This window comes from Flavobacterium adiutor, from assembly GCF_048282555.1.
GTDB lineage: Bacteria > Bacteroidota > Bacteroidia > Flavobacteriales > Flavobacteriaceae > Flavobacterium.
Genome location: NZ_CP182487.1, coordinates 4,839,416 through 4,897,086, shown reverse-complemented (window position 1 = coordinate 4,897,086; position 57,671 = coordinate 4,839,416). Strand labels below are relative to the sequence as shown.

At 33.8% G+C, this 57,671-nt stretch carries 52 protein-coding genes and 1 tRNA gene (2 of these 53 running past the window's edge); 31 read left to right on the top strand and 22 right to left on the bottom strand.

The features are described 5' to 3' along the window. The 6 genes from ACNC7R_RS20755 to aspS all read right to left on the bottom strand — a co-directional run. Positions 1–428, bottom strand: the beginning of a protein-coding gene (locus ACNC7R_RS20755; RefSeq protein WP_417942918.1) for an NADH-quinone oxidoreductase subunit D. The gene continues 811 nt to the left of window position 1, outside the view; the window shows 428 of its 1,239 coding nt (coding positions 1–428); it begins with the start codon at positions 426–428; its stop codon lies off the left edge, out of view. A gap of 26 nt (positions 429–454) precedes the next feature. Next, positions 455–976: an NADH-quinone oxidoreductase subunit C gene (locus ACNC7R_RS20750; RefSeq protein WP_417942917.1), complete on the bottom strand. Its 522-nt coding sequence runs from the start codon at positions 974–976 to the stop codon at positions 455–457. A gap of 1 nt (position 977) precedes the next feature. After that, complete coding sequence (locus ACNC7R_RS20745) at positions 978–1,526, bottom strand: NADH-quinone oxidoreductase subunit B (protein WP_163391742.1); 549 nt, start codon at positions 1,524–1,526, stop codon at positions 978–980. A gap of 84 nt (positions 1,527–1,610) precedes the next feature. Next, positions 1,611–1,976 (bottom strand): NADH-quinone oxidoreductase subunit A, encoded by a 366-nt coding sequence (locus tag ACNC7R_RS20740; RefSeq protein WP_417942916.1) that lies wholly within the window; start codon positions 1,974–1,976, stop codon positions 1,611–1,613. 235 nt (positions 1,977–2,211) lie between these two features. After that, entirely contained in the window at positions 2,212–2,406 is a 195-nt protein-coding gene (locus tag ACNC7R_RS20735; RefSeq protein WP_007137066.1) for a cold-shock protein, read from the bottom strand. Between the two features lie 314 nt (positions 2,407–2,720). Beyond that, positions 2,721–4,472, bottom strand: a complete 1,752-nt coding sequence (gene aspS, locus ACNC7R_RS20730) for an aspartate--tRNA ligase (protein ID WP_417942915.1) — start codon at positions 4,470–4,472, stop codon at positions 2,721–2,723. A 156-nt stretch (positions 4,473–4,628) separates the two neighbouring features. Here aspS and ACNC7R_RS20725 point away from each other — a divergent pair, with 156 nt between their 5' ends. Together ACNC7R_RS20725 and ACNC7R_RS20720 are read left to right on the top strand one after the other, a co-directional pair. Next, the gene (locus tag ACNC7R_RS20725; RefSeq protein ID WP_417942914.1) at positions 4,629–5,624 is read left to right on the top strand and encodes a TlpA family protein disulfide reductase; all 996 of its coding nucleotides are present in this window, start codon (positions 4,629–4,631) and stop codon (positions 5,622–5,624) included. A 218-nt stretch (positions 5,625–5,842) separates the two neighbouring features. Then, on the top strand, positions 5,843–6,190 hold the full coding sequence (locus ACNC7R_RS20720; protein WP_417942913.1) for a toxin-antitoxin system YwqK family antitoxin: 348 nt from the start codon (positions 5,843–5,845) through the stop codon (positions 6,188–6,190). A gap of 37 nt (positions 6,191–6,227) precedes the next feature. Here the strand turns inward: ACNC7R_RS20720 and ACNC7R_RS20715 are convergent, their stop codons facing one another. The 9 genes from ACNC7R_RS20715 to ACNC7R_RS20675 form a co-directional block, all read right to left on the bottom strand. Next, positions 6,228–7,778 (bottom strand): PepSY-associated TM helix domain-containing protein, encoded by a 1,551-nt coding sequence (locus ACNC7R_RS20715; RefSeq protein WP_417942912.1) that lies wholly within the window; start codon positions 7,776–7,778, stop codon positions 6,228–6,230. A 19-nt stretch (positions 7,779–7,797) separates the two neighbouring features. Beyond that, entirely contained in the window at positions 7,798–8,085 is a 288-nt protein-coding gene (locus ACNC7R_RS20710) for a hypothetical protein (protein WP_417942911.1), read from the bottom strand. A gap of 2 nt (positions 8,086–8,087) precedes the next feature. Further along, complete coding sequence (locus tag ACNC7R_RS20705; RefSeq protein ID WP_417942910.1) at positions 8,088–8,420, bottom strand: hypothetical protein; 333 nt, start codon at positions 8,418–8,420, stop codon at positions 8,088–8,090. 54 nt (positions 8,421–8,474) lie between these two features. Next, the gene (locus ACNC7R_RS20700; RefSeq protein ID WP_417942909.1) at positions 8,475–10,934 is read right to left on the bottom strand and encodes a TonB-dependent siderophore receptor; all 2,460 of its coding nucleotides are present in this window, start codon (positions 10,932–10,934) and stop codon (positions 8,475–8,477) included. A gap of 168 nt (positions 10,935–11,102) precedes the next feature. Then, positions 11,103–14,279 carry an efflux RND transporter permease subunit gene (locus tag ACNC7R_RS20695; RefSeq protein WP_417942908.1) on the bottom strand — a complete coding sequence of 1,059 codons (3,177 nt, stop codon included), beginning with the start codon at positions 14,277–14,279 and terminating at the stop codon, positions 11,103–11,105. Positions 14,280–14,405: 126 nt separating this feature from the next. Beyond that, complete coding sequence (locus ACNC7R_RS20690) at positions 14,406–15,473, bottom strand: efflux RND transporter periplasmic adaptor subunit (protein ID WP_417942907.1); 1,068 nt, start codon at positions 15,471–15,473, stop codon at positions 14,406–14,408. A gap of 9 nt (positions 15,474–15,482) precedes the next feature. Further along, positions 15,483–16,817 (bottom strand): TolC family protein, encoded by a 1,335-nt coding sequence (locus tag ACNC7R_RS20685; protein ID WP_417942906.1) that lies wholly within the window; start codon positions 16,815–16,817, stop codon positions 15,483–15,485. Positions 16,818–16,836: 19 nt separating this feature from the next. Continuing rightward, positions 16,837–17,433, bottom strand: a complete 597-nt coding sequence (locus ACNC7R_RS20680; RefSeq protein ID WP_417942905.1) for a TetR/AcrR family transcriptional regulator — start codon at positions 17,431–17,433, stop codon at positions 16,837–16,839. A 105-nt stretch (positions 17,434–17,538) separates the two neighbouring features. Next, positions 17,539–18,060 (bottom strand): YceI family protein, encoded by a 522-nt coding sequence (locus tag ACNC7R_RS20675; RefSeq protein ID WP_417942904.1) that lies wholly within the window; start codon positions 18,058–18,060, stop codon positions 17,539–17,541. Positions 18,061–18,307: 247 nt separating this feature from the next. On the opposite strand from ACNC7R_RS20675, the gene ACNC7R_RS20670 reads away from it, so the two are divergent. The 3 genes from ACNC7R_RS20670 (at position 18,308) to ACNC7R_RS20660 (ending at position 20,445) form a co-directional block, all read left to right on the top strand. After that, complete coding sequence (locus ACNC7R_RS20670; protein WP_417942903.1) at positions 18,308–19,282, top strand: polyprenyl synthetase family protein; 975 nt, start codon at positions 18,308–18,310, stop codon at positions 19,280–19,282. 10 nt (positions 19,283–19,292) lie between these two features. After that, a complete protein-coding gene (locus ACNC7R_RS20665; protein ID WP_417942902.1) occupies positions 19,293–19,997 on the top strand; it encodes a hypothetical protein in 705 nt (234 codons plus the stop codon). Between the two features lie 94 nt (positions 19,998–20,091). Continuing rightward, a complete protein-coding gene (locus tag ACNC7R_RS20660) occupies positions 20,092–20,445 on the top strand; it encodes a hypothetical protein (RefSeq protein WP_417943204.1) in 354 nt (117 codons plus the stop codon). Positions 20,446–20,623: 178 nt separating this feature from the next. On the opposite strand, the gene ACNC7R_RS20655 is transcribed toward ACNC7R_RS20660, so the two are convergent. Both ACNC7R_RS20655 and ACNC7R_RS20650 read right to left on the bottom strand, forming a co-directional pair. After that, entirely contained in the window at positions 20,624–20,830 is a 207-nt protein-coding gene (locus ACNC7R_RS20655) for a hypothetical protein (RefSeq protein ID WP_417942901.1), read from the bottom strand. Between the two features lie 32 nt (positions 20,831–20,862). Continuing rightward, complete coding sequence (locus tag ACNC7R_RS20650; protein WP_417942900.1) at positions 20,863–21,417, bottom strand: hypothetical protein; 555 nt, start codon at positions 21,415–21,417, stop codon at positions 20,863–20,865. 118 nt (positions 21,418–21,535) lie between these two features. Between ACNC7R_RS20650 and ACNC7R_RS20645 the strand changes: the two genes are divergently transcribed. The 5 genes from ACNC7R_RS20645 to ACNC7R_RS20625 all read left to right on the top strand — a co-directional run bounded on the left by ACNC7R_RS20645 (position 21,536) and on the right by ACNC7R_RS20625 (position 29,745). Further along, positions 21,536–24,313, top strand: coding sequence for a 2-oxoglutarate dehydrogenase E1 component (locus ACNC7R_RS20645; protein ID WP_417942899.1), 2,778 nt, complete (start codon positions 21,536–21,538; stop codon positions 24,311–24,313). A gap of 91 nt (positions 24,314–24,404) precedes the next feature. Then, a complete protein-coding gene (gene odhB, locus ACNC7R_RS20640) occupies positions 24,405–25,646 on the top strand; it encodes a 2-oxoglutarate dehydrogenase complex dihydrolipoyllysine-residue succinyltransferase (RefSeq protein ID WP_417942898.1) in 1,242 nt (413 codons plus the stop codon). Between the two features lie 140 nt (positions 25,647–25,786). After that, positions 25,787–28,900 carry an HsdM family class I SAM-dependent methyltransferase gene (locus tag ACNC7R_RS20635; protein ID WP_417942897.1) on the top strand — a complete coding sequence of 1,038 codons (3,114 nt, stop codon included), beginning with the start codon at positions 25,787–25,789 and terminating at the stop codon, positions 28,898–28,900. Continuing rightward, on the top strand, positions 28,893–29,543 hold the full coding sequence (locus ACNC7R_RS20630; protein WP_417942896.1) for a hypothetical protein: 651 nt from the start codon (positions 28,893–28,895) through the stop codon (positions 29,541–29,543). The genes ACNC7R_RS20635 and ACNC7R_RS20630 overlap by 8 nt, the downstream gene beginning before the upstream one ends. Positions 29,544–29,547: 4 nt before the next feature. Continuing rightward, positions 29,548–29,745, top strand: a complete 198-nt coding sequence (locus ACNC7R_RS20625; RefSeq protein ID WP_110305941.1) for a hypothetical protein — start codon at positions 29,548–29,550, stop codon at positions 29,743–29,745. 19 nt (positions 29,746–29,764) lie between these two features. Here ACNC7R_RS20625 and ACNC7R_RS20620 read toward each other — a convergent pair whose 3' ends face one another. The 5 genes from ACNC7R_RS20620 to ACNC7R_RS20600 all read right to left on the bottom strand — a co-directional run bounded on the left by ACNC7R_RS20620 (position 29,765) and on the right by ACNC7R_RS20600 (position 36,547). Then, positions 29,765–30,202, bottom strand: coding sequence for a retropepsin-like aspartic protease (locus ACNC7R_RS20620; RefSeq protein WP_417942895.1), 438 nt, complete (start codon positions 30,200–30,202; stop codon positions 29,765–29,767). Beyond that, complete coding sequence (locus tag ACNC7R_RS20615; RefSeq protein ID WP_417942894.1) at positions 30,154–32,802, bottom strand: CHAT domain-containing protein; 2,649 nt, start codon at positions 32,800–32,802, stop codon at positions 30,154–30,156. The genes ACNC7R_RS20620 and ACNC7R_RS20615 overlap by 49 nt, the downstream gene beginning before the upstream one ends. 123 nt (positions 32,803–32,925) lie before the next feature. Next, on the bottom strand, positions 32,926–34,878 hold the full coding sequence (locus ACNC7R_RS20610) for a PKD domain-containing protein (protein ID WP_417942893.1): 1,953 nt from the start codon (positions 34,876–34,878) through the stop codon (positions 32,926–32,928). A gap of 185 nt (positions 34,879–35,063) precedes the next feature. Then, positions 35,064–36,044: a hypothetical protein gene (locus ACNC7R_RS20605; RefSeq protein ID WP_417942892.1), complete on the bottom strand. Its 981-nt coding sequence runs from the start codon at positions 36,042–36,044 to the stop codon at positions 35,064–35,066. A gap of 203 nt (positions 36,045–36,247) precedes the next feature. Continuing rightward, complete coding sequence (locus tag ACNC7R_RS20600; RefSeq protein ID WP_417942891.1) at positions 36,248–36,547, bottom strand: hypothetical protein; 300 nt, start codon at positions 36,545–36,547, stop codon at positions 36,248–36,250. A 128-nt stretch (positions 36,548–36,675) separates the two neighbouring features. On the opposite strand from ACNC7R_RS20600, the gene ACNC7R_RS20595 reads away from it, so the two are divergent. The 21 genes from ACNC7R_RS20595 to ACNC7R_RS20495 form a co-directional block, all read left to right on the top strand. Beyond that, a complete protein-coding gene (locus ACNC7R_RS20595) occupies positions 36,676–37,260 on the top strand; it encodes an RNA polymerase sigma factor (protein WP_417942890.1) in 585 nt (194 codons plus the stop codon). A gap of 4 nt (positions 37,261–37,264) precedes the next feature. After that, positions 37,265–37,990 carry a tetratricopeptide repeat protein gene (locus ACNC7R_RS20590; protein ID WP_417942889.1) on the top strand — a complete coding sequence of 242 codons (726 nt, stop codon included), beginning with the start codon at positions 37,265–37,267 and terminating at the stop codon, positions 37,988–37,990. Positions 37,991–38,170: 180 nt separating this feature from the next. Continuing rightward, positions 38,171–39,427 carry a PDZ domain-containing protein gene (locus ACNC7R_RS20585; protein ID WP_417942888.1) on the top strand — a complete coding sequence of 419 codons (1,257 nt, stop codon included), beginning with the start codon at positions 38,171–38,173 and terminating at the stop codon, positions 39,425–39,427. Continuing rightward, positions 39,411–39,815 (top strand): S41 family peptidase, encoded by a 405-nt coding sequence (locus tag ACNC7R_RS20580; protein ID WP_417942887.1) that lies wholly within the window; start codon positions 39,411–39,413, stop codon positions 39,813–39,815. Before ACNC7R_RS20585 ends, ACNC7R_RS20580 begins: the two co-directional genes overlap by 17 nt. A 208-nt stretch (positions 39,816–40,023) precedes the next feature. Further along, complete coding sequence (locus ACNC7R_RS20575; protein WP_417942886.1) at positions 40,024–40,803, top strand: TatD family hydrolase; 780 nt, start codon at positions 40,024–40,026, stop codon at positions 40,801–40,803. 63 nt (positions 40,804–40,866) lie between these two features. Then, the gene (locus ACNC7R_RS20570) at positions 40,867–42,003 is read left to right on the top strand and encodes a 1-acyl-sn-glycerol-3-phosphate acyltransferase (protein ID WP_417942885.1); all 1,137 of its coding nucleotides are present in this window, start codon (positions 40,867–40,869) and stop codon (positions 42,001–42,003) included. After that, a complete protein-coding gene (locus ACNC7R_RS20565) occupies positions 41,993–43,030 on the top strand; it encodes an asparaginase (RefSeq protein WP_417942884.1) in 1,038 nt (345 codons plus the stop codon). The genes ACNC7R_RS20570 and ACNC7R_RS20565 overlap by 11 nt, the downstream gene beginning before the upstream one ends. A gap of 85 nt (positions 43,031–43,115) precedes the next feature. Continuing rightward, a tRNA-Ser gene (locus ACNC7R_RS20560) sits at positions 43,116–43,202 on the top strand. 86 nt (positions 43,203–43,288) lie between these two features. Then, on the top strand, positions 43,289–44,881 hold the full coding sequence (locus ACNC7R_RS20555; protein WP_417942882.1) for a type I restriction-modification system subunit M: 1,593 nt from the start codon (positions 43,289–43,291) through the stop codon (positions 44,879–44,881). Between the two features lies 1 nt (position 44,882). After that, the gene (locus tag ACNC7R_RS20550; protein ID WP_417942881.1) at positions 44,883–46,127 is read left to right on the top strand and encodes a restriction endonuclease subunit S; all 1,245 of its coding nucleotides are present in this window, start codon (positions 44,883–44,885) and stop codon (positions 46,125–46,127) included. 11 nt (positions 46,128–46,138) lie between these two features. Then, on the top strand, positions 46,139–46,330 hold the full coding sequence (locus tag ACNC7R_RS20545; RefSeq protein ID WP_417942880.1) for a hypothetical protein: 192 nt from the start codon (positions 46,139–46,141) through the stop codon (positions 46,328–46,330). 385 nt (positions 46,331–46,715) lie between these two features. After that, positions 46,716–48,254 (top strand): Fic family protein, encoded by a 1,539-nt coding sequence (locus ACNC7R_RS20540; RefSeq protein ID WP_417942879.1) that lies wholly within the window; start codon positions 46,716–46,718, stop codon positions 48,252–48,254. A 56-nt stretch (positions 48,255–48,310) separates the two neighbouring features. Then, complete coding sequence (locus tag ACNC7R_RS20535; RefSeq protein ID WP_417942878.1) at positions 48,311–48,979, top strand: DUF3800 domain-containing protein; 669 nt, start codon at positions 48,311–48,313, stop codon at positions 48,977–48,979. Between the two features lies 1 nt (position 48,980). Continuing rightward, on the top strand, positions 48,981–49,487 hold the full coding sequence (locus ACNC7R_RS20530; protein ID WP_417942877.1) for a hypothetical protein: 507 nt from the start codon (positions 48,981–48,983) through the stop codon (positions 49,485–49,487). Positions 49,488–49,624: 137 nt separating this feature from the next. After that, positions 49,625–52,462 (top strand): type I restriction endonuclease subunit R, encoded by a 2,838-nt coding sequence (locus tag ACNC7R_RS20525; protein WP_417942876.1) that lies wholly within the window; start codon positions 49,625–49,627, stop codon positions 52,460–52,462. Between the two features lie 514 nt (positions 52,463–52,976). Next, a complete protein-coding gene (locus ACNC7R_RS20520) occupies positions 52,977–53,420 on the top strand; it encodes an S-adenosylmethionine decarboxylase family protein (RefSeq protein WP_417942875.1) in 444 nt (147 codons plus the stop codon). Positions 53,421–53,423: 3 nt separating this feature from the next. Beyond that, positions 53,424–54,653: a DUF4178 domain-containing protein gene (locus ACNC7R_RS20515; protein WP_417942874.1), complete on the top strand. Its 1,230-nt coding sequence runs from the start codon at positions 53,424–53,426 to the stop codon at positions 54,651–54,653. Between the two features lie 6 nt (positions 54,654–54,659). Next, positions 54,660–54,839, top strand: coding sequence for a hypothetical protein (locus ACNC7R_RS20510; protein ID WP_417942873.1), 180 nt, complete (start codon positions 54,660–54,662; stop codon positions 54,837–54,839). Positions 54,840–54,850: 11 nt separating this feature from the next. Continuing rightward, positions 54,851–55,066 carry a DUF350 domain-containing protein gene (locus ACNC7R_RS20505; RefSeq protein ID WP_417942872.1) on the top strand — a complete coding sequence of 72 codons (216 nt, stop codon included), beginning with the start codon at positions 54,851–54,853 and terminating at the stop codon, positions 55,064–55,066. Continuing rightward, entirely contained in the window at positions 55,059–56,576 is a 1,518-nt protein-coding gene (locus ACNC7R_RS20500) for a polyamine aminopropyltransferase (protein WP_417942871.1), read from the top strand. Before ACNC7R_RS20505 ends, ACNC7R_RS20500 begins: the two co-directional genes overlap by 8 nt. After that, positions 56,554–57,671, top strand: the 5' portion of a protein-coding gene (locus ACNC7R_RS20495; protein WP_417942870.1) for an FAD-dependent oxidoreductase. 511 nt of this gene lie beyond the right edge of the window; 1,118 of the gene's 1,629 nt are visible here — the first part of the coding sequence; it begins with the start codon at positions 56,554–56,556; its stop codon lies beyond the right edge, outside the window. The genes ACNC7R_RS20500 and ACNC7R_RS20495 overlap by 23 nt, the downstream gene beginning before the upstream one ends.

Sequence of the window (57,671 nt, the reverse complement as noted above, 5' to 3'; positions counted from 1 at the left end):
CCAGTATCAACACCCAAAATCGAGTTACAGATTAAGTGGTCTGTAATACGAGCGAGCTCCATAACGATAACTCTTAAATATTGAGCTCTTTTTGGAACTTCAATACCTAATAATTTTTCTAATGTCATCCACCATCCCATATTATTAATAGGAGAGGAGCAATAGTTCATACGGTCTGTAAGAGGGGTAATTTGATAAAAAGGACGGTTCTCAGCAATTTTTTCGAATGCCCTGTGAATGTAACCAATAGTGGGTTCCGCTTCCAGAATTCTTTCACCATCCATCAACAGGATATTTTGAAAAATACCGTGTGTAGCCGGGTGAGTAGGGCCTAAATTCAGTACCGAAAGCTCGCTTCCGTCTTCATTTAGTTTGTCCTTTATTATTTTAGCATATCGATGCTCTGGTGATAATAATAGTTCTGACATTTTATAATGTTGAATTATTTATTTTTTTAGCAATTTGTTGTTGTTCTTCCAAAGAACCTGTCGTCTTTATCCGTTCTTCCGCTGTCTTCCATTGGGAATTCTTTTCTCATAGGAAAAGAGACCATTTCATCCATATTCAAAATACGTTTTAATTGAGGATGACCAATAAAGTTTATGCCAAAGAAATCGTATGTTTCTCTTTCCATCCAGTTTGAACTTAAGAAAATATTTGAAATGGTTTTGATTTCTGGTTTTTCGCCATTAAGATATACTTTAATCCTGATGCGTTTATTTTCATACCAGTTGTGCAGATGATATACAATAGCAAACTGACGTTCTGATTCGTTATCCGGATAGTGAACACCACATAAATCAGTTAAAAAGTGGAAACGTAAATCAGCGTCATTTTTCAGGAAAAGAATCAGGGCTGTAATTTTATCAGCTGAAGCTTCTAAAGTAAAAATATCTCTTTCTTCACGAAAGTTGAAAACATCATTATTGAATGTTTGTACAAGTTTATCCTGGATCAGTGTATTTTCTAAAGCCATTTTATGAGATATTATAGGAAGCTAATAATTCCTGGTATTCCGGAGAGCTTCTTCGTCTCACAGATTCGTTTTTTACCAATTCCTGAAGTTTCATTACGCCGTCAACGATTTGTTCCGGTCTTGGAGGACATCCCGGCACATAAACATCAACCGGAATAACCTTGTCAATTCCTTGTAAAACAGAGTAAGTGTCAAAAATTCCGCCAGATGAAGCACAGGCTCCAACAGCAATTACCCAGCGAGGTTCAGACATTTGCTCGTAAACCTGTCTTAAAATCGGAGCCATTTTTTTTGAAATCGTTCCCATTACCATTAGCATATCAGCCTGACGAGGAGAAAAACTCACGCGTTCAGAACCAAATCGTGCCAAATCATAATGTGATGCCATAGTTGCCATAAATTCGATTCCGCAGCAGGAAGTTGCGAAAGGCAATGGCCATAGAGAATTCGCTCGTGCCAGACCAACAACATCATTTAGTTTTGTGGCAAAGAAACCTTCACCAACAACACCTTCCGGAGGGGCAACCATATTTACATTTGAATCACTCATTTTTGTTATTTTGAATTTTGAATTATAAATTTTGATTGTTCAGATAATTATAATTCAGCATTTATAATTTAGAATCAATGTTTCTTATTCCCAGTCTAAAGCTTTCTTTTTGATAATATAGAAAAAGCCAACTAAAAGCAATGCCATAAAAACAATCATTTTCAGCATTCCTTCAATTCCTAAATCCTTAAAGTTTACTGCCCATGGGTAAAGGAAAATCACTTCTACGTCAAAGAGAACAAATAAAATGGCAACAAGAAAATATTTTACTGAAAACGGAATACGGGCGTTACCAACTGATTCGATCCCACATTCGAAGTTTTTATCTTTTGTTTCAGACGTTCTTCTTGGACCTAATTTTCCAGAAATAATGATAGTTCCCACAACAAAACCAACAGCCAGTATAAGCTGCATTAAGATAGGAAGATAACTGTATTGATCAGATTGCATAAAACTTAGGTTTTTACTTAAAAATAGTCACAAAGATAGCTTTCAACTCTGTAAATCACAAACTAAAAAATCATTTAAGATAGTGTGTAATATGGTTTGTATGTAATTTTTATTGATTATAAATAATAGGTCAGAGTTTTGCATTTTTTTAACAAGTATGCAAAAAAAAACGTTTCGAAATAAATCGAAACGTTTAACCATTCAGAGGCAAAAAAAATAAATTGCTATATTTTTCTTAGATTACTGCTACTTTAGCAGCAACTTTCCCTTTTCTTCCTTCTTCTTCTTCGTAGCTTACACGGTCACCTTCGCGTAATTCTTCCGCGTTAATTCCTGAAGCGTGAACGAAGATGTCTTTTCCTGTTTCTTCGTCTGTAATGAATCCATAACCTTTAGACTCATTGAAAAATTTTACTGTACCTGTACGCATTGTAATTGTAATAATAATTTATAATAAAGCAAATGTAATATATTAACTAATACAAAAGACACTAGGGTGTTAATTTTTTGTAAAAATTATTGATTTACAGTGATTTCTGTGCTTTAGATATATTAAAATTCATGTGATTTTTTTTAAATTTTGATACATTTATTACAAATAAAGCAATTTGCATCCTTATTTTATTGTAATAAACGGACTACTTATTAAAAATCAGTTTTTTTCAAATTCTTATAATAATTTTAGAAAAATAAAAAAAAGAGTGGCAAAAATCTGCCACTCTTAGAATTTTAAGTTGTATTAAATTATTTTAAATCCAGTTTAATTGATAATTCCTGTAGTTGCGAATCGTCAATAGCTGCAGGTGCATCAATCATTACATCACGACCTGAATTGTTTTTAGGAAAAGCAATAAAATCTCTAATCGTTTCTTGTCCACCCAAAATAGCTACTAATCTGTCCAGGCCAAAAGCTAAACCTCCGTGTGGCGGTGCTCCAAACTGGAATGCATCCATTAAGAAACCAAATTGAGCTTTTGCTTCTTCTTCCGTAAAACCTAAATATTTGAACATTAACTGTTGTGTTGCCTTATCATGGATACGAATAGATCCACCGCCAATTTCGTTTCCATTCAATACCATATCATATGCGTTTGCACGGACTTTTCCGGGTTCTGTTTCTAACAAAGCCATATCTTCTGGTTTTGGAGAAGTAAATGGATGGTGCATGGCGTGGTAACGTTCGCTTTCTTCATCAAGTTCCAATAATGGAAAATCTACAACCCAAAGAGGCGCAAATTCTTCAGGATTACGTAATCCTAAACGAGTTGCTAATTCCATACGAAGAGCTGAAAGCTGAGCACGTGTTTTATTGGCTGGACCAGAAAGTACAAAAATCATATCTCCAGAATTGGCTTCTGTTGCTTTTGCCCAGTTTGCCAAATCATCCTGGTCGTAGAATTTATCTACAGATGATTTATAAGTTCCGTCTTCGTTACATTTTACGTAAACCATTCCGGATGCTCCCACTTGCGGACGCTTAACCCAGTCAATTAGCCCGTCGATTTCTTTACGGGTATAATTTCCGGCTCCTGGAACCGCAATTCCGACAACTAATTCAGCTGTGTTGAATACAGGGAATTCTTTGTGCTGTGCAAATTCGTTTAATTCTCCAAATTTCATTCCGAAACGAATGTCTGGTTTGTCGTTTCCGTATGTTTTCATGGCATAGTCGTAGGTTATTCTTGGGAATTTATCTACTTCAATGCCTTTTATTTCTTTTAATAGATGTCTTGTCAGACCTTCAAAAACATTCAAAATATCTTCTTGCTCCACAAACGCCATTTCGCAATCGATTTGTGTAAACTCAGGCTGACGGTCTGCACGTAAATCTTCGTCACGGAAACATTTCACGATTTGGAAATATTTATCCATTCCACCCACCATCAAAAGCTGTTTGAAAGTTTGTGGAGATTGCGGCAAAGCATAAAACTGACCTTCGTTCATACGGCTTGGTACAACGAAATCCCTTGCTCCTTCTGGAGTTGATTTAATTAAATAAGGAGTTTCAACTTCGCAGAAATCTAAATCAGATAAATATTTACGAACTTCCATTGCCACTTTATGACGGAATAATAAACTGTTTTTTACCGGATTTCTTCGGATATCCAAATAACGATATTTCATTCGTATATCTTCTCCACCGTCTGTTTCGTCTTCAATGGTGAATGGAGGAGTAAGTGCAGTGTTTAAAATAGTTAATTCAGAAACTAAAATTTCAATTTCACCAGTCGGGATATTTTTGTTTTTTGCTTCACGCTCAATTACAGTTCCTTTTACCTGAATTACAAATTCTCTTCCCAGCGTTTTAGCTAATTCAAAAACGGTTATATCCGTACGGCTTTCGTCGAAAATAAGCTGTGTAATTCCGTAACGGTCACGTAAATCAACCCAATTCATAAATCCTTTATCGCGTGATTTCTGAACCCAGCCTGCAAGTGTAACTTCGGTATTAATATTTGAGGCATTTAACTCGCCACAATTATGACTTCTATACATTGATCAAAATTTTAGACTGCAAAAGTAAACACAAAATTCAAATTAAAATAGTAAAGTGATAATCTGATGTGGATTAATTTTAAATATTTTGTTAACGATTAATTTTCTCACCTATAATTTCTTTAGATTTGGTCTATTCTAAATAAATTGTCAATTATGAAAAAAGTTATTCTTTTTGCTTTGATTATGCTGAGCGTTTTTAACGTTGATGCCCAAACAAAGAATCAAATTAAATTTACGGCTAAAATTGCGAATAGAAATAGCGATACCTTAGTTATTCGTGGCGCAAATAATTTTACACAAATTATTCCAATTGATAAAAAAGGTGTTTTTACCGCCACTTTTGAAGCTCCAAAGGGATTTTATCAATTTTCAGATGGTCATGAAGTTTCGAGTTTATATTTAAAGCCAGATTCGGAAATAAATTTGACGATGGATGCGAAACAATTTGATGAAACGATTGTATATAAAGGTAAAGGTGTTGACGAAAGTAATTTTCTGGCACTTTACTCTTTAAATAATGAAAAATTTCAAAATGAAGCTTTTACTAAAGACGAAGCAGAATTTGCTGCACTTTTGGAAGCAAAGAAAAAGTGGGATAATGGAACGCTGGAAAAAGGAAAATATGATGCAGAATTTCAAACTGCGGTAAAAAATGCGTTCTCACAATTTCATCAATATGCAGCTCAGGCTTATGAAAGTAATGCAAAAACAAATAAGCTTAAAGGAAAGTCTTCACCTGATTTTGATTATGAGAATTATAAAGGAGGAAAAACAAAACTTTCAGATTTAAAAGGTAAATACGTTTACATAGACCTTTGGGCAACATGGTGCGGACCATGCAGGGCTGAAATTCCTTTTTTGCAAAAAATTGAAGAGAAATACCATGGAAAAAATATTGAATTTGTGAGTATCTCAATCGACAAAGCAAAGGACAATGAGAAATGGAAAAAATTTGTAGCTGATAAAAATTTAGGCGGAATTCAGTTATTTGCAGATAAGGATTGGGAATCTGAGTTTGTAACAAGTTATGGTGTAACGTCAATCCCAAGATTTATATTGATTGATCCAAAGGGTAACATTGTAAACCCTGATGCCGATAGGCCATCATCACCAGAATTACAAACACAATTAGATGCTTTATTGAAATAATTCTTTCAAATTACAACGTTATCGTAATTTTAGCTATTTTTTAAAAATATCAGTAAAACCAATGCTTCAGCGTTGGTTTTTTTATATCCGGATGATTTCCAATGTTAAGTTTTTACTCAATGTTATCAAATTGTTAAGCAAAAGTTTTTTTAATGTAAACTATTAATTATATTTGATAAAGATTTGATAACATTAATAACCAAAAGAAACCTAAAGATATGAAAAAGTGTGTAATTTTAGTTGCAATATTGTTCTCTGGAATTTTAGTTGCACAAGAGACAAAACCTGAATTAGAAGCTGTTGGAAATAAAGTAAGAGCTACTTATTATTATGAAAACGGTAAAGTACAACAAGAAGGTTTTTTTAAAGAGGGTAAATTAGATGGTGTCTGGGTATCTTATGATGAAAATGGAAATAAAAAAGCTATCGCAGAATACACGAACGGATTAAAAACGGGTAAATGGATTTATTTTAATGACAAAAACATTTGTCAGGTGGATTATTCAAACAGCAAAATTAATTCTGTTAAGAATTTAGAAGAAAAAGTTATTGCGCATATGAATTAATACAATTTCAGTTAATTGAAAAAGGAGAAAATTGAATTCAATTTTCTCCTTTTTTTGTTTTTAATGAAAAAGCAGCATATAGTGTAATTGATGCCAGAATAATCCAGAAAACATCAATAAAGAAAATCTGAATCCGATTTTGCAGGAAAGAATTCCAAAACCAGTTTCCGGTAATGAATCCATTTGTAATCGGAATCAAAAAGCCTAAAATGCTTCCTGAAATTAAGCACCATTTGTTAGTAAAAGCATTATTCTTTTTGATAATGAAAAAGATTGTAAGTAATAGCCATCCAATAAAATAGATACTGTATAAATTAGGCTGAGTTAAAGGATAAAATAATTTAGATGCAATGAAAGCCAATGCCGTAATGGGATACATACTCAGGCAAATGGCCAGATAAATATGTACAACAGCTTCATTGAAGCGACGTTTCTTCTCAGGCATGTTTTTTTTATCCCTCGCAATTAACCAGATCATAACGCCTGAAATAATCACGAAACACGTTATGATTCCTAAAACAAAGCTTACTATTTTAAGTGCATAACCACCATAATCACCAAAATGAATACGGTATAAAACATTTTTTACAATATCTAAATAATGGTTTTGTGTTTCGGGGTTTTTCCTTGCGATTTCTTTTCCATCAGCAATGCGGTAAACTACTTTTCCGATTCCCGTAAATTTTTTAGTGCTTACTAATTCACCCTCAACGATAAGATGCATATTTGTGTCACCATAATTCTGAATCATGATGCGGTTAATTTCAAAATCCTTCCAGTTGCTTTTTGCTTTTGAAACTAACTGATTGATGCTAAAAGGGACTGCCAATTTTTTATTATCAAACTTAAATTCAGGGTCTTTATATTCAAGTTCTTTATATAATTTGTCCTGATCTCCTTTATAGAGTGCCATTACAGCTGGCGCAACGATTAAAAGTTTGATCATAAAAAAAGCACCCGTCACCGCATATACAAACTGGAAAGGCATTCCAATCATTCCTAATGCTGTATGAGCATCTGTCCATAATGTTTTAAGCTTTTCTTTAGGACGGAAAACATAAAAATTTGAAACAATTTTTTTCCAGTGTAGTAAAACGCCTGTTACTATTGCGAATAAGAAAAACAGTGCAATAAAACCAGAGAGATAATATCCTACAGGATATGGAATCTGTGCAAGGAAATGCAAACGATACAAAAACTCTCCAAGAGAATAGGAATCTTCGTAGGTTGATGTTTTATAATTTTTAGTATCTAAATAAAAAAAACTTCCTTCTTTTTGTTTGGCCGGAGCCAAGGTGTCTTTGGTTCCTTCTGCATAAAGGTTTACCCTTCTTTCGTTGCTGTGTTTGGAAATAGTAATATTTCGTCCGTGTAAAATGTATTCTTTATCGAGTTTTTTTAAGGCAGCATCATAGTTTAAATCAATTTCGCGTGAAATAGAAGCTGATTCATTTTTTTCCCAATTGATTATTTCGTCCCTGAAGAAAGAAAAAGAACCGGCAAAAAAAATCACAAAAAGAACAACACTGATAACGATTCCGCTTACTGTGTGTGTATGAAAATAAATATTATAATTACGATTACTCATGGGTTATTGTGCGGTTGTATTAAAAGGTTTGTCCCAGATATATTAGAAGAGAGAAAGTGAGGGAAAGCAATATATAAACCATCCAGATTTTCCATCCATTTTTGGCTAAAAAAGCAATGACCATTAGCGCTACCCAAAGAATGAAGCCACTAAACGCCATTGTGATAAGTATATTTGCCCTGTTAAACCAGGAGGCTAAGGCCAGATGAAAAGTGACCGTAACAAAATAACCGCCCAGAATAGCAGCAGTAATTTTGGCAAACCGTTGCCACTTTGATTGTGTTAAGTATTTTGGATTTGCAGGCATAATTAGGAGTAATAAAATTCTAATAAACCGATTGTTATAAAAAGAATCAATAAAGATGAGCGACTTATTTTTTTTAACGGAGTCAATACTACAATTAAACTCCCTACTGTCATAAGCTGAATGAAAAACAGTAAAGTGCCACAGCCGAAAGATTTTGTAAAAATCCAAAAACCATAAGCGGCCAAAAGTAAAACTAATCCGGTGATTTTGGTTTGTTTTGGATTTTTCTGCATCCATTTTTCGAAACCTAAATCATAGGATAGAACAGCTTTTTTCGAAGTATAATATAAGGTATAAAAAGCTAAAAAAACGATAAGACTTGCTGTTGTTATCATGATTTATGAATTTAAAAACACCTTTCCTAATTAAGAAAGGTGTTTTTTATTTAATTAAAATTTATAAGAGAAACTTGCAGCAACTGCTCTTGGATCTTTAGGATGAACAGTTGACCATCCGTCGTAAATTTCTTTGTTTGCAATGTTGTTTAGTTTAACTGTTACGCCAAATTTTTCAGTATTATAAAACAAAGATGAATTTAAAACAGTGTATTCCGGAATTGTAAATGTTCCTGCAGTAGCTCTATTCATAATCATATTGTCACTAACATAATTTCCTCCAAAACCTAAACCAAAACCTCTTAGGATACCGCTTGTAAATTTGTAGCTGGCCCAAAGGTTTGCCAGATTTCTAGGCCCTGCATCTTCAGATCTGAATCCCACAAAGTCAGGATCTCCTTTTGTTAAAATGGCTTCATTATAGCTGTATCCGGCAATAATATTTAAACCATTAACAGGATTGGCAACAATTTCAACTTCTACACCTTTGTTTTTCTGAGCTCCATCCTGATAATAAGTCACATCATTAGCATTAGGTTTAACGCCATAAACTTTGTCTGTTACCTTAATGTCGTAGTAACTAACAGTAGCATAAAATTTCTCTTTGAAGAGATTCAGTTTTGTTCCTACTTCGAATTGATTTGCATGCTCAGGGCCAAATGTTCGTAGTGTTGTAACAGAACCATTGACATCAGCAGAAGGACTTACGTTAGAAAATCCGTTCATGTAATTAGCAAAAACGGATACCTCATCTAAAATGGGCTGAAATACAATTCCGAATTTTGGAGAAAAAGCGGTTTGATTGTATGCGTCATTATCAGCATTCATAAAACGATCGGCACGCAAACTAACCATAGCTGATAAATTGGGAAGAATGTTTAATACATCTGAAAAATAGGCACTGTAAACTTCTTGCTTAGTTTTACTATTATTTCTTTGGCTATTACCTACAATTGCATCAGACCCTTCTTTAGTCAAATCACCTGTGTCTCCGTTTGAAGGACCAAAAACAGCATTGAAAGAAGCCAAATCATCTCCTATATAAATGAATCCATTACCAAAATAACCCGAACTATAGTCTGCAGCTGTTCTTTTATAATAATCTAAACCAACAACCAGTCTGTTTCTCCAACTTCCTATTTTGAAATCACCAATAAAGTTTTGTTGTACATCAGTACTTTTATTTTCATTGTCCTGGTAACTAAATTGACGATAGAGAACAATTCCATCAGTTATTTTGGATACCAGTGGAATTAAAGAAGGATTTTTTGTATTTGTTACTTCATACAAATAGGCATAATTTCCATCTGATTTTGCTGTACTATTTGAGAAAACGGTTTGTGATGTCCACTGGTCAGAAAGTTTATAATTCATCTGAGCCTGAATATTAAAAGAAGGTGTTTTAATTGTTAGTTCATCACTGGTATAAGAGCGGTTGTTATCATATTTTAGTTCCTCAATATTATGAACTCTTAAAGGAGCTCCTCTATCTAAAAATAACATTGTTGGATTTGTAGATTCATTACTCATAAATTCAGTTTGTACTAAGAATGATAATTTATCATTTACTTCGTAAGATAATGATGGAGCAATAAAAAATGATTCTCTAAAACCTGCATCCTGAAAACTATTTTGTTTATTGTATGCTGAGTTTACTCTGAAATTTAAAGTTTTTTTGTCGTTTAAAGGTGTGTTTAGATCAACAGTAGCACGGTTTAACCCATAACTTCCAACAGTGTAATCTATTTCCCCTCCAAATGTTTTGTACGGTTTTTTTGTAGTAGTATTGATTAATCCTCCGTATGAGATTAAGCTGCTTCCAAATAAGGTTCCGGATGGTCCTCTGATGATTTCGATTTTGTCAACATTTGCAGGGTCTAAACTTCCGTTTGTTAAACCAGGTAATCCGTTAACCATTGTAGGCTGAACAGGAAAACCTCTTAAAGCATAATAACCTCCGCCATCGCCGCCACGACCTGTTGAAGCCCAAAGCTGCGTTACACCCGGAGCATTTTTTAAAGCGTCATCAAAATTAGTTACTACCTGTTCTTTTAAGACTTCGCCAGTTATTGTTGTATAGACTTGTGGATTTTCAAGATTTTTAAGAGGTAGCCTGGATACCTGCTGATTTTCTTTTCGGGCAAAATGATTTGTTTTACCGGCATTAATAACTACTTCAGTTAATTCTTCCGAGTTAGTAGAGATGGTGAAGTTTTCAATAAGTTCTTCACCTTCATTGATAATGATGTTTTTTTCTTTAGTAGAATAGCCCACACCTGATACTTTTATGATATAAGATCCAGGTTTTACATTTTTTATTTTATAATTTCCATTTTCGTCTGTAACTGTACCCAAGCGGGTGCCTTTTAAAATGACAGATATATTATCAGGAACTTCATTGTTAATTAAAGTAATTTTTCCTTTGATCGTTACCTTTTGTTGTGCCAAAGTATTAGTACCTGCTACCAAAATAAAGAATAAACTTAATAGAGGTATTGTAAATCTTATTGTCATCTTATTTAGAATTGTTTTTGATAGTGCAAATTTAAGTCTTGAAATAATACAAAACAAATTATTTTTATTTATTCCAAATAAGAAAAAAAGAAGTATGTGCTATAAATGCGAAAAACCTGCTCAAATGAATGAACAGGTTTTTCAGGTTTAAATCAAATCAACAATTAATTAATGCGTATGTTTAGGGTTAAAACCGTCTTCGCTTAATTCAGTATGGTCATAATCAGCAACCATTTCGGCTTCGTAATCGATTTTTTCTCCTTTAGAGAATTTACGGATAATTTTCTCCATAATATCGTAGATAACTGGTACCACAATCAAAGTAAGGAATAATGATGAAATCAAACCTCCAATTATAACCCATGCTAATCCGTTTTTCCATTCAGCTCCAGCACCAGATGCTAATGCAATCGGGAACATACCAAATACCATCGCAATTGTTGTCATCAGGATTGGGCGCAAACGAGCGTGATTTGCCTGGATTAATGCTTTTCTAATTGTTTCTCCAGCCGCTCTTCGCTGATTCGTATAGTCCACAAGCATGATCGCATTCTTACACACCAGACCAATCAACATTATTATCCCTAAGATGGTAAAGATGTTCAACGTATTGTTTGTTAAAGCTAAAGCGAATAAAACTCCAATGAACGAAAGCGGAATAGCGAACAATACGACAAATGGGTGAACAAAACTGTCATATAATCCAACCATTACTAAGTAAACCAAAATAATAGCTGCCAATAATGCGATTCCTAAAGTACCAAATCCTTCTGATTGGTTCTCTTGGTCACCACCCCAGATGTAGTTAACTCCAGTTGGTTTTTCTAATTTATCTAATTTTTCTTGCCATTGCTGAACGATTGTTCCTGCCGGTACCCCAACGTTTTGACCTTGTACAGTTACAGAAGCCGTTTTATCTCTACGCTCTAATTTACTTGGTCCAGATCCTTCAGTAATGGTAGCAAATTGGTTTAATTTAATTTGCTGACCTGCATTGTTTATGAAAATCAAGTTACTAACGTCTGTTATGTTTTTTCTATCAAATTCGTTGTATTTGATGTTAATATCATACTCGTATTCTCCAGCTCTAAATTTACCGTCAGTATTACCGCTATATGCTGTCTGCATGGTTAGACCAACAGTTTGAAGTGTTAATCCTAAAGCAGCCATTTTGTCTCTGTCAACCTGAACGTTGATCTCTGGATTTCCGTCCTCAACGGTTAATTTAATCTCAGTTGTTCCAGGAATAGTACGTAATTCAGCTTCGGCAAGTTTAGCAAATTTCATTGCACTTTCTACGTTCGGACCTGTTACAATTAAACCTAAAGTCGCATCCTCGGCAGTACCTAAGATACCTACAGGAACCGTTTTAACTTTTGCACCAACTAATATTTTCTCTAATTTTCGTTTTATTTTAGCTGCGTAAACATTTGCATCATCTGTACGGTCTTTTTGCTCGATCATTTTAACATCGATCTCAGCCTTATAAGCAGTTGCCTGAGAAGCTCCTAAGCCTTCACTGGTTTGTCCTACAGTTGTAATCTGGCTGAAAACATATTTTTCTCCTTTTAAGAAAGCTTCTGCTTTTTGCGTCATAAAGTTAGTCTGTTCTAAAGAAGCATCTTTTGGCATCTCAATCTGAACTAAGAACTCACCACTATCAGATGATGCGAAGAACTCTCCTCCAATATATCCACCTCCCATTAACCAGAAGATCGATCCAAAGAACATCACCACAATAACAACCATTGTTTTAATATAGTGGTCTAAACACCAGTTTAATAAGTTTGATACCCAGTCAGTAAAACGAGTTAAATAGCTTTCGAAACCAAGAATAACTTTTCCGAAAAGATTTTTACCTTCAATATGCTCTAATTTTCCAAAACGTGAAGACAACCATGGAATAATGGTAAACGAAGCCAATAACGAGAACATCGTAGAAATAATTACCGTAACACAGAATTGTGTAATAATGTTTGATACTAAACCTGTACTCATGGCAATTGGCAAGAATACTACTACAATCACTAATGTAATCGAAGTTACGGTTGCACCAATTTCGGCAGTACCATCATATGACGCACGAATTCGACTTTTACCCATTTCCATGTGTCGGTAAATATTCTCCAATACCACGATAGCGTCATCCACAAGAATACCAACAACAAGAGATAAACCAAGTAAAGACATTAAGTTAAGCGTATAGCCTAATAAATAGATTCCGATAAATGTTGCAATCAAAGATGCTGGGATCGATACCATTACAATCAATGAATTTCTAATACTATGCAAGAAGAATAACATTACAAAGGCTACCAGAATAACCGCAATTAATAAATCGTGTACAACAGAGTCTGCTGCTTCAAGGGTAAAGACTGTACTGTCTTTCGCTACTTCCAGTTTTAATTGAGCCGATTTGTAATCGTTCTCTAAAGTTTTAATTGTTTTAATCAACTGCTCACTTACCGCAACGGCATTTGCATCTGATTGTTTTACAATTTGGAGTACAATGGCACTTTTTTGATTAACACGTGCAATTTTCTCTGCAATTTTTTGAGTATCCTGAACGTCAGCAATATCACCTAAACGAATCTGAATTCCGTTTTGAGAAGAGACAACTAAGTTTCTTAACTCTTCAACATTTTTATATTTACCCGCTAAACGGATTAAGATTTTTTGGTTACGAGTTTGGATGTTACCCGTTGGGAAATCCAGATTCGAAGTCAAAATAGTTTGCTGAATCTGAGGAACAGAAAGCCCATATCCTTGCATTTTAACTGCATCAAGATTTACCTGAATCTCACGCTCCTGACCACCAATAATGTTTACCTGTGCGACTCCTTGTACACGAGATAAAACCGGTGCAATTTTTTTATCGATCAAATCATAAAAAGCTGCTTCATCCATTTTACCATTTGCACCTAGTGTCATAATAGGTAAGTCACTCAAAGAGAACTTAGTCAATGAAGGAGGGTCTGCATCGTCTGGCAAGTCGCTTAAAATAGCATTAATTTTACGTTGCGCATCGTTCATCGAAATATCAACATTGGCATTTGAAGTCAATGTAATCGATACAACCGAAAGAGACTCGTAAGATTTCGAATCGATTTTTTTGATATTTTCCAGAGATGCAATTGCGTCTTCTATTTTCTTGGTAACGGTATTTTCAATCTCACTTGGCGAGGCTCCCGCATATACAGTTGAAATCGTTATAGTATTGGTTTCGAATTTTGGAATCAGCTCGTAGCCTAATTGGCTGTAGCTGAACAATCCACCTAGAATCAGAATTGTAAACAATACAATTACTAACGACGGACGTTTTATGGATATTTCGGCTAATTTCATATGTCTTTTTATTAAGTTCTTAGTTTTTTATTAGTCCTTAGTTTTTAGTTCCCCGTTTTAATATTACCTAATTCAAGGCGCTAAAAACCAAGGGCTAAGGACTAATCTCTGAATCACTAATTACTTTTATTTAATAATTTCTACTGTATTTCCGTCTTGTAAGTTGATTTGACCTGTAATAATTACAGTTTCTCCATCATTCAAGCCGTTAATAATTTCAACTTTGTCTCCTAAGATTCTTCCAGCAACTACTTTTTTCAATTTTGCTACGTTATTTTCAACAACGAAGATCTCGTTACTGCTTACACTTCCGACAAAAGCATTTCTTGGCACTACCTTTAGGTTTTGTTTTTGGTTGTTCGAACCAAAATTTGCCGTTCCGTACATACCTGCTTTCAAGTCGTTATTAGCATTGTTTGTAATTTCAATTTCCACGGGAAAGTTTAATGAAGCATCTGCTTTAGCAGCAATGAAAGTAATTTTTCCGGAGAATGTTTTATCAGGATAAACACTTGTAGTAATGTTTACTGTGTTTCCTAATTTTAAGCTTGCAACCTGGCTTTCGTTTACTGTAACCGTTAATTTTAATTTAGAAACATTTACAATGTCAAACAAAGCCGTTGCAGGCATTCCTGTCAAAATAGATCCCGGTTCGATATATTTTTTATTGATAAATCCGTTAATTGGAGCTTTAACTTTAGTATCTCCCACATTTATATTGGCTTGTTTTAAACTAGATTCAGCATTTGCTAAAGCTAATTTTGCCTGATCTAATTGCTGTTTCGTAACACCACCCGTTTTAAAAGCATTTTCATATCTTACATAATCTGATTTTGCATTTTGATAAACTGCCTGAGCCTGTTGTGCACTTACATTAATTGCATCGCCTCTCATGGTTAATAAAGTCTGGCCAACTCTTACGTAATCTCCTTCTTTTACAAGAACGCGGATTACTTTTCCTGATTTTTCAGCAGAGAAAGTTAATTCCTGGATTGGCATAAAATTTCCGTTAGCAGTAAATCCAAGATTAACATTTTCTGTTTTTACTGTTGCCACTTTTACAGAAACAGCAGCGTTTTTCTCGGCTACGATTGCTGTCTTAGCCTCATTTTCTGATTTGTTTTTATTTAAAATAAAGCTAATCCCGAAAAAGGCTATGGCTATGATTACGATTGTTATAATTATTTTCTTCATTGTAATTAGTTATTTAATAAGAGTTTTTAGTTCGCCTTTTGATTTAATTAGTGCTACTTCAGCTAATTTGTAATCTAATATAGCTGCCGTATAATTGTTTTGTGCTTCTATCGATGCATTTTCAGCATCTAATAAGTCAGTTAATGATGCAAGTCCCTGTAGATAATTGTTTTTGGTATTACTCAGGATCTCTCCTGCCAAAGTCATATTTTTTCTTTGATTTTCTATTGTAATTAAACTATTCTCTATTTGGGTCTTTGCATTTTTATATTCTAGGTCTAAGGAAAGCTGTGTATCTTTAATGTTTTCCTGTAGCGTTCTGATTTTTACATCAGCTTGTCTTACTCTAGAGCGGGTTCCGAATCCTGTAAAAATGGGTACTCTCAAATTTAATCCGATTGAAGAGTAATCTGACCAGTAAACGCCATCAGCAGGTTTAGCAAACCAGGGCATTTCAGGCCCCTGTCCTATATAATTATATCCTGCAGATAAAGAAAGGGTAGGGTAATATTCAGCTTCAACAGATTTTTTTTGGAACATCAATAACTCTTCCTGTTTTTTCAAAAGCAAATATTCTGTTCTGTTTGCGGTATTAGGAGCCTCACTTAAAGCTGCTGGGGTCACTTCAAATTCAGATTGTGGAATCTCAATTTGCGTTTCCATAGGCATACCAATATAAAACTTTAAAGCATTTTCCTGTAATTGTACTGCGTTCAAAATTTGCTGGCGCTGTGTGCTAATGTTTGATAGTTTTACATTTACCCTGTCTAAGTCAATTTTTTTTGCCAGTCCGTTATCAAACTGTCCTTTAATAATGTCTCGAACTTTTGTTGTATTAACATAATTACTGTCCAGTAAAATTAGTTTCTGGCGTTGAACATATACCTGATAATAGTTGTTAGCTACTCTTTCAATGACCTGCTCTTCTGTTAACTGGTCATTGATCTGATAAAACTGGCGGGTTGATTTTGCTGCTTTCAAACCAGTAAAAACGGAAAGGTCAAATAAAGCCTGAGTTAACGAAACTCCTGCAGTTGATGTCCATTTTTGACCAAAAGCGGCCTGAATTGTAGTGCCAGGAGCATTAAATGCGGCTCCGTCAATAACCGTTGTCTGGAGGACAGGATTATATGTTAAATTACCATTTGCAGAAATTTGTGGTAGTGCACGAGAGCGAGCCTCCTGAATCTGGTATTGGCTGTTTTCAACCTCCAATTTTGCTTTTTTTGCGTCGGCTTTATTCTGAAGCGCATACGTTACAGCATCTTTTAGGGTTAAGGTTGTGACTTGTGCATTGGCCGACAGACCAATTGTACACAAAAATAGTAGAATTATTTGTTTCATATAGTTTATAGATTGACGATTAATTGGTAATTTTTTTAAGTTGTTTTTCTAATTCTAGAATCCCTAAGGGAGTCGACATTGCTCTGGTGTGGTATTCAAGTGCTTCTAATTCTAAATCTTGTGCCTCTTTTTCAGAAATCGTATTTCCATTTATCTCAAAGATCAATGTGTAATAAAATTTCACATATTTATCTATGGGTATTTCTGATCGGTAAAATCCTTCTCGGATTCCTTTTTCGATATTTTGCTTAAAAAATGTATTGCATTCGTTTATCTCTCTGTTAACTAGTTTGTTGTAGGTTTCAGAGTAATGTTTTTTTAACTGATACATTGGAGAGGTTTCTCCGGTATTGAACATTTCTTTGAACATTTTTCGAATTTCAAAATTTTCTTCAATAGCATTGTAATCTTTTCTTACTATTTCATCAATGCTTTGATGTACCTCTTTATGCAACACTTCAATACTTTGTTCTATCAACACCTCTTTGTTACAGAAGTATTTATAAATAGTTTTTTTAGAAATGCACATTTCGCTAGCGATGTCATCCATTGTGATGCTTTTGAAACCTAGTTTCAAAAATAATTCACTTGCTTTTGAAATAATTTTCTCTTTCATTTTACTTTCAAATTGCATTACAAATATAAAAAGGAAACTAAAGTCAAATAAAAAGTTTCCGTTATAATTGTAATAATTTTACGCCAAATTATTTTGGACTAAGATTTATATACTGAATTCTAAATTTGCAATCAGCTTGATATCTCTTCCAAGAGCTAAACCTCCATTGTGATTAAATGAATTATAATCCAGACCAAAATCCTCGCGTTTAATATCTCCTTTAATTTCAAAAGCGACCTTTTTCTCCCCATTATAAGTGTTAACTCCAATAAATTCTGCATCAAGTTCTACTACTTTTGTCACATCTTTTATGGTTAAATCACCTTTAAAAAAATTGATATTATGATTCACTTTTTGAAAAGATGTCGATTTGAAACGGATAATCGGATGCTCATTCACGTTAAAAAAATCATTTAACTGTAAGTTAGAATCAATTTGTTGAAAACTGTCATTTTTGTTGTTTATGTCTAATGAAAACTCAACAGATGCATCTTCAATTTCATTGTCTTCTATGTTTACATAACCGTCAAATTTATTTGTAGTTCCTCCTAAATAAGCAATAATCGAATGTCTCATTTTAATTAAAACATCCGACTGGCTTGAATCTAAAGTCCATGTTGTTTTCATAAATACTTGATTTGTAAATTGCCTGTTTCTTATCGGAAACTTTTTTGGTGTTTTAAGTTTCCGGTGCAAATATAAAAAGGAAACTTAAAACACCAAAAAAGTTTCCATGTTTTTTTAAAATAATTTTTAGAAGTTCAAAGCAGCATGGATAAATAAGATTTAAATCCTCTTAAGGAATTAAATTTTTGACCGTAATAATTTCACATTTGAATTGTATCTTTGAGCTCGTTAATCAGATTTTCATTTTATGCACCATATTAGCCAGTATCAGGATTTTTTTATTAATTATCTAAAAAGCCAAAACATTAGCAAAGAGCCTCAAAACCTTTATGAACCTATTGAATATATTTTAGGACTTGGCGGAAAACGGATGCGTCCAATACTAACTTTAATGGCTTCGGAAGTTTTTGATGCCGATTATCAAACAGCTCTTCCCGCTGCAATGGCGGTAGAGGTTTTTCATAACTTCTCTTTGGTTCATGATGATATCATGGATGATGCACCCTTGCGAAGAGGAAAAGAAACCGTGCATGAAAAATGGAATATTAATACGGGAATTCTATCCGGAGATGCCATGCTTATCCTGGCGTATCAATACTTTGAGCAATACGAACCGGAAATTTTCAGGGATTTAGCAAAGCTTTTCAGTAAAACGGCACTGGAAGTATGTGAAGGTCAGCAATGGGATGTAGATTTTGAGTCACGCTCAGATGTTACTATTCCTGAATATATGAAAATGATTGAGTATAAAACAGCTGTTTTGGTTGCGGCTGCCATGAAAATGGGGGCAATTGTAGCAAAAACTTCTGGAAGAGAAGCCGATTTAATTTATGATTTCGGACTGAATTTAGGATTGGCCTTTCAGCTCCAGGATGATTATTTAGACGCTTTTGGAGATCCGGAAACTTTTGGAAAACAAGTAGGTGGAGATATTATCGAAAATAAAAAAACCTATTTGTACTTAAAAGCAATAGAGTTCTCTGCTCCTGAAAAAGCGGCAGAATTGCAAAAATTATTCACTTTACAGCTGGATCAAAACACTGATAAAATAGAAAAGGCCAAAGCGATTTTTAACGAATCAGGTGCATCAGAAGCTACTCAAAAAGCCATAGAAATGTACACTTTTAAGGCCTTTGAAACCCTTGAAAAAATGGATATCAGCGCAGAAAAGAAAAAGATCCTGAAGACTTTTGGCGAAAATCTAATGGGCAGAAAGGTTTAATATTCAAATGATGGATGCCTTAATAAACAAATTTTTTACCGACAGAAATGAAAATGCGCAAATGCAGCTTTTTTTTGCCGTATCTTTTCTTCTTTTTACTCTTTTTGCTTTAGGGATTGACAGTGTTTCTTTTAATGAAAATTATTTTGACGGCAGGCAAATCACAAATGTTTTAGTGATACTTTATTTTTTGTTATTTTTTTGGTTTTCAGGTTCTTATCTGAGGAAACTCATGTTCGTAATGGTTTTTTTGTCTTATATAGGAGAACTGATTTTTTGCACTTTACTTGGGATGTATCATTACAGGACAAGGGTTATTCCATTATATGTACCTTTAGGGCATGCCATTGTTTATGCTTCAGGTTATGTTTTTGCTCATACACAATGGGCGGTTAAAAACGATAATCTTCTTCGAAAATATTTTGCAATTGGATTTGCATTACTGTTTTTAACTGTTGGAATATTTCTCAAAGATATTTTCTCATTACTCTTTGGAGTTTTTTTCTTTTTGATCCTAAAGAGAAAAAAATGGCAGAATTTATATTATTTCATTGCCCTTTGTGCTATATTTATTGAGCTTGTGGGGACTTATTTTCAATGCTGGAAATGGGTGCCCAAAACCTTTGGATTGATACCGGCTGCCAATCCGCCCATGGGGGCTGTATTTTTCTATGCAGGCGGGGATGTCCTTTTGTCTAAAATAGTAGATTACTGAAAATTAAAAACCAATATAGATTGTAATTGAATTAAATTTTTGAAATGATCATTGATTTTTGCCATTGAATTTGAATTTTGAAATTATAAAACCTATGTATGTTTCGCCGTTAAATACCGATTTATTGTTCGAAGAAGCTCAAAAAGATTCTTTATACATGAAGTTAATTGAGCAGCTCAATAAAGATTTTAATCTGGCAAATGAAGGAATTGATTTTCCGCTGAGCATCACTCCGGACGAATTAAAAATCCAGCTTCACGAAAAAATCTACCGAATGATTCAGTATAAATTTGCTGAATATCTGAATTTGCTCTACATAATTGATGTTCCGGAAAACGAAATCAAACAGCTTGACGGATCAGATTTAGTTGGTCTTGCTGAACAGGTTTCCTTTTTAATTTTAAAGAGAGAATGGCAGAAGGTTTGGTTTCGGAATTTCTACAAATAAATTATTGAGTTATCACAATGCTATAATTTTTTAGGCTTTATTTAGCAAAAAATATGGATGAGTGTGTAAAATGTATTCCTCTGAATATTTCAATTTACAGTTCTTAACTTTGTTATTAGCGGTGAATCTCTCAGTCAATTGATAAAAAAAATCCATTTTTAGATAATTAATAATTCACCTATCTGAACTTTTCAATGCGTTTAGTGAATATATTAGCACCAAAAATAATCGCTCCCATAACAAATGGAACAAAGTGAGAAATTTGCCAAAAAAGATCAATACCTTTTTTTAAACCTTGATCTAACGTTTGAAACATACCTAAACCAATAAAGAATAAGCAAATGGCAAAAAGTACAAATTGAATTTTATAATTTATTTTAATCATGATTATGAACTTTAATTGATAACTTCAGAAACTTAAAAATAAACCCTCACAAAAGGCATAAATGCAGATCCGTAAAGGCTTCTTTTGCTGTTAAATAGAACATCATAACGACCGCCTATGGTTACGCTTCCGGATCTGTAACCGGCTCCTAAAAACAAAGCTGTATTCCAGTAATTATCAGAAAAAGCAGGATTTACATTGGTTGCTTTATAATCGGTGTTTACACGTACTTGTTCAAGCTCGACAGAAAGCTGAACTTCAGGAATTGGATTTACTAAGCCTATAATACTTCCCCCGTAAACATAGGAACTATAGTAATTTTTAGAAGAAAGGTAACCAAATTGCAGTCCGGCACCAACAGCTACAATTTCGTTGATGTTATAAATGGCACTCGGCATTACGGAAATATCAGTATATCCGGAACCAAATCCAAGACCCAATCCGCCACCAAACTGAACTTTTTGCCAAAAATCTTGATTGTTATCGATTACATTGTTTTCTTCCTGCGCAATTATAAGATTTGAAAAAAGGCTAATCAAAATCACAAAAAATGACTTGAAAACGATTGAAAGATGAATTTTCTTCATAGTTTGCGCTATTTTTAACAAATTTTTACGTAAAAGTACGTAAAAAAATCATTTAAATAATATCGTTTGTTGTACTTTTGCCTTTCTATATAACAAAAAGTATATTCACTCAAATATTATGGATAGGTTTTCATTTCTAAATGCAGCGCATACCGAGTTTTTTGCACAATTATACGATCAATATTTAGTTAATCCAGACAGCGTTGAGCCAAGCTGGAGAAGTTTTTTTCAGGGTTTTGACTTTGGAATGACTACTTACAATGACGAAAATCCTGTGCAGCAGATTGTTGAGTATGTAACAACTGGCGATAACACAGATTACAGTAAAGTTTCTGAAAAATTACAAAAAGAATTTAACGTTTTAAAATTAATTGATGGCTATCGCACACGTGGTCATTTGTTTACTAAAACAAATCCGGTTCGTGATCGCAGAACTTCATCGCCAACTTTGGATATTGAAAACTTTGGACTAACAACTGCTGATCTTTCTACAGTTTTTGATGCTGCAAAGGTTATTGGTGTTGCTCCTTGCTCTCTGCAGGATATCATTGCCCGTCTTAAAGCAATTTACTGCCAGCATATTGGTGTTGAATATATGTACATCAGGAACCCTGGTGTTGTGAAATGGATTCAGGATAAATTAGGTGTGAACAACAATCAGCCTAATTTCTCAATAGAGGAAAAACAAACTATTCTTAATAAATTAAATGAAGCCGTTTCTTTCGAAAACTTTTTGCATACTAAATATGTAGGTCAAAAACGATTTTCATTAGAGGGTGGTGAAACCATTATTCCTGCTTTGGATGCCCTAATCGAAAAAGCAGCTGAAAAAGGAGTAGAGCAGTTTGTAATGGGAATGGCACATCGTGGTCGTTTGAACGTTTTGGCAAACATCTTCGGAAAATCTACTCAGGATATCTTTAGCGAATTTGACGGTAAAGATTACGATCAGGAATATTTTGACGGCGACGTAAAGTATCATTTAGGTCTTACTGCCGACAAAAAAACAAGATCAGGAAAAAGCATCAATATCAATTTGGCGCCAAACCCTTCGCACTTAGAAACGGTTGGAGCAGTAATTGAAGGAATCACAAGAGCAAAACAAGATAAATATTACGCTGATGATTTCTCAAAAGTATTACCAATCGCCGTTCACGGAGATGCAGCAATTGCAGGACAAGGTTTGCTTTATGAAATCATCCAGATGGCACAATTAGACGGTTATAAAACCGGAGGTACCATTCATATCGTAATCAACAATCAGGTTGGGTTTACAACAAACTATTTAGACGCCCGTTCATCAACGTATTGTACAGATGTTGCAAAAGTAACCCTTTCGCCTGTATTACATGTAAATGCAGATGATGCAGAAGCTGTTGTACACGCAGTATCTTTTGCATTAGATTACAGAATGGAATTTGGACGTGACGTATTTATCGATTTATTAGGATACAGAAAATACGGTCATAACGAAGGTGATGAGCCTCGTTTTACACAGCCGGTTTTATATAAAATCATTGCAAAACATCAAAATCCGAGAGATATTTATGCTGAAAAGCTTTTATCAGAAAGCGTTATTGATGCCAATTATGTAAATACAATTGAGAAAGAATACAAAGCTGATCTTGAACAAAATTTAGAAGCATCCCGTAAAAAAGCATTAACAATTATTACTCCGTTCATGCAAAATGAATGGAAAGGTTTCCAACAGGTTTCTGATGATGTAATGTTGAAAAAAGTGGATACTACTTTCCCTAAAGAAGGGCTGGATTCTATTATCAATACCATTTCTACTTTACCTTCTGATAAAAAATTTATTAACAAAATCAATAAAATTGTATCTGATAGAAAAGTTGGTTACGACAATAATACACTTGACTGGGGAACAGCAGAGGCTTTAGCTTACGGTTCTCTTTTAACAGAAGGATTTGATGTCAGAATTTCAGGTCAGGATGTGGAGCGTGGTACCTTCTCTCACCGTCATGCTGTGGTTAAAGTTGAAGATTCTGAAGAAGAAGTAATTTTATTGAACAGCATCGAAAATAAGAAAGGAAACTTTGGTGTATTCAACTCTCTTTTATCAGAATACGGAGTTTTAGGATTTGATTACGGTTATGCTTTGGCAAACCCGAAATCTTTAACAATCTGGGAAGCACAATTTGGAGATTTCTCTAATGGAGCACAAATTATGATTGACCAGTATATTTCTTGTGGTGAAGATAAGTGGAACAACCAAAACGGTATTGTTTTATTATTGCCACACGGATATGAAGGGCAGGGGGCTGAGCACTCTTCAGCAAGAATGGAACGTTATTTACAGCTTTGTGCAAGACACAATATGTATGTTGCTGATTGTACAACACCAGCAAACTTCTTCCACCTGTTGAGAAGACAAATGAAAACGAATTTCCGTAAACCTTTGGTAGTTTTCTCTCCAAAAAGTTTATTGCGTGATCCAAGATGCGTTTCTTCAGTAGATGAATTAGCAAATGGAAGTTTTCAGGAAACTATTGATGACAGTACAGTAGATAAAAAGAAAGTTAAAACTTTAGTTTTCTGTACAGGTAAATTCTACTACGATATTGTTGCTGAAAGAGAAAACAACGGAAGAAATGACGTTGCAGTTGTTCGTATCGAGCAATTATTCCCTTTCCCTGTTGATCAAATCAAAGAAATCATTGCAAAATATCCAAAAGCAGATGATTACGTTTGGGCACAGGAAGAACCTAAAAACATGGGAGCTTACAGCTTTATGTTAATGAACTTTGATCTTGTAAAATGGAGATTAGCTTCATTAAAAGCATATTCTGCTCCGGCAGCCGGAAGTTATACACGTGCAAAACGCCGTCATGCAGATGCAATCAGAATGGTATTCGATAAAAATTTATTCAGATAAAAAAATGTTTCAAGTTTTATGTTTCAAGTTTCAAGTTTAATGACCTGAAATGTGAAACGTGAAACCATAAAAACCTTAAACAAAAACAAAGATGATTTTAGAAATGAAAGTCCCATCACCAGGGGAGTCAATAAAAGAAGTTGAAATTGCAACTTGGTTAGTAAAAGACGGCGATTATGTAGAAAAAGATCAGGCGATTGCTGAAGTTGATTCAGACAAAGCTACTCTTGAATTGCCTGCTGAAATGAGCGGAATAATTACGCTAAAAGCGGAAGAAGGCGATACAGTAGCAGTAGGGGCTATAGTTTGTTTAATTGACACAAGCGCTGCAAAACCAGATGGTTCAGCAGCTGCACCAGCAGCAGAGGCTCCTAAGGCTGAAGCTCCAAAAACAGAAGTAAAAGCTGAGGCTCCAAAAGCAGAACCAGTTCAGGCTCCGGCAGCAACAAGCTATGCAGCAGGAACTCCTTCTCCGGCAGCAAGAAAAATATTAGACGAGAAAAATATCGCTCCTGCATCAGTTTCAGGAACAGGTAAAGGTGGAAGAATCACTAAAGATGATGCTGTAAATGCAGTACCTTCTATGGGAACTCCAACTGGAGGAAGCCGTGGAACTGAGCGTGTAAAATTATCTATGTTGCGTCGTAAAGTAGCAGAAAGATTAGTTTCAGCTAAAAATGAAACGGCTATGCTGACTACTTTCAACGAAGTAAACATGACACCAATCAACAACATTCGTAACGAATACAAAGATGCATTCAAGGCTAAGCATGGAGGTCTTGGTTTAGGTTTTATGTCATTCTTTACAAAAGCAGTTACAAGAGCGTTACAATTATATCCAGATGTTAACTCAATGATGGATGGTGATTACAAAATCAACTACGATTTCTGTGATATTTCTATTGCAGTTTCCGGGCCAAAAGGATTAATGGTTCCTGTTGTTCGTAATGCTGAGAACTTAACTTTCCGTGGCATCGAAGCTGAAATCAAAAGACTGGCTTTAAGAGCACGTGACGGGCAAATCACTGTTGACGATATGACTGGAGGAACTTTCACAATTACAAATGGTGGTGTTTTCGGATCTATGTTGTCTACTCCAATTATCAACCCTCCACAGTCTGGAATCTTAGGAATGCACAACATTATCGAGCGTCCAATCGCTGTAAACGGTAAAGTTGAAATTCACCCAATGATGTACGTAGCTCTTTCTTATGACCACAGAATTATCGATGGACGTGAGTCAGTTGGTTTCTTAGTGGCTGTTAAAGAAGCTTTAGAAAATCCAGTAGAATTATTGATGAACGGAGATGCTAAAAGAGCATTGGAGTTGTAATACATTCTAAAAATATATTTTAAAAAATCTCGTTTATTTCTGTAAACGAGATTTTTTTTGTTCATATCATTCTTGATATATTTTTCCGTATATATACGGAAATATTTTTTTAAATCATATTTTTGTTTAAAACCCAAATAATGTCAAATTCCATTTTTCAACAACTCGATTTTCATGACTTTGCAAAGGATTGCAAGGAAATTGATATTAAGATTTTTGATATTGGGAAATTTGGAAACATTAAAGTGTATGCAAATGAAGGACAGCCCGCTCTTTTCTTAAAAGAAGTAGAGTCTTTTGATTTACAAACATTAAAATTGATTGCTGAAATTCAACATACTTGTTGGAATTTTCAAAAAGTTTTATTTTTATATGTTTATACTAAAACTGAAATCAGAATTTATAATTGTTCTGAAAAACCATTTGGATATAATGTAAATGACGAAAAAATTAATTTCGAAAAAGAACTTCAAAATCTTGAACTTTTTTCTTGTGATGAAACAGATAAATCAAAGCTTATAACATTAAATAATCTTTTTTCAAGGATTGCTATTGATACTGGTTTTATTTGGTCTTCAGTCGAAGCGAATGAGATAAAGAAAAAAATAAATCTTCAAAATAGAGTAGATAAATATTTAATTCAAAGTTTAGTTAATGTTTCCAAAGAACTCGAAAAATTTGGATTAAAAGACAAGGAATTGATTCATAAATTGGTTATGCGTTCTTTGTTTCTTTTGTATTTAGAAGATAGAGGCGCAACTTCCAAGGATTTTTACGAACAGTTTAACCTTGATGCAAAATCTTATTTTGAAATTCTCCATGATCCTAATCATACTTATGAGTTATTCAAAAAATTAGCGGAGGACTTTAATGGAAGTCTTTTTACAGTTGAAGAAAATGAAAAGGAGATCGTTACTTTCGAACATTTGGAACTGATAAAAAAATGTTTTACAAATGGCTATAGTAATAGTAAGCAATTAGAATTTTATGAAAATTGGAGATTATTTGACTTTAGTATTATTCGAATTGAGTTATTAAGTGAGATTTATGAAAACTTTTTATCTGAATTAGATCAGAAAGGTAAAAAGGATTCAGGGACTTTCTATACACCGCCATCATTGGTTGAATTAATTCTTAATGAAAAATTATCTACCAAAAATGACGAAACAAATTATAATATAAAAACACTTGACCCAAGTTGTGGTTCAGGAATATTTTTGGTTCAAAGTTTTAAGCGTTTAGTAAAACGTTATGAAAACAAATACCAAAAAAAGTTAACGGATTTCGATATCCTAGTAAAGATTCTAAAAGATAATATTTTCGGGATTGAAATTGAACCAAAATCAATTAAAGTTGCGGCATTTAGTTTGTATTTAGCGTTGTTGGACAATCTAGACCCAAAGACAGGTTGGTGGAATGGGAATATTAAATTTCCTTATTTAATAAACGATCCAGAGGACTCAACTTTAAATGAACAGGGGTATAATCTTTTTAAAAGAGATACTATCTCTGATTTTGAAATATCAGAATTGCAAAATTTTCAATTAGTAGTTGGAAATCCCCCATTTGGGACAAAAAAGTTATTACCATCAATTATAAATTATTGTAAAAAACAAAATTTTGCTCAAGAAATGGTTTTGCCATTTATGCACAAAGCTCCTTTATTAGCACCAAAAGGTGAAATTGCTTTAATTTTCAATACTAAAGTTTTAACGAATACAGGTGGAACTTATCAAAATTTTAGACAGTGGTTGTTCAATGAAAATTATGTTGAAAAAATATATAATTTTTCAATTCTAAGGAAAGCTCCAAAATTTTCTGGCGGACAACTTTTTGGCTCAGCCGTTGGTCCAATAAGTATTATTTTTTATCAAAAAGAAGACCCAGAGAATCCAAAGGATACAATTACTTATTATGCTCCTAAAACTTACATTAAAAATGATGTTCTAGAAGGAATTGTTGTTGATTCATCAGATGAAAAGCATTTACCAAGGATTGAATGCGAAAAGAAAGATACTAAAATCTGGAAAATAGCAATGTGGGGAAGTTATTTTGATTTTGAGTTAATTGAAAAATTGTTTAAAAATAAATCGTTAAAAAGTGATTTACGAAAGAATAATATTAAAAATGGTGTAGGGTTTCAATTATTGACAAACAAAAAAGACAAGCCTAAGGAAAATATATTTATCTCAGAAAATAAATATTTAGATGCTGATTATATAGAAAGATTTACATCTAATAGCTCTAATTTAAAAGGTATTAATTCTTCAATTAAAACCATTAAAGCGAAATTATTTTATGGGATTGACAATTTTTTAAAAGAAGATGTTAAACTTCAAAATATAAATATTTTCAGAAGATTAGGAGATTTAGATGCGTATTTTTCACCTCATTTGATGTTAAAAAAAGGGTTGAATGACAATCAAATTTGTGCTTCTTATTTAGATGAGATTTGTACTTTTAGAGATGGGGTATATGGGTTTTATTCTTTAGATAAGAATGAAGATTATTTAAAAGCATTAACAGCATTGCTAAATTCTAAAATTAGCTCATATTTGCTTTTCTTAACTATTTCTTCCTATGGAATAGAACGGGAACAAATTATGAAAAATGAGTTTCTTACTTTACCATATACAATAAATGAAAATGTTAAATTCACTTTAGTAAATTTATTTGATAAAATTTTCGCTATAAAAAAATCTGATGAACAGAATGGTTCAAAAACGGATATTCTTCATTTAGAAAAACAAATTGATCAAATCATTTTTAATGATATTCTTAAATTGACAGAAGATGAGCAAATTATAATTAAAGATACGCTTGATTATAGTTTGGATTTGTTTGAAAAGAAAGAAAATTCTAAAGCTGTTTTACCAGTTAATGAAATCAATATTTATAGTAATAGATTAACAAAAGGACTAAATAATTGGTTGGATGATGTTGATTTAAAAGCGTCTGCAACAATTTATGATATCAATAGAAATTGCCCATTGTATTTAGTTAAAATATCATTTGGGAATGAAGAAAAACCTGTTTTCGAATCAAAAGAAGATATATATAAAGAGTTAAAAATTTTAGATGAAAAACTTTGGGAAGAAGAAGCTCAAAATTTATATTTTAGAAAAAAACTAAACTATTATGATAATAATGATGTTTATATCATAAAACCAAATCAAAGACGTTTTTGGAGTCAAACTGCTGCTATGGAGGATTGTAAATCTTTATTAGTTGAAATAGCTAACGGGAATGGCTAAAAGCAATTTTATAATACAGAAAGTAAATGAAAGCTTTGAATCGAAATGTTTAACAGTTTTGGTTAAATCATATAATGATTCTATAAAGAATAAGTCATATTCAAAAGATTGGGAAGAGAAAACTTTTTCCTCTCATTTAGTAAGTTTAATGAATAAGTGCGATGTAGCTTTAAAATATGAAATGATTATTACAAAAGAAGAAGAATTGGAGGATGATGAAATTGATAATGGTTTGAAATCAGCAGACGAAGCAAATCCAATTGATATTAGATTTCATAATGTTTGGTCAAACGAAATAAGGTTAAATTATATCATTGAAGCAAAAAATATTTCTTCTTCACAATGGAATAAATCAAACGGAAGCAAAGTAAATGCTTCTCAACAACAGAAAGAATATATTACTAAAGGTATTGATAGATTTCTGACAGGACATTTTAAAGAAAAAAATGGTTGTATGTTGGGCTACATTGTAAATGGTTCATTAGAAAATATCATTGACAAAGTAAATGCTAAAATTAGTTCATGTAAAAATGACTCTGAAATGATCCTACATAAAAGTAAGTTTATTGATAATCATAAAATATTTGAGACAAAACATTCTCAAAAGGTTCTAAAACATTTGTTTTTTGAATTCTCAAATTAATGGTATGATAATAGAAAATAAAATATTAAAAGCTGTAGGAACTAATAAACTTAACCTTAAAATTTTAGGGGAAAGAAAATGGTATAATTATTTTATCTCAGTAAATAAGTTAGTTTGGTCGAGAAATCTTTCGGATGGTTATGAAATTCATGTTTATTCGGATGAATATAAGACTTTACATCTGGGAACATTCAAAATTTAATGGTTTGGAGTTTTGAAAGTTACTTCAAATACAAATAATGATTATAATAATCAATAATCGCTTTTCCTTCCAGCAAAACATCAGCGCCAATAATGCCATGAACCGGTTTTGCTTTGTACTGTCTTAGCGCTTCGTTAACATGCGAAAGGTCAAAAATAACCAGACTAAAATCAGTATTTTTCCAGGAACCGAGCTGCAGTGTATTGTGTTTTGAAATTTGTGTTTTCATTCCGGTTCCGCCGGCGCCGGCCGCTTTGGTTTTGGATTTTTTTGAAGTTAATTCGAATTTTTCGATGCTTTCAAAACCTACGCAGGAATTTGAGGCGCCGGTGTCTAAAATAAAAGTTCCGGAAACGCCATTGATCTTGGCTTTGATAGATAAATGCTGGGTTTTGGTAACTTTGAATTTTATTTTTTTGTATTTCTCTTTTTTGAGAACCTCGTGAAGATTTTCCATTTTCGATCGTGATTGAAAACCAAAAATAAACCAATTACAGCCAATAAACTAATGATGGACCAGATATAATAGGCTGATTTTTCTTCTGGAGAAATAGAGCCGTAATAGACAAACGAACTCCAGTAATAAGGAGATTTTTTAGCGTTTGGAATTGTTTTGTCATTTAAGAAATCAAGTTTTGCATTGGCAGTGGCTTCAAAGTAAGTTTGCTTATTTTTGATATTTTTATAGAAATCAGTCATAAAGACCGATGTGGTATAATCGTTTACTTTCCATAAAGAAAATAACAGATTCTGTGCTCCTGCAAACTGAAAACCTCTTGCAACACTCATCGCTCCTTCGGCTTTATAGAGTTTTCCGATTCCGGTTTCGCAGGCACTTAAAACCACTAAATCCGGATTGATGTTGAGGTTGTACAATTCTGAATATAAAATTTCCTGATCATAAAATTTGATGCTTGCCGGAGTTTCCATATCGCCTGAAGAAGCATGCGTGCTTAAATGCAGGATCGAATAATTGGAAATGTTATTTTTAAAATTATCAAAACGGGCATCAGCATTTTCTAAATATTTGCCTTTAAAGTTACTTCTGATAGATGCTAATTCTTTCTTTGAATAACGCAACTCAAAAGCCGTTTTTTCGAAAACCGGAAAAACGCCTAAAACTGTTTTTTCTGATTTTGAAAAGGGTTTTGAATTCAGATAAATATTCGCCGAAGTAGTATAAGCAATCCTGAAATCATTCAGCAAATAATGCATTTTAGCAAAATTTGTTGTATTTGATTCTTGTGTAATCAAGGCTTCAAACGGAAGAAAATTTAAAATACCATCAGGAGCAACGATGAGGTTTTGATAAACCGAGTTGCTAGGTAATTTTAACAAATCATACACTTTTTTTCCAGAATGATTATAACCTGAAATATTATTGGTAATATTATCAGCATTGTTGAAATAATCTATAAAATGAACAATCTCAAATATTCCTGTGTGGTTTACATAAAGAGAATTGAGACTGATGCTGCCATTACATAATGTAAAATAATACAATTTTTCAGCTCCCATAAAATAATAAACCATCACCGCTTTGTCATTTTCTAATTTTGAAAACAGCGCTTTTAAATCACAATTTTCCGGAATATAATCTGTATTTCCAGTCTGGATTTTCTTCAGCGAAAGTGTCAGTTCATTTTGTTTTTTAATAAGAGTATTGATTTTCGAAATATCGGCTAATTCTCCCTTTTGCTGTTCTTTTAAAATGGCATTATTAAAATTTTGAAATTCCTGTAAAAGCTGTTTTTCTTCTATGGAAGCGTTTTTAATATTCGAACGATAACTTTTTAAAATTCCGGCTTTAGTTCTTTCAGATAATTGAAAAGCCTCTTTTATATATTCAGTTTTCCCTTCTTTTTCATATAATTTTTTATAAATCGAAATGCATTTTTCAGTTCGGTTTCGGGATCGCCATTGCGATATGATTTTTGAGTTTTCATAAACCAGTGAATTCATCAATAAATCTTCAATGTAAAAGGAAAGTTCAAAAGCTTTTAATGCTTTTTTGGGCTGGTTAAGCTGTAGAATTTCTGCCTGTAAATCGATTGCATCTATCAAAACAGTTTCTGCATATAATTGGTTTTGATTTGGGACAAGGTTCTTAGAATTATAATTCGGAATTAAAATTTCAAACACAGTCAAGATCTGCTTTGAACTTTCCTCATATCTTCTTTCGTCAAAAAGGAGCAAAGCTTTTTCATAATATAATTTTGCCAATTTTCGTGGCTGTTGATTTTTGGATTCTAAAAATAACTTTTCAGCTTTTTGCATATAAGAATGGGCTACATCAAATCGTTGCCATTGCCTGTTCATCGAAGCCAGATTTCGATAAGAATTAGACAAAGTTTCAGATTGTTCTTTTTCGTTTTTAAGATACTTTATAGAAGATTGAAAAGATTTCTCGGCTTTGTTATTCGAATTTTTAATCGATAATAGTTGTTTTGAACCCAGCCAGTAATTGTTTCCTAAATTATTCAGCAAAATACCTTTTTGGGAATTCGATAATTTTTCAGTTTTTAAAGTATTTTCCAAAAGTTCAATTGCCATTGGGATCTTCCCCGAATTCTGATAAACATTCGATAAATTCAGAATTGCTGCTATTTTTTGTGGCTCGTTTTTTTCGAGATTTGCAATAAAATAATATTGTTTTATAGTATTTTCGGCACTGTCATAATCGCCCAAAACGGTGTATAAATTTCCCAAAGGTTTCAGGCAATATTCAATAATGTCGTAATCTTTAAGTTTATATTTCAGATAGATTTGCCAGGCTTTTTCATAACCTGAAACTGCATTATGTGTCTGTCCAAACTGATTTTGATAATAGGCTTTGTTGCAGTTTAAGATGACTATGGCTAATAACTCATCTTTGGTTTTTGGTTTGGGATTTCTCCAGAAAGCAGCTTCGGTATTGGTTAAGTTTTGCAGCGCTTTCACGGAAGGGTTTGCAACAAAAATATCTATGACATTGTATATTTTGTCTTCGGGATTTTGTCCAAAAACATTCACGTTAACAAAAAGAAAGATTAAACCATATAAGTGATATAAGTTCATGTAATTTTTTGCGTGTTTTGTTTCACAGAGATTCACGAAGTTTTCGCAAAGTTTCACAAAGAATTAAAAATAGATTTTGTGTATCTCTGTGAAAAATCTTTGCGAAACTCTGCGGAATAACTTTTAAAACCTCCAAATCCCATACACCTGAAAATAATTAAAATCCTGTTCAAAGTTGATGACATAACGTGCACCTAAACTTGGTCCGATTCTGGCGAAACCAGCTGTTAAATCGAATAAAAGACCTGTTTTGATATCAGTAAAAGAGTTTTTGACAGTGTTATTTGTTGTTTTCGTATCTATTAAAAAAAATTCTTTCTCATTTTCAAAAGTTTCTATTTTGATATCCTGATGCTGCTCTGATGCAACATTGATATTAGCCTGAATTCCGGCACCAATCCCGATATAATTATTAATGTTATACCGAATCAAAACAGGGACTTCCCAGTTAATATTTTTGTTTTCTGTTGCAGTTGTGGTTCGTATTAGCCGCCTCGTACCATTTGCATTTGTGTTAAAATCATTTACGACATTAACTGCGCTATTGTACTGGTTTAACGCATTTACCCATTCTGCCTGCCAGTAAAAACGATAGGCTTTATAAGGAGAAATAGTAGCGCCTACAAAATAACTGGTTGATTTGTCAAGATCTGGATAAAAATTATATCCCGCTTTTGCGCCAATTGAAATTCCCGGTAAAAATCGGGTAGTGGCGTAATTGGTTATGATAGGTTCGTTTTTATCAAAAATAATCGAAGTCCGGCTTTTGGTTTTTACTTTATGAAAGTCTTCACTGAATTTCATTGAATAACGTACAAAACCTTTGGTGCTGTCTTTTTCCTGGACGTTTTTTTGTTCAGTCCCCGGGAGGTAAATATTCTTAAACGTAAAAATGATTTGTTTTTTTGTGATGATGGTATCCAGACAGCTTACGGTTGGTTCTTCACCTTTTGGACAAATCGGACATTCAGGATACATCCCTTCAATCTGAAATGTTTTTTTGTCGAACATGTCCGGAATATCAGTTTCTAAGCGAATTTTTCTTGCCGGGCCTTCACCGTTATTTTGAAAACGGGTTTTGAATTTCACTCTTTTAAACCGAACCAGTCTGTAATTCATAAAACTTCCATTTGAACCCATTTTGTTGGGATCATGAGAGGTTACGATTTCCATTTCGAGGTTTTTTACTTTATGATTTTTAAAACTTCGATTGGGTACAAAAATCCCGCGCATGGTAACTGTTGCACTGGTGTCTTTGATCATTTCGGGAGTGGTTTTGAAGGTGTAAAAAACATTGCGTGTTTCGTTTGGATTGGCATCGTCAAATTCCAGAATCGAAACATTATGATAAAGTGTATGTGCTTCTTTTAAGCTGGCTTCTAAATCTTCTTCTGTCGTTGTGTTTTTATATTTTTTGAATTTTATAGTGTTTTCCGTAGAAGCGAGATAGGATTTAGTATCATCGAGATCATCAACTGAAGCTACGGTATTTTCTTTTACGTCACGTTCGCCGGCATAGGTCCTGAAATCGGACAATTCGAAATTGTTGTTTTTGAATTGCTTTTCGTTATAAAAAAGATAGAGCTTGCCATTGGCAACATAATTTTCCAGATTTTGATAACTGACTACAACTACCATTTCCTGTTCTGGAATGGGGTCGCAGTTTTTTAGGATGGAGAATCCGTTTTGGTCGGCAATGGATGCGATGTCTTTATAATCTGTGTCGGTAATATCGTTTACAGCCACTTTTTTTGGGCGTGTTGCCGGAGGTTTTCCGTTGTCGTAATTGTTGGTTACAGCAAGTCTGGCGGTATAATTGCCTTTGTTTTTATAAACGTGTTTTGGTTCGGCTTCTTTGCTGTAATGTCCGTCTCCAAGTTCCCATAAATAAGAATAGCTTGGTTTTGGAGCACCTGCAATCGGAATTAATGGCGGTGTTTCGGGTCTAAAAGTTACCGAATTGCCTTTCTGAATATAGCTGATATTTGCTCTTCGGGTGATGGTGTCTTTTACTTTGGTTTGCGCAAACACCATTGCTGATGAAAGAATAATGAAACAGCATAAAAGTTTTTTCATGGTCGAGGAGGTTTTTTAGCCCTGATGGGAGCGGCATCCTTTTTCTGGCTTCTTTAGACAGAAAAAGATACAGCGGACAGCAGGATTAGCTTCTGAAAATCATCAGAGTTAGTTTAAAACAGCATTAAATGTAAAAAAAAGTGATGAGCAAATCACCACTTTTTCTTAAAAAAGTATTTTATAAGTTACTGAATAGCATTGATCGCTGCTACGAGTTGAGCTTCTGAACCTACTGTTGTTTCAGCCAAAGTAAAGCTGTAGGTTTGATTGGCAGCAATTGTTACGCCTTTAATAGCATAACGCCATTGACCGTTATCTTCTGTCGCAAAAATGATGTGACAGGCTAAACCAACAGGAATTTGTCCGTAATGTTCGCTGAATAAACCTGCTGCCGTGTAAGTATCAAGTTTTGCCAGTGCGTTTGTTCCTTCGCCATCATAAGACAGGTAAATTGCACAATTGTTATTATCATAGCCTTCAGGAGCATCTACTAAAATAGTAGTTTTCGGTCTTGGATCGCTGTAGAATCGGTCAACATTTGTCCAGCCAAAGTTGCCAAAAGTTACATAATAATTATTTCCTTCGCCCTGTACACCGCCTTTACCATTAGCGCCGTCAGCACCGGCTTTGGCTTCTCTCCACACAAGTTCTTCTGCTTCATCAATTACACCGGTCCACAATGTCATAGTGTTGTCCAGTCCGCCTGTCAAAGTTGTTGGAACAATCATACTCATTGAGCAGGAAGTCTGAAGTGCAACACCGCCTTGTGTTGCTTTGATAAAGAATTCACCGCCAGATATTAAAAGATTTTTCTTTCCGTCAGCCATCAATCCCATAGTGGGTTTGTTAGTTACGAGCATACTTCCTTTATCAAAAAGTTCAACAAATTCAATGTCAATTGTTCCGGTTACAGCATTTCCGTTTTTGGTAAGACAGTTTCCGTTAATGTTTAGCTTTACACCTTTTGCAGAGGTTATCGTAATTGTTCCGTCTCCGGCTGTTGCTGTAAAATGTTGTGTTTTTCCTGCCAAAGCGTTGTCTCTTACCGCTGCAAATTCTGATGCTGAGGGTGGTGTAACTTTGTTATCTCCTTCGCTGTCATCACAACTTGCAAAGGCTGCTAATGCTAAAAATAATAATCCGATTTTTCTAAAATTTGTATTCATGATTTCTAATTTTTATAAATCTGAGCTGATCTTTATCAGTTGGTTTTCAGATTCGGGTTGTTAATTTAATTTTTATATCCTTATATCAATTCGGGTTTGATATTGTTACCCTTGTTTTCAAAATTTATTTTTTATTCGTTTTTATATGACTATATCAACAGGCTTTTAAAATTGTTACCTCTGTTTTTTATTTTTTTTGAAGTTTATTTGGAAAAGCATTTTTCTTCAAAAACATTTCCGTCTTCATCGAGTGCAACCAGGATTTGTTTTTTTCTTGAAAGATTAATGATCAAATAAATCCAGACAATGGACCAAAGCCCCAGTGTAGCAAAAACCAAAGTCAAATGCAGGGAAGAATCGATTTGTTTTTTTTCTTTGGATAAAACCACATAAGGGAGTTTATCATTTTTTTCAATTACGATAAATCCGTTGCGAATCTTGTTTGACAGCGTCTGCTGGAACTTGGCAAAATCTTTCTCAGTTGTAAATTGATAACTTCCCATTTCTATTTGATTTTTTAATTCTAAATAACCTTCTATTTGCCTTATATCAATTTGTTTTTAGGATTGTTACCCCTGTTTCTGTAATTTTTTTCAGATTCTTTTTTTTACTTTAGCTAATAATTTCAATTATGGAAAAAAGTAAAATGCATCCCGACCAGAAATATATTGAAGGAATTGCTGCAAATGATTCGGCTATAATCCGGTCTATCTATAAAAATTCAGTTCCAAAAGTGGTTTTCTATATCATGAACAATTCAGGAGACAAGGATCAGGCTCAGGATGTGGTTCAGGAAATCATGATGTTGCTTTTTAATCAGGCCAAAGCCAATACATTACAGCTTACTTGTCCATTTGATGCTTACTTCTTTTTGTTGTGTAAAAGGAAATGGCTTAACGAATTGAAAAAAACTTCGAATAAAGGGGTAACAATTAATGAAGATTTTGCATCTATCAATGAATCTGCTCTCGAATTGGTTGAAGAAACCGAACAATTTGATGAAAAACAGCAACTTTTTGATACGATGTTCCAGAAATTAGGAGATAAATGCCAGGAGGTGCTAAAACTGAGTTTTGCCATTAAATCGATGGAGGAAGTTGCCGAAAAGCTAAACGTAACGTACGGTTATGTCCGTAAAAAGAAATCGTTATGTATCGGACAGCTGACACAATGGATTCAGGAAGCAAAAAATTTTAAATCTCTTAAAAATAATTAAAGTCATGAACGAAGAACGCTACCTATTATTTGATCAGTATCTGCAGGGAGAAATGACTGTTGAAGAAAGAAACAGTTTTGAAAGACAACTTTCAGAAAATCCGGAATTTGCCGCTGAATTCAGAACGTTCAAAGAGATTCACGTACAACTGGAAAATAAATTTGGGCATGAGCAGGAAAGACAAGCGTTTAAAGAAAACCTGTCCAATATTGCAGATAAACATTTCAATAAAGAGGAGCCAAAAGTGATTATGATGCGTCCATGGTATTACGCGGCGGCGGCATCTGTAGCCATTTTATTTGGATTGCTCTTTTTTGACTACAACCAGAATCCGTCTTTTAATGATTATAACCATCCAGAACAGGCTCATTTTACAGAAAGAAGTAATGCCAATTCAAATTTGATACAGGCCGAAAAAGCTTTTAATGACAGAAAGTTCAAAGAAGCGGTTCCGTTTTTTGAGGCTATTCTTAAAAACAACAAAACGGCTGAAATTCAATATTATTATGGTGTTTCTTTATTGCAAACCATTGAATATCAAAAAGCAGAAGCAGTTTTTAATGAATTGAAATCAGGAAATTCTGTTTACAAAGAAAAAGCGCTTTGGAATCTGGCTTTACTCAAATTAAAGCAAAAAGATTATAAAGGCTGTAAGCAAATCCTGCAGACCATTTCTCAGGATTATGAAGACTATGATGAGGTTCAGGAACTTTTGGATGCTTTGGATTAAGTTATTTCGCAGAGATGCACGGAGAATTTCACAGAGATTCGCAGAGCTTTAAAATGCTTTGCGAATCTTTTTTTTGTTGCTAAAAAGTTCATACAAAATCGAGTTTAGTTTTTTTCTATATTCTATTTTTGTATTTTATAAATTTAACCAGAAACTATCTACAACCTTAGCCATTATGAAATGCAGAAAATTACTTTAACTCTTCTTATTCTATTTTTACAAATTACTATCGGCTATGCCAAAATTACCGAAACAGAAAAATTGGCTGCAACCTGTAAAGTATGGGGTTTCTTAAAATATTACCACCCGAAAGTTGCCGGCGGAGAAGTGAATTGGGACAATCAGCTTTTGGAAAAATTACCTAAAATAGAAAAAGCACAAACTAAAGAAGAGTTCTCTCTAATTCTCGAAAACTGGATTGACGAACTTGGACAGGTGAAAGAAGTTGCTCCGATTGCTGTATCAAAAGAGATTGAATTTTTTGATAAAAACTTTGATTTAAGCTGGTTCAATAACAATAAAGTATTTTCAAAAAAACTTTCGAAGAAATTGAAATTTATTGAAGAGAATAGATATCAAACAAATGAAGAATTTGGACCTGATTTCGATGGTTTTAAAAACTTGAAAAATTACTTTAGTCTTGACTATAATAATAAAGGTTTCAGAATCTTAATGTTATTTGCATATTGGAATGTTATAGAATATTTTTTTCCATACAAATATGTAATGGATCAAAAATGGGATAAAATTTTAAAACAAATTTTACCAATTATTTTAGATGCTAAAAATGATGAAGAGTTTTTATCAGCAGTGAAAAGAATGTCAACGAATCTAAATGATGGTCATGTCATGTTTCATATCTATCCAATATTTGCCACTGTGAAAAAACTGGTTTATTTTCCGGCAACAGGTAAAATAATAGATGATAAATTGGTCGTTACCGAGATTTTAGGTGATAGTCTTGCAGAAGCCTATAACATTAAAAGGGGAGATGTTATTACCAAAATAAATGACAAAACGATTAAGAATTATACTGATGAAAATAGAGATTTGATTAGTGCCTCAAACGGAGCTTCGTTTTTAAATAAAGTTGTAAATTCAATCCTTACCTCTGATTCTGAAAAGGTGAAAGTGGAGTTTCTGAAAGATGGAAAGTCGGAAATAAAAGAAATGAATTGGTTTAATTATCATGATTCTCATCGAAACGAATATAAAAAAGGAGCTATGAAAAAGAAGGATAAATTCAAACTTCTGGACAATAATATTGGCTACGTTAATATGGGAGTTCTTAAACCAAAAAATATTCCGGATATGATTGAAGCTTTAAAATCTACAAAGGCAATTGTTTTTGATATGAGAAATTATCCGCAAAATACATGGAAAGAAATTTCAGATTTTTTAAATCCTGAAGAAAAGAAATTTGTCATTTATACCTAATTTGAATTATCCCGGAAAATATTTCTGGACAAATGGAACAAATGCGGGATTTGATAATAAAAATAATTACAAAGGAAAAGTGATTGTGCTACTTAACGAAGATTCTGTAAGTCAGTCAGAATGGACAGCTATGTGTTTTCAAACTGCAGGCAATACAACTATTATTGGCAGTCAGACAGCCGGATCAGATGGAAATGTATTCGAATTTGATTTTAAAGCATTTCATACTGGTTTTTCTGGAATTGGTGTTTTTTATCCAGACAAAAGAGAAACACAAAGAATCGGAATTGTTCCTGATATTGAAGTAAAACCAACCATCAAAGGAATTCAGGAAGGAAAAGATGAGGTTTTAGATCGTGCTTTGGTTTTTATCGAAACCGGGAAATAGTATTTATTTGTCATTTCGACGGAGGAGAAATCACACAAGAAACTCCACAAAGAAATTTGCCAATCTTTGTCGATTTACGAGTGTGATTTCTCCCTTTGGTCGAAATGACAAAAAGACGCATAAAAGATTCGTCAAACTTCTATCCCAAATCCTGAAATTGCTATTCATTTATTATTGTCGTAATTTTGACAATTTTAAAATCATACCCTTGAATTCAACACCCATTATTACCGATACACACACCCATTTATATTCTGAAGAGTTTGATCAGGATCGTGATGAAATGATGCAAAGAGCCATAAACGCAGGAGTAACCCGTTTTTTTATTCCCGCTATTGATGCTGCAGCCACACAGTCGATGTATGATCTGGAGCAAAAGTATCCGGATCATGTTTTCCTGATGATGGGTTTGCATCCCACTTACGTGAAAGATAACTATCTCGATGAGCTGCAACATGTTGAAAAAGAGCTTTCAAAACGAAAATTTTACGCGGTTGGCGAAATTGGCATCGATTTATATTGGGATAAAACGCATTTAAAAGAACAGCAAATTGCTTTTAGAAGACAAATTCAATTAGCCAAACAATATAAATTACCCATCGTGATTCATTGCCGCGACGCTTTTGATGAAGTTTTTGAAATTCTGGAAGAAGAAAAATCAGCAGATTTATTTGGTATTTTTCATTGTTTCACCGGAAGCTACGAGCAGGCACTTCAGGCTATTTCGTACAATATGAAATTAGGAATAGGTGGAGTAGTGACTTTTAAAAACGGAAAAATCGACCAATTCTTACGCCAAATTGATATGAAACATATCGTTCTGGAAACTGATTCACCTTACCTCGCGCCCATTCCGTACAGAGGTAAACGCAACGAAAGCAGTTATTTAACGAATGTAATTGCAAAACTGGCCGAAATTTACGACCTTTCAGATACAGAAATTGCAGCAGCAACAACGCAAAACTCTAAAGACGTTTTCGGGATTTAATATGCCGATTACGATACTTTAATTTTTTTTTTGTTCTTTTGCCCACCTAAATTGATAATTATAATGCAGAAATTTGACGCTATTCGACCATTTTATGATTCTGAAGTAAATGAAGCACTTCATGGAGTTGCCAATCATCCGATGATGAAAACCATGATGAATTTTACTTTTCCGGAATTAAACGATGAAGTCTGGAAAGAGCAATTGAAGAAAACACATTCAATCCGTGATTTTCAATGCAATTTTATTTATCAGACCATTCAAAAAGTACTCGAAAAAAGTTCAGAAGGACTTACGACTTCGGGTTTTGAAAAGTTAGAAAAAAACACGCCTTATTTATTTATATCCAATCACCGCGATATTTTGCTGGATACCACTTTACTGAATGTTTGTCTTTTTGAACACGGTTTGGTCATGACAGCCTCTGCAATTGGTGATAATTTAGTTAAAAAAGCATTTTTGAGCACCCTCGCAAAACTGAACAGGAACTTTTTAGTTCTGAGAGGTTTAACGCCAAGAGAAATGCTGCAAAGTTCAAAATTACTGGCAGAATATATGGGGCAGTTATTGCTTCGTGAAAACCGTTCGGTTTGGATCGCACAAAGAGAAGGCCGTACCAAAGACGGTAATGACGAAACCAATCCGGGTGTTTTAAAAATGATCGCTATGGGTTCTGATGAAGCAAACCCGATGGATTATTTCAAAAAATTAAAGATTGTTCCGGTATCCATTTCATACGAATACGATCCGACCGATGTGTTGAAAATGCCGCAATTAATGGCAGAAGCTAATAACGAGGTGTACGTAAAAGATAAAAATGAGGATTTCATGACCATTTTAAGTGGTATTATGGGGACCAAAAAAAGAATTCATATTTCTGTTGGAGATGTTCTGGATGCTGAAATCGATCAGATTGTGGCTGAAAACGATAATTCAAACAAACAGATTCAGGCTTTGGCACAAACGATTGATGATTCGATTTTACAGAATTACCAATTATGGCCAACCAATTTTATTGCTTACGATATTTTAAACGAAACCAATCAGTACACTCATTTATATAAAGAAAGTGAAAAACAGCTTTTTGAGCGTCGTTTAGAAAAGAGAATAGGGACGGACAATGGTGTTGCCAGACAAGGATTTTTGGCTATGTATGCCAATCCGGTCGTGAATAAATTGAAATATCAGGATGCCTTCTAAAGCTAAAATACTCTTAATTTATACCGGTGGGACCATCGGAATGAGCAAGGACTTTGAAACAGGGGCGCTTAAAGCGTTTGATTTCGGAAAACTGCTTAAAAATATTCCCGAAATAAAACAACTGGACTGCGAAATCGAAACGGTTTCGTTTGAAAACCCAATTGATTCTTCGAATATGAATCCTCAAATGTGGGCCAAAATTGCCACAATCATTGAGGGAAATTATAGTACGTTTGACGGATTTGTAGTGCTTCACGGTTCGGATACGATGTCGTATTCGGCTTCGGCATTGAGTTTTATGCTCGAAAATTTAGCCAAGCCTGTTGTGTTCACCGGCTCGCAATTGCCAATTGGCGATCTGCGTACCGATGCGAAAGAAAACCTGATTACAGCCATTCAGATTGCTTCGCTTCAGGAAGAAGGAAAACCTGTGATAACTGAAGTTTGTCTGTATTTCGAATATAAATTATACCGCGGAAACCGTACCTCAAAAGTAAATGCCGAACATTTCAGGGCTTTTACGGCACCTAACTATCCTGAACTGGTAGAATCAGGAGTACATCTAAAATTAAACAGACATTTATTTCTTCCCATAAAAACCGATGCAAAACTGATTGTGCATAAAAACCTGAACAATCATGTCGTCATTATAAAAATGTTTCCCGGGATGAGCGAAACTGTTCTGGCTTCCATTTTAGCGACTAAAGATTTAAAAGGAGTTGTTCTGGAAACTTACGGCTCCGGAAATGCACCAACCGAAGACTGGTTTTTAAATTTGATCGAAAAAGCAATTCAGAATGGAATGCATATTGTCAACGTAACACAATGTTCCGGCGGAAGCGTCAATATGGGGCAATACGAAACTAGTACAGCCTTGAAATCTCTGGGCGTGATTTCCGGAAAAGATATTACAACGGAAGCGGCCATCACCAAATTGATGTATTTATTGGGGCACACGGTTACGATTCCGCAAAATGAATTTAAAACCATTTTTGAAACGGCCTTGCGTGGTGAAATTTCGCTTTAGCAAATAAATAAGTCAAGTATTGAGAGGATTTTATAAAAAATGCTTTTCTAACTCATTTTTTTTCATGTTATTTGCAAACCAAAATAGAGAGGTGTCCGAGTGGTTGAAGGAGCTAGCCTGGAAAGCTAGTATATGGGTAACTGTATCGAGGGTTCGAATCCCTTCCTCTCTGCAGATTTAATTTAAAATAGATGAAACCTCGAAATCCTTATTTCGGGGTTTTTTTATAACTTTCCCCAATTACCAAATTACAACAAAATGTCTGAGGATCAAAAAAAACTGCTAGAACAAAAACTTTGGGCCATTGCCGATATTTTACGTGGAAAAATCAGTGCCAACCAATTTCAGGATTACATATTAGGTTTTATTTTTTACAAATATCTTTCGGAGAAACTGGAGAAAAAAGCCAATGAATTTTTAGAGCCGGACAATTTGATTTTTGCTGAAATTGATGAAGAAAGCGAACACGGAAAACAAATTTTAGAAGCTTTAAAAGATGCTACGGTAGATGCTTTAGGCTATTTCCTGAAACCATCAGAGTTGTTTAGTAATCTGGCAAAAAAAGGAAACGCAAAAGTCATCAATCAGGATGATGAAGAGCAGATACAAAGCACATTTATTTTAGAAGATTTAGCAGCAGTTTTAAGCAACATCGAAAAAAGCACCATGGGTTCTGAAAGTCAGGACGACTTTGACCAGCTTTTTTATGATATCGATTTGAACTCAACCAAAATAGGGAGAACCACTAAAGACCGGAATGATGTTATCGTCAAAATCTTAACCTCACTTGATGCAATTGATTTCGATTTAGATAATACCGAAGGTGATGTTCTGGGTGATGCTTACGAATATCTAATTGCACAGTTTGCAGCAGGTGCAGGGCAAAAAGCAGGAGAATTTTATACGCCTCAGCAGGTTTCAAGTATCTTGGCAAAAATTGTAACTACTAAAAAAAGTAAATTAAAATCAGTTTATGACCCAACTTGCGGGAGTGGTTCGTTGTTGCTTCGCGTAGCTAAGGAGGTGGAGGATGTAGGGCATTTTTACGGACAGGAACAAAACCGTACCACGTACAATTTGGCCCGAATGAACATGATTCTGCATGATGTCAATTATCATAAATTTGACATTAAACACGAGGATACGCTTGAAAGACCACAGCATGAAGGCTTGAAATTTGAAGCTATTGTAGCCAATCCTCCGTTTTCTGCAAAATGGAGTGCCAATCCTTTATTTTCTAATGAAGAACGTTTTTCGCAATACGGAAGATTGGCACCGGCAACCAAAGCCGATTTTGCTTTTATACAGCACATGGTGCACCATCTGGACGATAACGGAATCATGGCGTGTATTGCACCGCACGGCGTTTTGTTTCGTGGTGCTGCCGAAGGCCATATTCGTAAGTTTTTAATCGAAGACCGCAATTATATTGATGCTATTATTGGTCTTCCGGCCAATTTGTTTTACGGCACGAGTATCCCGACTTGTATTTTGGTTTTTAAAAAATGCAAAGAAAACCCGGATGATATTTTATTTATCGATGCCAGCAACAATTTTGAAAAAGTAAAAAACCAAAATGTACTGCGCGAAGAACATATTAATAAAATTGTCGAAACCTACCAATCACGTGCTGTAATCGAGAAATACTCAAACGTGGCAACTTTAGAACAAGTAAAAGCCAACGATTATAACCTGAATATCCCAAGATATGTAAATACTTTTGAAGAAGCCGAAAGCATAGATGTAAATGCCATTGCTGATAAACTGAAAAGTATTGACAGTAAAATGGAAACTGTGGACAAGACTATTGCTTCTTTTTGTAAAGAATTGAATATAAAAACGCCTTTTTAAGATGGAAAAATTACAGCCAAAATTGCGGTTTCCGGAGTTTGCAGGGGATTGGAAACTAAAGAAATTAAGTGATACAATAAAATCTATTGATTCAGGATGGAGCCCTCAATGTGAAGATTATTCGTCAGATATAAATGAATGGGGAGTGCTAAAAACAACTTCCGTAGTTTGGGAAGGCTTTAATGAAAATGAAAATAAAAAGTTACCAATAAAACTTAAGCCAAAAGAAAATATAGAAGTAGTTGCAAATGATATTTTAATAACAAGAGCAGGCCCGACTAATAGAGTTGGAGTTTCCGTTCATGTTGATAGAGTTCGACCAAAATTGATGCTATCCGATAAATTGATTAGACTAAGAACTAATGAAAATTATTCCAGCAAATTTATTTCTATTTTACTATCTCTTGAAAATATCAAAAATCAAATAGTAAGTAAATCAAGTGGTTTAGCAACTTCTCAAACAAATATCTCTCAGAATATTTTGTTGAATGTTAAATTGTCAGTTCCTCTATTCCATGAACAAACCAAAATCGCCAATTTCCTTTCCTCCATAGATGAAAAAATCAATTTATTAAAAGAAAAAAAAGCCCTTTTAGAAGACTATAAAAAAGGCATGATGCAAAAAATCTTTAATCAGGAAGTGAGGTTTAAAGATGATAATGGGAAAGATTTTGAGGAGTGGAATAAGAATATACTTAGTGAAGTTTTCGATTACAAAAAAGGAAACGGCTTATCTAAAGATAAATTAGAAGCGAATGGAAAAAATAAATGTATATTATACGGAGAATTATATACTAAATATAGGGAAGTAATTTTTAACGTAATTAGTAAAACAAATTCCAATGAAGGTCTTAATTCTGAAAAAGGAGATTTGTTAATTCCTTCATCAACGACTACTTCTGGAATTGATTTAGCTAATGTAACGGCATTAGGTTTTGAAAATATTTTGATTGGGGGAGATATTACAGTTTTAAGAAGTTTTAAAAATGTCAACAGTGTATTTTACGCATATTATTTATCAAATCATAAAAAAGAGGAAATTGCTAGTTATGCCCAAGGGATAACAATTGTTCATTTATATTATAGCCATATTAAAGATATGATAATTGATGTTCCTTGTTTAAAAGAACAAACCAAAATCGCCAATTTTCTTTCCGCAATAGATGAAAAAATAGCTTTGGTGGCAACACAAATAGAAGATACGCAGGAATATAAAAAAGGGTTGTTACAGCAAATGTTTGTTTAAAAAAAAATAATATGGAGAACAAAAAAATTGCAGATTACATTATTGTGGAATTTGAATCAAAAGAGAATTTACGGCTTGAAGTCTTAAATAAAATCAAAGAAGGTTATTTTCCGTTAGGAGGTGTTTCTATGTCGGTCGATTCAGGAGAACTAACGGTATTTAAATACTTCGCTCAGGCGATGGTCAAATATGCTGAAAAATAATAAAGGATTACGTGACTATTTAGATAAAATTGAGCGTGTATTTTTTAGATAAAACATTAAATCGCGTTCGTTTTTTATGAAATGCGTTTGATTTTTGTAAAGTCTGTCAAACCATAAAATCCGTTACCTATCTTGACGTGTCAGATTTTTATTTGTTGTTTCCAATTGCAGTAATTTGAATATTTCAAATGAAGGAGTATTCGTTTTTAAAAACCTGTTTCTGTCAATGAATAGTGATTTTTAACCTGTTTTTCCAAATAAAAACCTATTTTTCCTTAAATGCGGAAACACCTATTTTTCCAAAACAAACCCAAAAAAAACCTTTTATTCCATTGATATACCTGTTTTTCCACTATATTTGAATTAATTATCTTTCAATATTAGTATGCATAATAGTCGTTTTTCAATTCAGGTTACCCTATTTCACGGGCTTAAAGCTCCGGAAGAAGGAACACTAGCGGGTTATGCAGCCCTTATCGAAGGTTTAAAATTAAACCTGCCATTACCTGGCAAAGTAGCGATTATTAGTTTAAAAAGAAGAAGTTATGAAACTAAGGATTGGAAAGTGTTTTCTTCAAGAAACAGTTTTGAAGATACTTTATACAAACATCTCGTTTTTGCTTTAAAGTATGAAGGCATAAACTTATTGTTCTTTAAAAAATTGTTTGAAAAAATTTCTAAAGAAGAAATAACAAATCTAATCCAGGCAGAGCCAACTGGGCAATACAGTCGAAAAATTTGGTTTTTGTATGAATGGCTTTTGCAGGCACAGTTGGATATTCCGGACTTGACAATTAAAAACTTTATTCCGTTAATAGATGAAGATATTCAGTTTGGGTTATCCAATTCTGTTAATTCCAGCCGTCATCGTATTAAAAATAATCTACCGGGAACAGTAGATTTTTGTCCGTTAATTTTTAAAACAGACAAACTAAAAAATTACATCGAAGAAAATCTTTCCCAAAAAAAAGATACTTATTTAAAAGCCTTTCATAAAGATGTTTTACAACGAGCTTCGGCATTTTTATTGCTGAAAGATTCAAAAGCATCCTTTACAATCGAAGGCGAAAATCCGACCGTAAATCGTGCCGTACGCTGGGGAAAAGCGATTGGTCAGGCAGGTGCAAAATCTTTAGATAAAGACGAATTATTGCGTTTACAGCAAATCGTAATCGAAAACAGCCGTTTTATAGCAATGGGTTTTAGAAAAGAAGGCGGTTTTGTAGGTGAACACGACCGTACAACAGGCGAACCCATTCCGGAACATATTTCGGCAAAAAAGGAAGATATCGAAAAACTGATTGATGGATTGATTGCGACGTCTGTAAAGCTCGAAGAATCCAATTTTGATCCCGTTTTGTCAGCTTCGGCAATAGCTTTTGGTTTTGTGTTTATTCATCCTTACGTTGATGGAAATGGGAGAATTCATCGTTATTTAATCCATCATATTTTATCTAAAATGAAATTTACGCATCAGGGCATTATTTTTCCTGTTTCGGCTTCTATTTTAAATCATATTGATGATTATCGAAAGGCACTGGAAGCGTATTCTCATCCACTGCTTGATTTTATAGAATGGAAAAAAACAAAATCTAACAATATTGAAGTTTTAAATGACACCATCGATTTTTACCGTTATTTTGATGCCACAAAACAAGCAGAGTTTTTATACGATTGTGTAAATGATACTATTGAAAATGTGATTCCGCAAGAAGTAACGTATCTTCAAAAATACGATGAAATGAAAAGTTATCTGGATGATGAGTTTCAAATGCCGGATAAAATGGTTGCATTATTGATTCGATTTCTGGAACAAAATGGCGGAAAGTTTTCAAAAAGAGCAATCGAAAAAGAATTTTCTGCTCTCACAGAAGAAGAAATAAAAGAAATCGAACGTAATTATGAATTACGAATGAAAAATTAATTTGCAATTGAATGACATCACAATCCGGTTTCCTTTTAAAACAGAAAAAATAATTTATGAGTAAAACATTTAATATCTATTGTGATGAAAGCTGTCACATCGAAAACGATCATAAAAAATATATGTTTTTAGGTTCTACGAGTGTAGCCTATAACCAGGTTAAATTTCATACAGCTCAAATTAATGAGCTTAAAAAAAAGCATCGTTTTTATGGAGAGATTAAATGGAGTAAAGTTTCAAAATCGAAACTTCGTTTTTATCTGGAGCTTGTAGATTATTTTTTTGCTACTGATTTGCAATTTAGATGCGTGGGAGTACAGAAGTCAAAAATCAATGCAGATGCTTTCAACATGTCGTATGATGATTTTTATTACAGAATGTATTACTCATTGTTGAATCATAATATTAATACGACCTTTAATTACAATGTATATTTAGATATAAAAGACACTTTAAGTGCCTACAAAGTAAATAAGTTAAAAGAGGTTTTGAATACCAAGTTTGGTGTTTTTAGAAATGTTCAAAATATTCGCTCGCATGAAAGTATCATCATGCAAATCACTGATTTTATGATGGGAGCGATATCGTATTTACATAATAATGATGCTAAGATTAATTTAGCCAAAGTTCAGATTATTGATAAAATAAGGCATAATTGCAAAGACCAGCTTGACAAAACAAATTATTCCGCAAAACTCAACTTATTTTTTATTGAACTAAGATAATATGCCTTTAAATTTACTAAAAAGATACAACGACCATTTGGATATTTTGGGATTATCTGAACCCGAAAGAAAAAAGTCTTTGAAAAATGTTTTCGATCGGGATTTCACCAATAGTCAGCCAATTCATTTTAACGGAAGACAAGTAATTCCCTGTCCTCAAGATGGCGTAATTGAAATGGAAACATTGTTTAGACATCTTACCACTGTGAAAATTGATTATAAAACAGGACAGAGAGAATATGAAAAGGAACGCTCTAAAAGATTACATTGGGTAAAACATCATATTGATGGTAAAAAGCCAAACAATATGTTGTTTTTTACAGTTAAAGAATCGGAAGGATTGCGAACTTATTTGTATGACGAAGAGGAGAAATATGTTATTGTTTTTGAGCCAAGAGTAAATAAGAATGTTTATTTTTTACTATCAGCGCACTATATTCAGGGTAAAGATGCTCAGCGGGATAAAATAAAAAAGAAATACAGAAAAAAATTAACAGAAGTGTTATAAAAACAAAAAACGCAGAGCATCTAGGCTTGCGTTTCTCGATTTCCTTTTCTCACAATGAGAAATGAACTCGGCGCAAATATACAAAATAAAGAATGTGTTTGTCAACAAAATGACAAACTTATTAACAACTTTGACAAATGACATCACAATCTGAATTTATTTTAGAGCAAAATTTAATAAATCAGCTAACATCAAACGGTTACGAAAAAGTAACCATTTTAGATGAAGCTGATTTGCTGGTGAATCTTAAAAATCAATTAGAGAAACACAACAACAAAGTGTTTTCGGAAAGTGATTTCAAACAAATTTTAAATCATCTTACTAAGTCTAATAATGTTTTTGAGAAGGCATTATTACTTCGGGATAAATTTGCTTTTAGAAACGAAGCCAACGAATTGGTTTATATCGAATTCCTGAATATGGATTTCTGGTGTCAGAATGAATATCAGGTTACGAATCAAATAACGGTTGAAGGAACGTATAAAAACCGTTACGATGTTACGGTTTTGATTAATGGTCTGCCTTTGGTGCAAATCGAATTAAAGAAAACCGGACTCGAATTAAAAGAAGCGTACAACCAGATTGATCGTTATCAAAAACATTCCTTTTCAGCCAATACAGGTTTGTTCAATTTTGTACAGCTGTTTATCATCAGCAACGGAGTCAATACTAAATATTTCAGCAATTTCGGAAACAAAAAGCCGGATTTCAAGCAGACATTTTACTGGACAGATGATAACAACAAACGCATCTCGAAACTGGAAGATTTTGCAAATGTCTTTTTAGAAAAATGTCATTTGTCAAAAATGATTACAAAATATATTGTCTTGCATGATACTGACAAAATGCTGATGGTTTTGCGTCCATACCAGTTTTATGCAGTAGAACGAATCATTGACAGAGTAAAAAATTCGAATAAAAACGGTTACATCTGGCATACAACAGGTTCTGGAAAAACATTGACTTCTTTTAAAGCCAGTCAGATATTATCACAATTGCCAAAAGTAGATAAAGTAGTTTTCTGCGTTGACAGACAAGATCTGGATTATCAGACCGCAAAAGAGTTTAACGCTTTTAAGCCGGATTGTATTGACCCGACAAATAATACAAAAAATCTGGTTCGCCAGTTTAATGACAGCAACAATAAATTAATAGTAACAACAATTCAAAAGTTGTACAATGCCATAACACGCGAACACCATCTTAAAACGATGGACAAGCTAAAGGATAAAAAGATCGTTTTTATTTTTGATGAATGCCATCGAAGTCAGTTTGGCGATACCCATAAAGGAATTACGCAGTATTTTGAGAATTACCAGATGTTCGGTTTTACCGGAACACCCATTTTTGCGGATAATGCTTTATCAAAAAACAGACAGAATCAAACTACAGCAAGTTTGTTTGGAGAACAATTGCACAGTTATGTAATTACAGATGCGATAAAAGATGAAAATGTATTGCGTTTCTCTGTAGAATATGTTGGGCGATATAAAGAGAAACAAAATTCGCAAAACGAAATAGATATTGATGTGGAAGCAATCGATACACAGGAACTGATGGAAAGCAGTGAGCGTATTGAAAAAATTGCGAATTACATTATACAACAGCATCCGGTTAAAACCCAGAACAAAACCTTTACGGCAATGTTCTGTGTGAGCAGCGTTGAAATGTTGATCAAGTATTATGATTTGTTTTTAAAGCTTAAAAAAGAAGGTAAACACGATTTTAAAACTGCAACTATATTTAGCTTTGGAGCCAATGATGGAATGATAAGTGACGTCGCTGATTTTGATGAGCAGGATTTTGAAAATGTTGCAGATAGACAGGAAGATTATCTTTCTTTTCATAAAAGAGACCGATTGGAAAGATACATTGAAGAATACAATAAAACTTTCGGATCGAACTGGAACACCAAAAGCAGTGAATCTTTTTACGGTTATTACAAAGATATTGCCCAAAAAGTAAGGGCTAAACAAGTTGATTTGCTTTTTGTTGTCAATATGTTTTTGACCGGTTTTGACAGCAAATCCCTGAATACTTTGTTTGTAGATAAAAATTTAAAATATCATGGACTAATTCAGGCCTATTCCAGAACCAATCGAATTTTGGGCGATAAAAAATCGCAAGGAAATATTGTAGTTTTTAGAAATCTTAAAAAAGCTACTGATGAAGCGATTGCTTTATTCTCAGATAAAAATGCCAAGGAAATTATTATTTTACAGCCGTATGAGAAATATGTAGAAGATATAAATGAAGCTTACGAGAAATTAAAAAGTATTGTGCCGACTTTTGAATCAGTTGATGATTTGTATACAGAAGAAGAGGAACTGGAATTTGTAAAGGCATTTAGAGAAGTCATCCGATTAAAAAACATTATCAGTTCGTTTGTTGATTTTACTTTTGAAGATATTGATTTAGAAGAACAAGAGTTCAATGAGTATAAATCCAAATATTTGGAGTTATCAGACCGTGGGAAAAAGAACAAAACCTCAATTTTAAATGAAGTCGATTTTGAGCTGGAATTAATTCACCGTGATGATATTACTGTGACTTATATTTTAAGTTTACTGGCCAAACTGAAAGGAGTAACTTTTGAAGAAAAAGAGAAAAAACGAAAAGAGATTCTGGATTTAGTTTCCGGAGATACAAAATTAAGAAGCAAACGCGAATTAATAGAACGGTTTATTGAAGAGAACCTGCCATTGATTGATGAAACCAATATTGAGGAAGGTTATAACGAATTTATGCTAATCGAAAAGCAAAAAGCCTTTAACCAGTTTGTTGCTGATGAAAAACTAAATGCAGAAAAGCTACAAAAGTTAACAGAAGACTATTTGTTTTCGCAACGTATCCCTACAAAACAAGAAGTGGTTTCTGTTTTAGAAAACCAGCCTTCCATTCTACAGAGGGCAACTGTCGGAGATACAATACTTTCAAAATTTCTGAACTTTATCGATATGTTTTTTAATGATTAACATCTCTTATCAAACCCGGAAGATTTATTGATACTTTACCATTTGCCAAAATGAATTACCATGTATAAATATTATTGTCGTCCCAGTTACAAATCCAAAAAACTTTTGATTGAAATTTTTGATGGAGTAGAAAAAGAGACCTTTTTTTTCTGATTTTATTGTTGCAATCGCTGAAATAAATCCAAAGTTGAGCGATGTAACGGATTTGTGGATGAATGATGAAGTTACGTTTGAATTTGATTCACAATTTGGGAAATTTACCTTTTTAAAAGATATTTGAGGATTTGTTTTTATTATGGCAGAAAACAATCAGAATTGTTTAAAAAAATGGATGTTGATTTTGAAAACTATAAATAATCTATCAGCCCCGATAGAAATGATATCCTTTTGTGGCGGGGTTCACCACAAAAGATATAGTGGATAGCGGGACTAAAGGTGTTTTGAAAACCAGATTTCTGCTGCCTGAAAATTCAAAAAGACAGCAATTACATAGTCGTGGTTCGTGAATCGATAAATGATTCCAGAAATCTATTTTTGCATTATTTTATTAGAAAAAATAGTATATATTTGGCACCTGAGTTATATAAATAATGGAATGGATTTACCTCCTTATTCGCCGGGACTGCATAAACTGGTTACCTTACATGTCGATAAAAAAGAGAAACTTACAGCAAGTACTGATTTTGTTACTGTAACAAATTCTATTTTAGAAAAGTACAGTTTGGAGAAGGTTGGAGTAGTAGTACATGATTTTGAAAACAGCAGTTTTACCATTTCGTTTTGCCTTAAGGAATCCCATATTTGTATACACACCTGGCCAGAATACAATCAGCTCACTTTAGACGTTTATTTGTGTAATTATCTTCAGGATAACTCGCAGAAGGTGCGCAGTGTAGTGGCCGATTATATTGCTTATTTTGAAGCGAAAATTATTAAGGATTTTGAAATTAACCGATAAAGCATGAAAATTCCTTGCTACGATTGTAATACAGAAACCGAATTAGAGGTTGGTTTTGAAGTACTCAATTTTGTCTGTCCAAATTGCCGAAGCTTGTATGTGGCTGACGATGAAGGTAAATTTCGCAGAAAGTCACAATATAAAGAGGAATCAGAGGTTATTCCGCTGGCTATTGGCGATACTGGTTTTTTAAAAGGAAGCCAATATAAAGTGACCGGTATTTTGAGAAAAAAAGTACATCCTGATTATAGATGGACAGAGTTTATTCTGCAAAATGAAGCCAAAGAGTTTCTTTATTTGTCGCTTTCAAACGGGCATTGGATGATGCTTACCGAAATGGAAAAGATTGATGATTTAAAAAAACGCACAAAAGTTCTGAATTATGATGGTAACGATTATGATTTATTCGAACACTCAGATGCTGAAATAGTGAATGCGCAGGGATTTTTTGATTTTGAGATTCCGGTTAATAAACTAGCACATCTTGCTGAATTTATAAATCCTCCATACATTGTTTCGGTAGAAAAAATGAATAATGTGCAAACGGCTTTTCATGGAGAGTATGTCAGAAAAGGCGAAATAAAGAAAGCTTTTCCGGGAATCACGCTGCCGTATCAGTCAGGAGTCAGCATGATTCAGCCCTACCGTTTTGATCTTAGAAATACAGCTGTTATTTTTTGCCTTTTTGCTTTGCTGATCATAACCGCAAACTGGTATATCTATAGAGATCAGGTGGAACAGAATGTTTTTAACAGCACAATTAAATTCAGCGAATTTGATAACAAAGAAGTTACCAGTCCGTCATTTGTACTTAATGGTGCTTCGGCTCCGCTGACGATTAAGGTTTCAACGGGTGTTAATAATTCATGGGCAAACTTAAATGTTGCATTAGTTAATGAAGATACGAATGACGAAATTTACGCCAACAAAGACATAGAGTATTACTATGGTTATTCGGATGGGGAATCCTGGACAGAAGGAAGTCAGTCTGAGAAATTTAATATTTGCGGCGTAAAAGGAGGGAAATATCATCTTTTGATCACACCAATGAAAGCACCGGAAGATCTTTCTAACAGTGAAATGCACGTAAATGTGGTTTGGAATGAACCATCAAACCGAAATGCGTGGATCGTAATTATCGGTATGGTTGTAATTTTCTTCATCATACGTTTTTTTAAAAATCAATTTGAAAAAGAGAGATGGGCAGACAGCTCTTACTCTACATACGAATAAGTTACTATGAAAAGAATTTCGGATTTCTTTACCAACAACTGGGCTCCATTGGCAATTGGATTTTTTTGCTTTGGGGTTTATATCTATTTTGCCGTAGCAGGAAACCGTATTTGCGACTGCGAATCTACTGAGACTTACAAATCAACGGGAAGCCGTACATCTTATAACCGTTTTTATCACAAATAAAATTTTACAATATGGAATTTATACACGCACAGCCAATAGTTAATTCGGTCATTTATTCTTTTTTAGGAATAGTCATTTTATTAATCGGATATTTTATCATCGAAAAACTGACTCCGGAAAGCACATGGAAAGAAGTTGTAGAAAAAAATAATGTTGCTGTAGCGATTGTTCTGGCAGCTTTTATCATTGGAATTTCAATGATTATTAGTGCCGCAATTCATGGGTAAAAAGTTTCTCAGGTTTGAATTTCTTTTACTGTTTGCCGTATTTATAATCGCTACCTGCGGACTCATTTACGAATTGGTTGCAGGAACGCTGGCGAGTTATTTATTGGGCGATTCAGTAAAGCAATTTTCATTTATCATAGGAGTTTACCTGTTTTCGATGGGTATCGGCTCCTTTTTTTCTAAGTTTTTTCACAAAAATCTGCTCAATACTTTTGTTGAGATCGAGATATTGGTTGGACTGATTGGCGGATTGAGTTCAGTAGTTTTGTTTTTACTGTTCGAAAGCGTTGCGTCCTTTCAGTTTATCTTGTATTTATTTGTTTTTGTAACCGGTTTTCTGGTTGGATTGGAGATTCCGCTTTTAATGAATATTTTAAAAGACAGAGTCGAATTCAAAGATCTGGTTTCGAATGTTTTTACGTTTGATTATATCGGGGCTTTGCTGGCATCGATATTGTTTCCGTTGGTTTTAGTGCCAAAATTAGGCATCATGGGAACATCACTTTTCTTCGGAATGATCAATGTGAGCATTGCCATTGTTTTATGTTTTCTTTTGAAAAAAGAATTAAAAAAGCCTTATTTCTTAAGAGTAAAAGCTATTTTTTCATTTCTGCTTTTGCTAAGCGTTTTTGTTTTTTCAGATTCAATTTTAGCTTATACAGAAGGCAAATTGTATGGAGAAAATATTATTTATACGAATACAACTCCGTATCAGCGAATTGTTTTAACGCATAACAAAAGTGATTATCGATTGTATTTAAACAACAATCTGCAGTTTAGTTCTGCTGATGAATACCGTTATCACGAAGCTTTGGTTCATCCCGCCATGTCAATGGCGAAGGACGTAAAAAACGTTTTGGTTTTAGGCGGTGGAGACGGATTGGCCGTTCGTGAAATATTGAAATACAAAGAGGTTCAAAAAGTAACTCTGGTCGATCTGGATGAAGGAATGACCAAGCTTTTTAAAACCAATACGGTTTTGAAGGGATTCAATAAAAACGCTTTACATCATCCAAAGGTTACAGTGATTAATGCCGATGCTTACATTTGGGCAAAAAGTTGTACTGAAAGGTTTGACGTTGCGATTATAGATTTTCCGGACCCATCGAATTATAGTTTAGGTAAATTGTATTCCCTGAATTTTTATCAAACTATAAAAACGATTTTAGTGCCTGATGCAGCCGTCGTCATTCAGACTACTTCGCCTTATTTTGCTCCGAAATCATTTTGGTGTATCAATAAAACAGTCATGCAGGTTTTTCCTCAGGTTGATGCATATCATGCCTATGTTCCTTCTTTTGGAGAATGGGGTTATACGATTGCCATAAACGGTTTTGGAACCACTTTTAATGATGTAAAAAGACAAGTTTCCGGATTGAAATTCTACAATTATCAGTTCGACCGTTTCAATTATTTTACCAATGATATGATTTCAAACCAAATAGAAATCAATCGTTTGGATAACCAGATTTTAGTGCGCTATTTTGATGAAGAGTGGGGAAAATTGTAATAAAGGAAGACGAAATTTCATAAAAGGAATTGGAGCTTCATTGCTTTTAATTCCGTTTTTACAGTTTTGTTCCGATAAAATAGCTATTCTGATGATTCGTTTATCAGGAACCAACCATCTTTTGGGACATCGTTTATGGATTAAGGATTTTCCGAAGCCGACAGCGCAGATTCAGATTCCGTATTTGATTGTCGGAGGAGGAATTTCGGGCCTGAGTGCAGCCCGCCAGTTTCATAAAAAAGGGATATCAGATTTTTTGCTTCTTGAAATGGCAGATCATTTGGGCGGAAACTCTTCAAACAGCCAAAATAAATATTCAAAATATCCATTGGGAGCGCATTATCTGCCTCTTCCCAATTTTGCTGATAAAGAGCTTCTGAACTTTCTGGAGGAAGAAAAAATCATCATCGGTTATAACGAAAAAGGTCTTCCGGTTTTCGACGAACTACAATTAACTTTTGCGCCTGACGAAAGATTGTTTTACAAAAATAACTGGCAGGAAGGCGTGGTTCCAAAAGAAGGAAATTCGGTTGGAGATGATAAGGAATTTATACGATTCTTTAAGAAAATGGATGCATTCAGAACAGCGAAAGGAGCAGATCAGAAATACGTATTTGATATTCCGATTCATCTGTCTTCGGAAGATGAAAATGCCCGCAATCTGGATAAAATAACGATGCAGCAATGGTTTGAAAAACATAATTTCAAATCGAAACCTTTATTCAATTATATAGATTATTGCTGCAAAGATGACTTTGGTCTGGGAATTGAATTCGTTTCTGCCTGGGCCGGAATTCATTATTTCGCCGGAAGAAAACAGGATTCGGTTACTGATAAAAACGACAGCGTTTTAACCTGGCCAGAAGGGAATGCCAGATTAGCCGGTCATCTTAAAAAATACACTGAAAAGAAAACTTTAAAAAACCACTTGGTTTATGAGATAAAAGTCAAAAACAATAAAGTCGTTGCCAAAGCATTTGATGATGTTAAAAAAATTTCAGTAGAAATCATGGCAGACAAAGTTATTATGGCAACACCGCAGTTTGTTAATCAGTATTTGGTAAAAAACCGTAAAGAATTCACAAAGAGATTTCA

What these genes read in the sequence shown, in the direction of transcription:
- ACNC7R_RS20750 (WP_417942917.1), bottom strand. Translation starts at nt 976, where the DNA reads ATGGCTTTAGAAAATACACTGATCCAGGATAAACTTGTACAAACATTC.
- ACNC7R_RS20745 (WP_163391742.1), bottom strand. Translation starts at nt 1,526, where the DNA reads ATGAGTGATTCAAATGTAAATATGGTTGCCCCTCCGGAAGGTGTTGTT.
- ACNC7R_RS20740 (WP_417942916.1), bottom strand. Translation starts at nt 1,976, where the DNA reads ATGCAATCTGATCAATACAGTTATCTTCCTATCTTAATGCAGCTTATA.
- ACNC7R_RS20735 (WP_007137066.1), bottom strand. Translation starts at nt 2,406, where the DNA reads ATGCGTACAGGTACAGTAAAATTTTTCAATGAGTCTAAAGGTTATGGA.
- aspS (WP_417942915.1), bottom strand. Translation starts at nt 4,472, where the DNA reads ATGTATAGAAGTCATAATTGTGGCGAGTTAAATGCCTCAAATATTAAT.
- ACNC7R_RS20725 (WP_417942914.1), top strand. Translation starts at nt 4,629, where the DNA reads ATGAAAAAAGTTATTCTTTTTGCTTTGATTATGCTGAGCGTTTTTAAC.
- ACNC7R_RS20720 (WP_417942913.1), top strand. Translation starts at nt 5,843, where the DNA reads ATGAAAAAGTGTGTAATTTTAGTTGCAATATTGTTCTCTGGAATTTTA.
- ACNC7R_RS20715 (WP_417942912.1), bottom strand. Translation starts at nt 7,778, where the DNA reads ATGAGTAATCGTAATTATAATATTTATTTTCATACACACACAGTAAGC.
- ACNC7R_RS20710 (WP_417942911.1), bottom strand. Translation starts at nt 8,085, where the DNA reads ATGCCTGCAAATCCAAAATACTTAACACAATCAAAGTGGCAACGGTTT.
- ACNC7R_RS20705 (WP_417942910.1), bottom strand. Translation starts at nt 8,420, where the DNA reads ATGATAACAACAGCAAGTCTTATCGTTTTTTTAGCTTTTTATACCTTA.
- ACNC7R_RS20700 (WP_417942909.1), bottom strand. Translation starts at nt 10,934, where the DNA reads ATGACAATAAGATTTACAATACCTCTATTAAGTTTATTCTTTATTTTG.
- ACNC7R_RS20695 (WP_417942908.1), bottom strand. Translation starts at nt 14,279, where the DNA reads ATGAAATTAGCCGAAATATCCATAAAACGTCCGTCGTTAGTAATTGTA.
- ACNC7R_RS20690 (WP_417942907.1), bottom strand. Translation starts at nt 15,473, where the DNA reads ATGAAGAAAATAATTATAACAATCGTAATCATAGCCATAGCCTTTTTC.
- ACNC7R_RS20685 (WP_417942906.1), bottom strand. Translation starts at nt 16,817, where the DNA reads ATGAAACAAATAATTCTACTATTTTTGTGTACAATTGGTCTGTCGGCC.
- ACNC7R_RS20680 (WP_417942905.1), bottom strand. Translation starts at nt 17,433, where the DNA reads ATGAAAGAGAAAATTATTTCAAAAGCAAGTGAATTATTTTTGAAACTA.
- ACNC7R_RS20675 (WP_417942904.1), bottom strand. Translation starts at nt 18,060, where the DNA reads ATGAAAACAACATGGACTTTAGATTCAAGCCAGTCGGATGTTTTAATT.
- ACNC7R_RS20670 (WP_417942903.1), top strand. Translation starts at nt 18,308, where the DNA reads ATGCACCATATTAGCCAGTATCAGGATTTTTTTATTAATTATCTAAAA.
- ACNC7R_RS20665 (WP_417942902.1), top strand. Translation starts at nt 19,293, where the DNA reads ATGGATGCCTTAATAAACAAATTTTTTACCGACAGAAATGAAAATGCG.
- ACNC7R_RS20660 (WP_417943204.1), top strand. Translation starts at nt 20,092, where the DNA reads ATGTATGTTTCGCCGTTAAATACCGATTTATTGTTCGAAGAAGCTCAA.
- ACNC7R_RS20655 (WP_417942901.1), bottom strand. Translation starts at nt 20,830, where the DNA reads ATGATTAAAATAAATTATAAAATTCAATTTGTACTTTTTGCCATTTGC.
- ACNC7R_RS20650 (WP_417942900.1), bottom strand. Translation starts at nt 21,417, where the DNA reads ATGAAGAAAATTCATCTTTCAATCGTTTTCAAGTCATTTTTTGTGATT.
- ACNC7R_RS20645 (WP_417942899.1), top strand. Translation starts at nt 21,536, where the DNA reads ATGGATAGGTTTTCATTTCTAAATGCAGCGCATACCGAGTTTTTTGCA.
- odhB (WP_417942898.1), top strand. Translation starts at nt 24,405, where the DNA reads ATGATTTTAGAAATGAAAGTCCCATCACCAGGGGAGTCAATAAAAGAA.
- ACNC7R_RS20635 (WP_417942897.1), top strand. Translation starts at nt 25,787, where the DNA reads ATGTCAAATTCCATTTTTCAACAACTCGATTTTCATGACTTTGCAAAG.
- ACNC7R_RS20630 (WP_417942896.1), top strand. Translation starts at nt 28,893, where the DNA reads ATGGCTAAAAGCAATTTTATAATACAGAAAGTAAATGAAAGCTTTGAA.
- ACNC7R_RS20625 (WP_110305941.1), top strand. Translation starts at nt 29,548, where the DNA reads ATGATAATAGAAAATAAAATATTAAAAGCTGTAGGAACTAATAAACTT.
- ACNC7R_RS20620 (WP_417942895.1), bottom strand. Translation starts at nt 30,202, where the DNA reads ATGGAAAATCTTCACGAGGTTCTCAAAAAAGAGAAATACAAAAAAATA.
- ACNC7R_RS20615 (WP_417942894.1), bottom strand. Translation starts at nt 32,802, where the DNA reads ATGAACTTATATCACTTATATGGTTTAATCTTTCTTTTTGTTAACGTG.
- ACNC7R_RS20610 (WP_417942893.1), bottom strand. Translation starts at nt 34,878, where the DNA reads ATGAAAAAACTTTTATGCTGTTTCATTATTCTTTCATCAGCAATGGTG.
- ACNC7R_RS20605 (WP_417942892.1), bottom strand. Translation starts at nt 36,044, where the DNA reads ATGAATACAAATTTTAGAAAAATCGGATTATTATTTTTAGCATTAGCA.
- ACNC7R_RS20600 (WP_417942891.1), bottom strand. Translation starts at nt 36,547, where the DNA reads ATGGGAAGTTATCAATTTACAACTGAGAAAGATTTTGCCAAGTTCCAG.
- ACNC7R_RS20595 (WP_417942890.1), top strand. Translation starts at nt 36,676, where the DNA reads ATGGAAAAAAGTAAAATGCATCCCGACCAGAAATATATTGAAGGAATT.
- ACNC7R_RS20590 (WP_417942889.1), top strand. Translation starts at nt 37,265, where the DNA reads ATGAACGAAGAACGCTACCTATTATTTGATCAGTATCTGCAGGGAGAA.
- ACNC7R_RS20585 (WP_417942888.1), top strand. Translation starts at nt 38,171, where the DNA reads ATGCAGAAAATTACTTTAACTCTTCTTATTCTATTTTTACAAATTACT.
- ACNC7R_RS20570 (WP_417942885.1), top strand. Translation starts at nt 40,867, where the DNA reads ATGCAGAAATTTGACGCTATTCGACCATTTTATGATTCTGAAGTAAAT.
- ACNC7R_RS20565 (WP_417942884.1), top strand. Translation starts at nt 41,993, where the DNA reads ATGCCTTCTAAAGCTAAAATACTCTTAATTTATACCGGTGGGACCATC.
- ACNC7R_RS20555 (WP_417942882.1), top strand. Translation starts at nt 43,289, where the DNA reads ATGTCTGAGGATCAAAAAAAACTGCTAGAACAAAAACTTTGGGCCATT.
- ACNC7R_RS20550 (WP_417942881.1), top strand. Translation starts at nt 44,883, where the DNA reads ATGGAAAAATTACAGCCAAAATTGCGGTTTCCGGAGTTTGCAGGGGAT.
- ACNC7R_RS20545 (WP_417942880.1), top strand. Translation starts at nt 46,139, where the DNA reads ATGGAGAACAAAAAAATTGCAGATTACATTATTGTGGAATTTGAATCA.
- ACNC7R_RS20540 (WP_417942879.1), top strand. Translation starts at nt 46,716, where the DNA reads ATGCATAATAGTCGTTTTTCAATTCAGGTTACCCTATTTCACGGGCTT.
- ACNC7R_RS20535 (WP_417942878.1), top strand. Translation starts at nt 48,311, where the DNA reads ATGAGTAAAACATTTAATATCTATTGTGATGAAAGCTGTCACATCGAA.
- ACNC7R_RS20530 (WP_417942877.1), top strand. Translation starts at nt 48,981, where the DNA reads ATGCCTTTAAATTTACTAAAAAGATACAACGACCATTTGGATATTTTG.
- ACNC7R_RS20525 (WP_417942876.1), top strand. Translation starts at nt 49,625, where the DNA reads ATGACATCACAATCTGAATTTATTTTAGAGCAAAATTTAATAAATCAG.
- ACNC7R_RS20520 (WP_417942875.1), top strand. Translation starts at nt 52,977, where the DNA reads ATGATTCCAGAAATCTATTTTTGCATTATTTTATTAGAAAAAATAGTA.
- ACNC7R_RS20515 (WP_417942874.1), top strand. Translation starts at nt 53,424, where the DNA reads ATGAAAATTCCTTGCTACGATTGTAATACAGAAACCGAATTAGAGGTT.
- ACNC7R_RS20510 (WP_417942873.1), top strand. Translation starts at nt 54,660, where the DNA reads ATGAAAAGAATTTCGGATTTCTTTACCAACAACTGGGCTCCATTGGCA.
- ACNC7R_RS20505 (WP_417942872.1), top strand. Translation starts at nt 54,851, where the DNA reads ATGGAATTTATACACGCACAGCCAATAGTTAATTCGGTCATTTATTCT.
- ACNC7R_RS20500 (WP_417942871.1), top strand. Translation starts at nt 55,059, where the DNA reads ATGGGTAAAAAGTTTCTCAGGTTTGAATTTCTTTTACTGTTTGCCGTA.